General features: G+C 43.7%; 34 protein-coding genes. 15 read left to right on the plus strand and 19 right to left on the minus strand.

What is annotated here, in order from left to right:
• The 13 genes from AB4517_RS00270 to AB4517_RS00330 all read right to left on the minus strand — a co-directional run.
• On the minus strand, positions 1-1,643 hold a 1,643-nt coding region (locus AB4517_RS00270), incomplete at its 3' end, for a DUF3466 family protein (protein WP_372147667.1).
• A gap of 9 nt (positions 1,644-1,652) precedes the next feature.
• Positions 1,653-3,569: an ABC transporter ATP-binding protein gene (locus AB4517_RS00275; protein WP_017059678.1), complete on the minus strand. Its 1,917-nt coding sequence runs from the start codon at positions 3,567-3,569 to the stop codon at positions 1,653-1,655.
• The gene (locus AB4517_RS00280) at positions 3,547-3,807 is read right to left on the minus strand and encodes a glutaredoxin family protein (protein ID WP_019823251.1); all 261 of its coding nucleotides are present in this window, start codon (positions 3,805-3,807) and stop codon (positions 3,547-3,549) included. The genes AB4517_RS00275 and AB4517_RS00280 overlap by 23 nt, the downstream gene beginning before the upstream one ends.
• A gap of 25 nt (positions 3,808-3,832) precedes the next feature.
• Positions 3,833-5,953 (minus strand): bifunctional 23S rRNA (guanine(2069)-N(7))-methyltransferase RlmK/23S rRNA (guanine(2445)-N(2))-methyltransferase RlmL, encoded by a 2,121-nt coding sequence (gene rlmKL / locus AB4517_RS00285; RefSeq protein WP_017059679.1) that lies wholly within the window; start codon positions 5,951-5,953, stop codon positions 3,833-3,835.
• Positions 5,954-6,460: 507 nt separating this feature from the next.
• Positions 6,461-7,009, minus strand: coding sequence for a cell division protein ZapC (locus AB4517_RS00290; RefSeq protein WP_017063848.1), 549 nt, complete (start codon positions 7,007-7,009; stop codon positions 6,461-6,463).
• A 206-nt stretch (positions 7,010-7,215) separates the two neighbouring features.
• Positions 7,216-8,226, minus strand: a complete 1,011-nt coding sequence (gene pyrD / locus AB4517_RS00295; RefSeq protein WP_017063847.1) for a quinone-dependent dihydroorotate dehydrogenase — start codon at positions 8,224-8,226, stop codon at positions 7,216-7,218.
• A gap of 330 nt (positions 8,227-8,556) precedes the next feature.
• Complete coding sequence (locus AB4517_RS00300) at positions 8,557-13,398, minus strand: NAD-glutamate dehydrogenase (protein ID WP_372147669.1); 4,842 nt, start codon at positions 13,396-13,398, stop codon at positions 8,557-8,559.
• Positions 13,399-13,626: 228 nt separating this feature from the next.
• Complete coding sequence (locus AB4517_RS00305) at positions 13,627-13,845, minus strand: DUF2835 domain-containing protein (RefSeq protein WP_004733645.1); 219 nt, start codon at positions 13,843-13,845, stop codon at positions 13,627-13,629.
• A gap of 219 nt (positions 13,846-14,064) precedes the next feature.
• Positions 14,065-16,671, minus strand: coding sequence for an aminopeptidase N (pepN, locus tag AB4517_RS00310; RefSeq protein WP_372147671.1), 2,607 nt, complete (start codon positions 16,669-16,671; stop codon positions 14,065-14,067).
• A gap of 218 nt (positions 16,672-16,889) precedes the next feature.
• Positions 16,890-17,573, minus strand: coding sequence for a hypothetical protein (locus AB4517_RS00315; RefSeq protein WP_017068918.1), 684 nt, complete (start codon positions 17,571-17,573; stop codon positions 16,890-16,892).
• A 322-nt stretch (positions 17,574-17,895) separates the two neighbouring features.
• On the minus strand, positions 17,896-19,890 hold the full coding sequence (prc, locus tag AB4517_RS00320) for a carboxy terminal-processing peptidase (protein ID WP_017066965.1): 1,995 nt from the start codon (positions 19,888-19,890) through the stop codon (positions 17,896-17,898).
• Positions 19,891-19,907: 17 nt separating this feature from the next.
• Positions 19,908-20,531: an RNA chaperone ProQ gene (proQ, locus tag AB4517_RS00325; protein WP_017057223.1), complete on the minus strand. Its 624-nt coding sequence runs from the start codon at positions 20,529-20,531 to the stop codon at positions 19,908-19,910.
• Positions 20,532-20,628: 97 nt separating this feature from the next.
• Positions 20,629-21,120, minus strand: a complete 492-nt coding sequence (locus AB4517_RS00330) for a GAF domain-containing protein (protein ID WP_372147672.1) — start codon at positions 21,118-21,120, stop codon at positions 20,629-20,631.
• An 89-nt stretch (positions 21,121-21,209) separates the two neighbouring features.
• Between AB4517_RS00330 and AB4517_RS00335 the strand changes: the two genes are divergently transcribed.
• The 4 genes from AB4517_RS00335 to rsmF all read left to right on the plus strand — a co-directional run bounded on the left by AB4517_RS00335 (position 21,210) and on the right by rsmF (position 28,559).
• Positions 21,210-23,006: an ABC transporter ATP-binding protein gene (locus tag AB4517_RS00335; RefSeq protein ID WP_372147674.1), complete on the plus strand. Its 1,797-nt coding sequence runs from the start codon at positions 21,210-21,212 to the stop codon at positions 23,004-23,006.
• 54 nt (positions 23,007-23,060) lie between these two features.
• Positions 23,061-24,344 carry a PqiA/YebS family transporter subunit gene (locus AB4517_RS00340; protein WP_372147675.1) on the plus strand — a complete coding sequence of 428 codons (1,284 nt, stop codon included), beginning with the start codon at positions 23,061-23,063 and terminating at the stop codon, positions 24,342-24,344.
• Positions 24,331-26,988 (plus strand): MlaD family protein, encoded by a 2,658-nt coding sequence (locus tag AB4517_RS00345; protein WP_017071903.1) that lies wholly within the window; start codon positions 24,331-24,333, stop codon positions 26,986-26,988. The genes AB4517_RS00340 and AB4517_RS00345 overlap by 14 nt, the downstream gene beginning before the upstream one ends.
• A 149-nt stretch (positions 26,989-27,137) precedes the next feature.
• The gene (rsmF, locus tag AB4517_RS00350; RefSeq protein ID WP_017063836.1) at positions 27,138-28,559 is read left to right on the plus strand and encodes a 16S rRNA (cytosine(1407)-C(5))-methyltransferase RsmF; all 1,422 of its coding nucleotides are present in this window, start codon (positions 27,138-27,140) and stop codon (positions 28,557-28,559) included.
• Positions 28,560-28,858: 299 nt separating this feature from the next.
• Here the strand turns inward: rsmF and AB4517_RS00355 are convergent, their stop codons facing one another.
• Entirely contained in the window at positions 28,859-29,767 is a 909-nt protein-coding gene (locus AB4517_RS00355) for a S1 RNA-binding domain-containing protein (protein WP_017059694.1), read from the minus strand.
• Between the two features lie 28 nt (positions 29,768-29,795).
• On the opposite strand from AB4517_RS00355, the gene AB4517_RS00360 reads away from it, so the two are divergent.
• Entirely contained in the window at positions 29,796-31,151 is a 1,356-nt protein-coding gene (locus tag AB4517_RS00360; RefSeq protein ID WP_017063834.1) for a hypothetical protein, read from the plus strand.
• A gap of 108 nt (positions 31,152-31,259) precedes the next feature.
• Here AB4517_RS00360 and AB4517_RS00365 read toward each other — a convergent pair whose 3' ends face one another.
• On the minus strand, positions 31,260-31,745 hold the full coding sequence (locus AB4517_RS00365) for a PaaI family thioesterase (protein ID WP_017059696.1): 486 nt from the start codon (positions 31,743-31,745) through the stop codon (positions 31,260-31,262).
• Positions 31,746-31,904: 159 nt separating this feature from the next.
• Positions 31,905-32,792, minus strand: a complete 888-nt coding sequence (locus AB4517_RS00370; protein WP_017059697.1) for a putative PEP-binding protein — start codon at positions 32,790-32,792, stop codon at positions 31,905-31,907.
• Between the two features lie 207 nt (positions 32,793-32,999).
• Between AB4517_RS00370 and AB4517_RS00375 the strand changes: the two genes are divergently transcribed.
• Together AB4517_RS00375 and AB4517_RS00380 are read left to right on the plus strand one after the other, a co-directional pair.
• Positions 33,000-34,058 carry a 3-deoxy-7-phosphoheptulonate synthase gene (locus tag AB4517_RS00375; protein WP_372111293.1) on the plus strand — a complete coding sequence of 353 codons (1,059 nt, stop codon included), beginning with the start codon at positions 33,000-33,002 and terminating at the stop codon, positions 34,056-34,058.
• 12 nt (positions 34,059-34,070) lie between these two features.
• On the plus strand, positions 34,071-34,553 hold the full coding sequence (locus tag AB4517_RS00380) for a YajQ family cyclic di-GMP-binding protein (RefSeq protein ID WP_017063832.1): 483 nt from the start codon (positions 34,071-34,073) through the stop codon (positions 34,551-34,553).
• 187 nt (positions 34,554-34,740) lie between these two features.
• On the opposite strand, the gene AB4517_RS00385 is transcribed toward AB4517_RS00380, so the two are convergent.
• Complete coding sequence (locus AB4517_RS00385; protein WP_372147677.1) at positions 34,741-35,682, minus strand: NAD(P)-dependent oxidoreductase; 942 nt, start codon at positions 35,680-35,682, stop codon at positions 34,741-34,743.
• A 480-nt stretch (positions 35,683-36,162) separates the two neighbouring features.
• Here AB4517_RS00385 and AB4517_RS00390 point away from each other — a divergent pair, with 480 nt between their 5' ends.
• From AB4517_RS00390 to AB4517_RS00415, 6 genes are all read left to right on the plus strand, one after another.
• On the plus strand, positions 36,163-37,191 hold the full coding sequence (locus tag AB4517_RS00390) for an amino acid ABC transporter substrate-binding protein (RefSeq protein ID WP_017059701.1): 1,029 nt from the start codon (positions 36,163-36,165) through the stop codon (positions 37,189-37,191).
• A 71-nt stretch (positions 37,192-37,262) separates the two neighbouring features.
• Positions 37,263-38,468 carry an amino acid ABC transporter permease gene (locus AB4517_RS00395; RefSeq protein ID WP_017066316.1) on the plus strand — a complete coding sequence of 402 codons (1,206 nt, stop codon included), beginning with the start codon at positions 37,263-37,265 and terminating at the stop codon, positions 38,466-38,468.
• Position 38,469: 1 nt separating this feature from the next.
• The gene (locus tag AB4517_RS00400) at positions 38,470-39,567 is read left to right on the plus strand and encodes an amino acid ABC transporter permease (RefSeq protein WP_017066317.1); all 1,098 of its coding nucleotides are present in this window, start codon (positions 38,470-38,472) and stop codon (positions 39,565-39,567) included.
• Positions 39,568-39,589: 22 nt separating this feature from the next.
• On the plus strand, positions 39,590-40,354 hold the full coding sequence (locus tag AB4517_RS00405) for an amino acid ABC transporter ATP-binding protein (protein WP_017059704.1): 765 nt from the start codon (positions 39,590-39,592) through the stop codon (positions 40,352-40,354).
• A gap of 282 nt (positions 40,355-40,636) precedes the next feature.
• Complete coding sequence (locus AB4517_RS00410) at positions 40,637-41,302, plus strand: Bax inhibitor-1/YccA family protein (RefSeq protein WP_017057206.1); 666 nt, start codon at positions 40,637-40,639, stop codon at positions 41,300-41,302.
• A 160-nt stretch (positions 41,303-41,462) separates the two neighbouring features.
• Complete coding sequence (locus AB4517_RS00415) at positions 41,463-41,792, plus strand: TusE/DsrC/DsvC family sulfur relay protein (RefSeq protein WP_017057205.1); 330 nt, start codon at positions 41,463-41,465, stop codon at positions 41,790-41,792.
• Between the two features lie 59 nt (positions 41,793-41,851).
• Here the strand turns inward: AB4517_RS00415 and yccX are convergent, their stop codons facing one another.
• Complete coding sequence (gene yccX, locus AB4517_RS00420; protein WP_017059706.1) at positions 41,852-42,139, minus strand: acylphosphatase; 288 nt, start codon at positions 42,137-42,139, stop codon at positions 41,852-41,854.
• Positions 42,140-42,227: 88 nt separating this feature from the next.
• Here yccX and AB4517_RS00425 point away from each other — a divergent pair, with 88 nt between their 5' ends.
• Positions 42,228-43,631 (plus strand): methyl-accepting chemotaxis protein, encoded by a 1,404-nt coding sequence (locus AB4517_RS00425; protein ID WP_102319806.1) that lies wholly within the window; start codon positions 42,228-42,230, stop codon positions 43,629-43,631.
• Positions 43,632-43,759: 128 nt separating this feature from the next.
• Positions 43,760-44,953, plus strand: a complete 1,194-nt coding sequence (locus AB4517_RS00430) for a class I SAM-dependent methyltransferase (protein WP_017059708.1) — start codon at positions 43,760-43,762, stop codon at positions 44,951-44,953.
• Between the two features lie 87 nt (positions 44,954-45,040).
• On the opposite strand, the gene AB4517_RS00435 is transcribed toward AB4517_RS00430, so the two are convergent.
• Positions 45,041-55,609 (minus strand): tandem-95 repeat protein, encoded by a 10,569-nt coding sequence (locus AB4517_RS00435; RefSeq protein WP_372147678.1) that lies wholly within the window; start codon positions 55,607-55,609, stop codon positions 45,041-45,043.
• Positions 55,610-55,640 lie beyond the last annotated feature (31 nt).

The raw sequence follows: 55,640 nt of genomic DNA on the forward strand, positions 1-55,640 counted from the left end.
GTGCTACGAGTTACTACGCTATCAATGTCAGAGCCAGTGTCATACCTTGCTCCCTTGATTGGGATAAGCTTAACAGCTACAACCTTTTCGACTGCGTTAGATGAGGCACCACCACAGTATGAGTTGTGTGATGTTGTGTCATAAGGCTTATCATTACCGTCGACTGTACATTTGATAGCCGTTGCTGAAATCACGCCAGCATCATTGATATCCGTCGCATCAATGATTCTAAATTGGTTATTGTGACTAGACGCATCACCATCATTTGTTAAGTCATCTAACCACCATGCTTTACCACCAAAAATATCAACACGGCGTTCATCAGTTGAAGACGGGAGATCGTAAGGGTAAATAAAGCCTCTATGTCTTCTTTCGCTGCCATCGACTTCACGCGTCGTTTCCGCATCGATCTGGCCAACAAGTTCATTGTAATTATTTACCGCTTTAGCTTCACCGCTTGAGCCACTGAAGAAGATACCGCCAGACAAATACGTTGCTGTTGGGTTTTTAGCATCCGTTACAATAAAAGGCTTATTACCGGCACTACCATTTTCAGGAACATAACCGTTACGTTTTGAATATCCAACTGCAAACAAGTTGTCGTTAATATCGGTTGCTACTGAGTTACTGTATCTAGCATCATCGTTAGATGAACCAGACTTAACCTCTGCACCGCTAATTTGTGTAGTTGTCCACGTTGCCGTAGCGAGATCGAGTGAAGTACTCACAAAGACACTTGCATTCATATCTTGTAGATCGCCGTTTCCATCAGCAGTATTATAGCCTACACCATAAAAAAGAGAGTCCGATTCAACAATTGAACGCATGCTGCCTTGGGCAAAATAATCGCCCTGTTGAGCGTTACCAGATCTAATCCAGTCGATCTCTTTCGTTATTGTGCCATCCCAAATAGCCGCCTTTGAACTAAACGTTGTATCTGACGTATCCGTTTTAGCTCCTTCCGTAGATACACTACCTACATTGTAAACTTTGTCGTTACTTGCTTTGATAGCGTGCCATGCACGAGTTTCCGAAGTGCCTGTTGGCCCATTTGGTGTAGTTGTGAACATCGCGTTATTACGAATACCACCTTCAGATTTAACCCCCAAAGGCTCAACTTCATCGGCATCGTTTATATAAAGCGAGTTAATTACCGTATTGCGGCTATCAAAGGTTTCGCCACCTTCAACAAAGGCTTTCGCATTGACATGAGTAAGGTCATTTCTTTCCTTACTCCAAGTGTCATTCCAACGGTTTTCAGCCCAACTTTCACATGTAGAATATCTCAGCTCTCGATAACAATAGTTTTCGAAATCATCACGCTCTTGAATGTACTGAAATGGTGCATCCATTGCGAATGGTACTTCTTCACGATAACTTACCGCTTCAAGCGTATCGCGAGTCTCACCAGCAAGTTTAAATGCACTATCGGTACAGTTGGTTGCAGCTGAATCGAAGCAACCTAACGCAAACTCATTCGTTCCGTCTGTCGCAACACCAGGTTGAATCGCCACACCATAGATTTCAGAGGCACCTGTAATTGAAGGAGTGACTTCAACGACCTTGTAAAGCGCTGCGTTAGCATGAGTTGCCGCCAAAACTAGGGCTGCAACTGTAGTTAATTTAAATTTAGTACAAGTCATTATTACTTCTTAACTTTCCTGTTGTAGTGCCTCGAGCTCTTCCCAGCGCTCAAAAGCAACTTCAAGCTCCTGCTCTGCTGCAGATAGCTTATCTAATACTGGTTGTGTCTGCTCTACAGATTTCGAAAAGAAGCTTGGATCGTTGACTTCTTCCTGAAGAGTTTCAATTTGAGTTTCCAATTCTTCTAAACGCATTGGTAGCGCTTCTAGTTCTCGTTGTAGCTTATACGATAACTTCTTAGGTTTAGCCTTAACTGGCGCAGTTTTGGGAGTTTCCTCAACTACTTTCTCAGGCTTTGATGGCTTTTCAACCTGTCGGTACTCTAATGCTTGCTTTCTTTGCTGTTGAGCATCGTGATAGCCACCAACAAATTCTTCAATCACACCGTTACCTTCGAAGATCCAACTTGTCATAACCGTGTTATCAACAAACTGACGATCGTGGCTCACTAAAAGAAGCGTACCCTGATAGTTGGCAAGCAAATCTTCTAAAAGTTCCAAAGTTTCGATATCTAGATCGTTGGTTGGCTCATCGAGAATCAATAAGTTGTTCGACTTAAGGAAGATACGAGCTAATAACAGACGGTTTTTCTCACCACCTGATAGTGCCTTAACAGGAGTACGAGCACGTTTTGGTGAGAATAAGAAATCTTGTAAGTAGCTTAGTGCATGACGCTCACGGCCGCCTACTGTCACTTCTTGCTTACCATCCGCTAGGTTATCAATTACAGACTTCTCAGGATCTAGGATTTCGCGGTATTGGTCGAAGTAAGCCACTTCAAGTTTAGTACCACAATGCAGACGACCTGAATCAGGCTTAAGCTGGTCAAGAAGCAGCTTAAGTACCGTACTCTTACCACAACCGTTAGGACCAATCAGAGCAATACGATCACCACGCATGATGTTGAAGCTGAAATCTTTAACAATCTCTTTGCCTTCGAAGCCAAAGTTAATGTTCTCTGCTTCAAATACAATCTTACCAGAACGCTGGCCATCGTCGATTTGGATAATCGCTTTGCCCTGCACTTCACGACGGTTCAAACGTTCTTCACGTAGCTTCTTAAGCGCACGTACACGGCCTTCGTTACGAGTACGACGAGCTTTAATACCCTGACGAATCCAAACTTCCTCTTGAGCAAGCTTCTTATCGAATTCAGCGTTTTGCATTTCTTCAACACGAAGCGCCTCTTCTTTCTCAACAAGGTAATTTTCGTAATCGCCCGGGAAAGAGCTCAATTTACCGCGATCAAGATCGACAATACGTGTTGCCATCGATTTAATGAACGCACGGTCATGCGAGATAAAGATGATTGAACCGCGGAAGTCTTTCAGGAAGCCCTCTAACCATTCAATGGTTGCAACATCCAAGTGGTTAGTCGGTTCGTCGAGTAGAAGCACGTCAGGGTCACATACAAGCGCACGAGCAAGTGCCGCTTTACGTTGCCAACCACCAGACAAATCTGTCAGTTTGGTTTCAGCAGTCAGCTTAAGTGCTGCCAATACGTTACTTACACGATCTTCAAAACGCCATGCATTAGCATGATCCAGTTGTTCTTGAACGCGAGTAAGGCGGTTTAGATTCTTTTCACTTGGGTCTGTCGCGATGAGATCCAGAAGATCATGATAGATCTTCAGCTGTTCGCCGATTTCAGCAAGGCCACCAGCAACATAGTCATAAACTGTACCTTGTTCATTACGCGGTGGATCTTGTTCTAGACGAGACACAACCACATCTTGCGTGATTTGCATCTTACCGTCGTCCATGATGATGTTTCCAGATAGGATTTTCATCAATGTCGACTTACCAGCGCCATTGCGCCCTACTAAACATACACGTTCGTTTTCTTGCAGCACGAAGTCCGCACGATCTAATAATGGGTGATCACCAAACGCTAATTGCCCATTATGAATTGTAAGTAATGCCATTCTTCTTTAACCAATCATTAAGTTCTAACAAGCCAAATGGCCAGTTAAGCTCTGAGCTTTGAGAAAGGTCAGAGCTTTCAAATTTGAGCACCGGAATAGTGACCCCGTAACGGGAAAAGAGCTCATCATCAAATGCAATGTCAACAACGTTGACGTGATGGCTAATGTTTAACTGTTCCGTGAGTTGGAATGCCATCTCACATAGATGGCACCCTTCTGTACTGTAGAGAGTCAGCACTCTATATCCTTATACGATCTCTTAACTACTTATGTGTAATCAACCAGCAGTTATGAATGTGCTTATTGCGAGAGAAGTCCAATGGAAGTGTCTTCGCTGAGATATTCTGAGCCTTAAGACCTAACTCATCTAGAGCTTCCAAGTCCATTTTGAAGTGACGCTTGTTGTTAGAGAACACAATCGTGCCTTCTTCACGAAGAAGACGTTTAAGGTTTTCCATCAGCTGAATGTGATCACGTTGAACATCGAAAGATTGATCCATACGCTTTGAGTTAGAGAACGTAGGTGGATCGATAAAGATCAGATCATAAGAACCCTGCTCTTTAGCTAGCCATTGTAGACAGTCAGCTTGAACAAACTGATGTTGACGACCAACACGACCGTTAAGCTCCATGTTCTCTTTCGCCCACTCTAGGTAGGTATTAGACATATCAACAGTAGTTGTAGAACGAGCACCACCCACAGCAGCATGAACAGATGCACTTCCTGTATAAGCAAACAAGTTTAGGAAATCCTTACCTGCGGCCATCTCACCGATACGACGACGAGTGATCTTATGATCTAGGAACAACCCGGTATCTAGGTAATCATGAAGATTAACAATCAGCTTAACGCCATACTCGTTCACTTCTAAGTTCGATGAGTCTTGAGCCAATTTCTGGTATTGAGAACGGCCTTTCTGTTTCTGACGAACTTTAAGCACAACGTTGTTTGCTTCTACGCCTGTTACTTGAATAGAAGCACGGATGATATCGGTTAAGCGACGTTTTGCCTTCTCTTCCGGTACATCTTTAGGCGCTGCGTATTCTTGAATCACAAGGTGACCTGGGTATACATCAATCGCTACATTGTATTCTGGTAAGTCCGCATCGTAGATACGGTAACAATCTAATTGCTCTTTCTTAGCCCACTTGCCAATTTTACCGATGTTCTTTTTAAGACGGTTCGCGAAATCAGGTGCAATCAATTGTTCTTGCTCGCCTGATGGACGCTCTGACATCGGACGATCTGAAATTGAGTAGTTCTTTTGGTGACACGGTAACGCACCGTTGTTCAACTTGAACTGTTTATCTGCACGCATGCGTAAGCAGCTTAGTAGCTCGTCTGAGCTAGAGAAGATAGATGCGTTACAGCCACCAAATTCAGCTTTGAGCTGTGCACCGAATGCTGTGTAAAGTGCAATAAGACCCGGCTCGGTACCTAAACGCTCACCATAAGGCGGGTTAGAAACAATCACACCATCAGTAAACTCTGTAGGACGCTTAAGCTTTGCAGCATCGCCTACTTCGAATTCAATCAACTCTTCAACACCGGCACGACGAGCATTGTCACGCGCTGTTTTGATCATACGTTCATCATTGTCGTAGCCATAGAACTTACATTCCACTTTCTTAACACCACGACGACCTTGAACGTTCGCTTCAGCTTTCACTTCAGCCCATAGCTCTGGTTCGAAATCTTCTAGTGATTCAAAACACCACTTCTGACGTTTAACACCTGGAGCCATGTTTGCAGCCATCATCGCCGCTTCAATCACTAACGTACCTGAACCACACATTGGATCTAGGAAAGGCTTAGTTGCGTCCCAACCACTACGAAGAAGAATCGCGGCAGCAAGAGTTTCACGTAGTGGTGCTCGACCTGATTCAGGACGGTAACCACGTTGGTGAAGACCGCTACCTACCATATCAACACCAAGAATCGCTTTATCACGGTGTAAACGAACGTGGATACGAATGTCTGGGTTCTCTTTGCTAATAGAAGGACGAGGTAAAGACTTCTTCTCAAAGCAATCAACAACGGCATCTTTTACTTTCATCGCACCGTATTGGCTATTACGGATTTCGTTGTTCGTACCATTGAAGTCAACAACAAAACGCTTAGAGCTATGGAATTGATTTACCCAGTTAACCGCAGTGGTTGATAGGTACAAATCCATGTCGTCCATACAAGTGAATTCAGAAAGGACACGTACAAATCGAGAAGCCAAACGGCTCCACAAACAACAACGATAAATTTGCTCATTGGTCGCTTTGAATTTAACACCTGCTTGAACAGGTTTTGCGTTTGTAATCCCTAGTTGGGTTAGTTCTTCAACTAATAAATTCTCAAGGCCGTTTGAGGTAACCGCTAGATATTGATTCATAGTGTTCTTTTATTGATAAAAATGAGTTCGATTATACCTGAATTTGTAACTAGAGCATCACACTAAACACGTCTTTTCATTGAATCTTTCGACTAACTGGCTAGCAAATGCACAGTCTTGAAGCGATCGCTTACCCACATCCCCTTAGAACATAAGACCTATCAAACCAACTTCATTTCTGACCACTTATTAACCAAAGTAGCAATGTGAATTTATATTCACCTCAAAACTGGTATATACCAAAGGAGATTTATGGATGAAATTTAGCTACAAAAGACCAAAAACAGGGAATAAAGACGGTAGATTTACTCTTCTGGCGATGAAAACGGGCAGAAATTAAGGTGAAAAAATAGTCGTAAGTTCACTATTTAAATGGTTAAGCCGTGATGTATTTATCAGGATGAGGTTTTTTAGGCACAAAAAAATCGGCTAATGAGCCGATTCTGAGGAAGGTTTATACGTTTGTGTGCTGCGATGCGTGGTTGAAATGATGTGCTAGATTAGAGGTTAACCTACCATCGCTATGTGTGTCTGATGAAGGATAGCGTTCGCGTCTACCATTCTATCGTGCATCACCTTGATTGAGTCTCCAAATCGCAGTCCTTTTGAAGGCGTTAACAGGAACTCTTCTAGGTCAACAAATGCACATAGGCTCGCACACTCTCCCACTTCTAATACAATGAAATACCCTAAGCTATGCTCGTTATTCATTTGTACAATATCCCCTTCTTGAGGATATTCATGGCCAGTACCTTGTGAGTCGAAGAACCAACTCTTAGGCTGTACAGGCTTATGGAAACGCTTTGCTGCCACACAATAGAGTGCTAATTCAGCTTGACGAGGCTCAGACAGTTCTAAGCCAGAAATTTGTTCTTTGAAGGTTTGGTATGAAGATGCGTCATCAACGGTGAATTCATTATCTCGAAACGCGCAGTCCACCAGCTTATTGCGGACCAGATTCGTTTTGAAAATCATATCCTCTCCGAGGTTTAGCATTAATGAACATTGCTGCTCATCGTAATACCAACTCCATGTATCGCTAGGTTTAAGCATCATTTCGTCTCACACTGTTGAACCATTCCATTAGGTAAAACGCAAAATTACCTTCAATTACAGTAATTTTACTGAGCAATAGGCAAAAAAAAAGAGGAAATGAATTCCTCTTTCTTATCGCTTTTCTCTACAACTCAGTGAGTTACAGTGTCTCTTTTAGTAAGACGATGCCAGATTGTCGCTTTTCAAAAATAAAAGCAATTTTCAGCTTATAGATTTTTAACGATGTCGCCAACTAGGCCTGGGCCTTTGTAGATGAAACCAGAGTAAACCTGTACAAGCTTCGCGCCCGCCATCATTTTCTCTTTTGCAGCAACATACGAGTCAACACCACCTACTCCAATGATCGGCAGTTTGTCACCCAGCTCTTCGTGAAGTTTACGAACTACTTCAGTACTACGAGATTGAACAGGACGTCCACTTAGGCCACCCGCTTCATCACAATGTTTCATACCTTCAACGATTGAACGATCCAATGTTGTGTTTGTTGCGATCACACCATCGATCTTATTTTTGATCAATGATTCACAAATTTGGCGAATTTCGTCGTCGCTTAGATCCGGAGCAATCTTAAGAGCAAGAGGAACATATTTACCATGCTTCTCTTCCAGTTCAGATTGTTTCGTTTTAAGTTCAGACAATAGATCGTCTAGAGCTTCGCCGTATTGTAGAGAACGAAGTCCTGGAGTGTTTGGTGAAGAGATGTTCACAGCAATGTAACCAGCGTATTGATATACCTTCTCCATACAGATCAAGTAATCTTCAGCGCCCTTTTCAATTGGTGTATCTTTATTCTTACCAATGTTAATGCCTAAGATGCCATCGTAGTTCGACTTCTTAACATTCTCAACAAGGTTGTCGACGCCTAGGTTGTTAAAACCCATGCGGTTGATGATACCTTCAGCTTCAACAAGACGGAATAAACGAGGTTTGTCGTTACCCGCTTGCGGACGTGGAGTCACTGTTCCTACTTCTACGAAACCAAAACCCATTGCGCCAAATGCATCAATACATTCGCCGTTTTTATCTAGGCCAGCAGCAAGGCCAACTGGGTTTTTAAAAGTAAGACCCATGCACTCTACAGGTCGGTGAGGTAATTGTTGGCGATACAAAAGATCAATAGGTGTGCCTGTGAAGCGCTTGAAATTTTGAATTGCAAGATCATGTGCCTTTTCGGCATCAAGTTGGAAAAAGCCAGTTCTGGCTAGACGGTAAAGCATTGTGCCTCCGATAGAAAAAAGCCCCGTGTAAACGGGGCGCTATTATTTACTTATTTACCCAACTATTCAATCTATTACTGTCTGTAAGGGTAAGATAATCAAGTTTGCTAACGAATGAGGTTCATTATTAAGCAAACGTTATCGTTTCTTCAAGTTATTAAGCCATTTCTAATCTCAACCTTAGTACAGCCATCAGGTCACTTAACAACAAACAACGTTTGCGTCGAAGTTTGTTCTTCAAAAGTCGTTAGGCCTATTGTTTCCACTTTACCGAAACGAAAAAGGCAGACCTTGTGGCCTGCCCTTATACTTTTTCGTCTTATCTAGTAACTAGTCTTTTGACATGCAGTTTAGATTCAACAGCATCAATTCACGCAATGCTACTGAGAACTTAGCAAACTCATGAACAGAACCTACTTTGAATTCGTTTAGGATGCTTTCCCAACGATGTAGAGAAACAGAGTTACTTTCCATCCAGTCATCAAGCGCTTTAATCACATCGATATCTGAAGCACAACCACAGTTAAGTACTTGACCAGTTAACTGGCGTTGCTGCCAATCCAGATCTTCTCTGAATGCTGCACGCGCCAGTGCTTGCCAGTTGTTGTCTATAGCTTGGCCATTGATTTGCTTCAAGAACCAGTGCAGTGACAAACGGTCGCCTAGGTTGAAGTAAAGCTTAGACGCTTGCTGTACTGTTTTACCTGTTTCACGAGCCACTGTAGATATATCCAGTGCTGAGTACAGGCTAGACAAACGAGCCACTGAATTAGCCAGCTCAGCGTTTACACCTTGGTCAATCCATACTTGAGCCATTGCTTGATGCTCTTCTACTTCTGAAGCCACTAGGTTTTCATCCAGCTTCTCAGTAATTGCGACGACATCACCTTGGTAAAGCTCAATCAATGCATTCACTGACTGTTTACCGGTACGGTTTCTTAGCAACCAGCGTGCTAGACGACGAAGCGTACGACGTACATGGTAAAGCAATTCGTATTGAGCTTCAGAACTTGAGATGTTGTCCAGTTCACGGATGCTCTTCAATACCTTACCCAGGCCGTAGATTTCACGTGATGCCGCGTAAGCATTCGCAATATCAACAATGTTCGCGCCCGTCTCTTCTTGCAAGCGAGTCACGAAGTTACAGCCCATCTCGTTAACCATTTGGTTAGCAAGCGCAGTCGCAATGATCTCTGCACGAAGTGGATGGTTATCCATGTGCTGGGAGTAGTTACGGCGTAACTCTGTTGGGAAGTATTGCATCAGTTGTTGAGCATGGAACTCATCATTCGCAATGTCATCACTCACAAGATCTTCTTTTAGAACCATTTTACCGTAAGCGATCAATACTGATAGCTCTGGTCTTGTTAGTGCTTGGCCCTGCTTCTCACGTTCTAGCAGCGTTTCGTCATCTGGGATGTATTCCAAACCACGGTCTAAGTACCCGGCTTTTTCCATTGTGTGGATAAAGCGGATTTGCTCTTTCACTAAGCCTACACCTTGATGCTCAGTAACAGAGATAGACTCAGCTTGGCAGTAAGCGTCGTCTAGTACGATTTCACCTACTTCATCTTCCATAGATTCAAGAACTTGGTTACGTTGCTTAACGGTAAGATCACCATTAGACACCAAGCCATTCAAGAAGATCTTAATGTTAACTTCGTTATCCGAGCAATCTACACCACCAACGTTATCGACAAAGTCAGTATTAACTCGACCGCCCGTTAGAGCGTATTCAATACGACCCAATTGAGTCATACCCAAGTTACCGCCTTCACCAACAACCTTAGCTTTCAGGTCACGGCCATCGATACGTAGCACGTCATTTGCACGGTCACCCACATCGGTATGAGTTTCACTAGAAGACTTAACGTAAGTACCAATACCGCCGTTCCAAAGTAGATCAACTTTCATAGACAAGATCGCTTTGATCAAGTCGTTTGGTGCCATTGATGCTTTCTTGGTACCCAGCATTTTCTGAATTTCAGGTGTCAAAGAGATAGACTTCGCTCGGCGAGAGAAGATGCCACCACCTTGAGAAATCAGGTCTTTATTGTAATCTTCCCAACTTGAACGAGGCAGATTAAACAGACGGTCACGCTCTACCCAGCTTGATGCTGATTCTGGATTCGGGTCAATGAAGATGTGCATGTGGTTAAACGCAGCTTGCAAGCGAATGTGCTTAGATAGCAGCATACCGTTACCAAATACGTCACCCGCCATATCACCCACACCAATGGCAGTGAAGTCTGTGCTTTGACAGTTAATACCCATTTCGCGGAAGTGACGTTTAACCGATTCCCAGCCACCTTTCGCCGTGATACCCATGGCTTTGTGGTCGTAACCGTTAGAGCCACCCGATGCAAACGCATCACCTAGCCAGAAGTTGTACTCTTCAGCTACTGAGTTCGCTAGATCTGAGAATGTCGCGGTGCCTTTATCGGCTGCAACAACCAAGTATGGGTCATCTTCATCGTGACGAACAACGCTCTTAGGTGGGATAACCTCACCTTCAATGATGTTGTCTGAAACGTCTAGCAATGCACGGATGAAGCGCTTGTAACAACGTTGACCTTCAGCAAAGATCTCGTCTCGGCCAGACATCATGTGTTGACGCTTACAAACGAAACCACCTTTAGCACCAACCGGTACGATAACCGTGTTCTTAACTTGTTGCGCTTTAACTAGGCCTAGAATCTCAGTACGGAAGTCCTCTTGACGGTCTGACCAACGTAAACCACCGCGTGCTACTTTACCGCCACGTAAATGCACACCTTCAATGTCTGGTGCGTAAACGAAGATCTCAAACGCAGGAACCGGCGCAGGGATATCTGGAATCTCGCTTGGTCTCATTTTCAGAGCCAACCAAGGTTTAGACTGCTTATTCTCGTCTACTTGGTAGTAGTTAGTACGAAGCGTTGCAGTGATCATTTCCATGTAGCGACGAATGATACGATCATCATCCAAGCTTTCTACATGATCCAACTGTTCAGTGATCTTCTTAATAAGATCTTGTTGGCCTTTTACGCTGCCCTTCAGTTTCGGGTCAAAACGCTTGCCGAATAGGCTCACTAGCCCTTTCGCTAATTCTGGGTAATGAGACAATGTGTCTTCAATGTATTGTTGGCTGAATGGGAAACCAACTTGACGCATGTAACGAGCATAAGCACGTAAGATTGAGATTTCACGGCCAGAAAGACCAGCGCCAAGTACTAAGCGGTTGAAACCATCGCTGTCTAACTCACCCGCCCAGATTGCCGCAAAGGCTTGTTGGAAAAGATCGCGAGCTTCACGAAGATCAATGGTCTTATCGCTCTTGTGCAGCATAGAGAAATCAAGGATCCAATAGGTCACACCGTTGGTTTTACGCACTTCATATGGAGATTCACCGATAACGCGTAGGCCAAAGTTTTCAAGCATTGGCATAACATCAGAAAGGTGAATTGGCTCATCGCTGTGGTAGAACAACTTCAAACGAACGGCTTTTGAATCTGCCGCTTCTTCTTGAGGACGGTAGAAAAGCATACCCAGTTTGTTGTCTTCACTTAGCGCTTCTAAACGTTCAATGTCGGCAACAGCAGAACCTGGCATCATGTCTTCTTTGTACGAACGTGGGAATGCACGCATGTACTCTTTCGACAATGGAAGACCTTTGCTTTCACCGAAGTTTGCAATGATAGATTCAGACAGACGGTCATCCCACGTAGACGATACTTCCATTAAATTTTGCTCAATTGTTTTCACGTCCACATCCATGTTGTTGTTATCAACACGAACAATATAGTGCGTTCTTGCTAGCGGGCTTTCAGAGAAGTACGTTGTAAATTCAACCTCTTCTTTACAACCAAAGTACTGTTTCAAGATGCGCTGTGTTTGGCGACGAAGCTCAGTGTTGTAACGATCTTTTGTTACGTAAACCATGCAGCTAAAGAAACGACCAAACGGGTCTTTGCGAACAAACAAACGCAGGAGATCGCGATCTTGCATTTGTACTACGCCCGTACCGACTTCTAGTAGCTCTTCTTCTCGAGCTTGCAGCAGTTCATCACGTGGGTAGTTTTCAAGAATGTTGTGCAGCGCTTTGTAAGAGTATGAACCTTCACGGTAACCACTCGCATCCAAAATACGTTCTACTTTCTCGCGAACAAGAGGAATCGTTTCAACGGTTTGGTTATAAACGGCAGATGTGTAAAGACCAGTAAAGCGGTGCTCACCAATGACCTTACCGTTCTTATCGAACTTCTTAATACCAATGTAATCGTTGTAAGCTGGGCGGTGAATGCGTGAAGCCGTGTTGCCCTTGGTTACGATAAGCACATAAGGCTTTTTCGCTTCAAGACGTGCCGAATCAGAAAACTCAGATAGCTTAACGTTACGTACACGATCTGAGTTCGCAAACAAACCAAGACCTTGCTCCTTGGTCGGTTGCAGTTCAGTGTCGCCGTTAACTGAAACTAGGTCATATTCCTTATAACCCATGAATGTAAAGTTGTGTTCACCTAACCAACGAAGAAACGCCAACGTTTCATCAAAACGTTGGCCATCTACAGGAATGCTCTCTTTCTGCTTTTCTACTTGATTGGTTACTTCTTCAAGTCGTTCTACCATCTTCAACCAATCGTTCACAACTAAGCTAGTATCGGTAAAGATATCCAGTAGCTCCGTTTTAAGAGCTGTCATTTCAGCTTTACTGCTAAGACGGTCAACCTCAATATGGAAAAGCGATTGGAATGCACCTTCGTTATTGCTTACACCGACAACACTGCCCTTATCTGAGCGAGAGATTTGTGTTGGGTTATGAAGCATAAGGTGAGAAGAAAGGTCTAGGCGAGTAAGTGCCATTTTTACGGAATCAACAAGGAATGGGCTGTCTGGAACGACTATCTCAACGATAGTATGAGTAGACTGCCAACCTTGACGACTTACCGTCGGGTTGAAAACGCGTACAGAGATTTCGTCGGCTTTCTTTTCATTGATGTGATGCCATAAGCTAACTACAGCACCGTATAAATCGGATTCGTTTCTCTGAGTCAGATCGTCGTGAGAAACGTTACTAAACAAGTGTTGAGCAAGTTGAGTTACGAGAGGTCGATGAGCAAGGTCAAGTTTGTCTTGAATCAGCTTGTAAACTTTTTCAAGTAAAACTGGAACCACAGTTTCACGTGCGGTCATAGTCACACTCCACAATTAGAATTATATTTTATTATTAGGGGGATCACTTAATCTGGTGTTTGAAACGTGCCGTTGAGCTCTTTTCTACTAACGAGTTAAGCAAAGGTAATGCATTCATTTATTGTAAAAGCATTATTGACAAATGGTTAATTGTTTTGGAGGTGGTAAGAGGTGAAATGTTTGATTATGTGATTAAGATTCCTTTTAACTCACTAGGCACGCCAAGGTTTACAGAGCTTCTAACTTAATAAACTTATTTTTTTGGTCAGTTGTCAGCCTAAACTGCCCTCTAACCCCTATTTGTGTAAGAAATGGTCTGAACCGAGTTGCAGGTAACTGTAAGCGTAAACCTGTTGTTGTTATCACTTGAACTTTACTTGCGGCGCCAGAATAGCTGGCCAAAAACTGCTGATATGAGATGTTAAGTTGGAAAATATAGCGATTCATACGATACCTGTATAAATATACAGTGCCAGTGTTTTTTGGCACTTTTAGATGTCTGACGGTGAAACTGAACTTGAAGCTGCTCTAGCTTATCGAAAATTCGATGAACCAGAAACAAAAAATCAGTGGCAGATATTCTCTACCACTGATGACCTTTCGTTGTAGCAAACAGTTTATTAGTAAACCGCTTATTAGCAAACAGTTACCTGAATGCGCGCTGACTTAAGCCTCTAGTGCTTTCGTCACTTTCTCAAACAAGTCTTTTGCTAGGTTGTCCATGTTCTTTAACGTCTCTAGTTCTTTTTTGATAAGAGCTTGACGTTCATCATCGTACTTACGGAACTTAAGTAGCGGGTCAATCAGACGTGAAGCCACTTGTGGGTTGCTGCTGTTTAGCTCACGTAAGATCTCGCCAGCAAATGCATAGCCTTGACCAGACTTGTCGTGGAATTGAACCGGGTTCATGTTTAAGAATGAACCGACCAAGTTACGGGTACGGTTCGGGTTCTTCAAACTGAACGCCTGGTGCGACATCGACGCTTTGATCACTTCAAGTGCGTTTGAACTTGGGTTTGTACCTTGCAATGCAAACCACTTATCCATAACAAGACCATCGTGTTTCCACTTGTCACTGTAATCCACCATCAAGGTTTCACGACATGGTAGTTGTGCACTGTTTGCCGCGCCCATTGCTGCCATCGTATCTGTCATGTTATTCGCTTGTTGATACATCGCAACAACCAAGTCATTACCCTGCCCAGTATGAGCTAAGTAACTTAAGCAAACTTTACGTAGAGTACGCTTACCAATCGAATCGTGATCGACCGTGTATTCTGTTAGTGCGTGGCTGTGATAAACCGCCGCTAACTCGTCTTCAAGTTCTGCAGCTAGTGTGACTTTCATTGAGTTAAGAACCGATGCGACCGCATCAATATCAACGCGCTCGTACCAACCCGATACTTCATTGTGGCTTGGTAGAGAAAGCATTTCTGCAATAAACGCAGGCTCTAGTGAATCACTCAGCAGTACGCCACGGAATGCATCAACAACAGAATCAGAAAGCTCAAACGCTTGACCCTGCTGAACTTTCTCCACGTTACTGCGGATGTACTTCGCTAATAGCATTTGACCCGCATCCCAACGAGAGAATTCATTGCGAGCATTCACCATCAAGAAGATCAGTTCTTCATCTGAGTAGTCATATTCCAATTTCACTGGCGCAGAAAATTCACGAAGTAATGATGGGATCGGTTGCTCAGAAACGTTTTCAAACACGAACGTTTGCTCTGCTTCTTTCACATCTAATACATTATGAACTGGCTTACCGTTACATTGTAACTCAACAACTTCACCCGCAGCTGTGTACAGCTCGATATCAAGAGGAATATGCAGAGCCTGCTTTTCCGTTTGCTCATGAGTTGGCGCTGTTACTTGGCGAGTTGTTAACGTGTACTGTTTCTTCTCTGCGTCGTACTTACTTTCAACAGACAGCGTCGGCGTACCAGACTGGCTGTACCATAAGCGGAACTGAGATAAGTCAACGCCCGACGCATCTTCCATTGCCGCGACGAAGTCTTCACATGTTGCAGCCGTACCATCGTGACGTTCGAAGTACAGCTTCATGCCTTTTTGGAAACCATCTTCGCCCAACAATGTGTGGATCATACGGATCACTTCACTGCCCTTTTCGTACACGGTCAAAGTATAGAAGTTATTCATTTCTATCACTTTTTCTGGACGAATTGGATGAGACATTGGGCTAGCATCTTCTGCAAATTGTGGACCGCGAATGATACGTACATTGTTAATACGGTTTACTGCGCGAGAACCAAGATCAGATGAGAATTCTTGGTCACGGAATACCGTTAAGCCTTCTTTCAGACTTAACTGGAACCAATCGCGACACGTCACTCGGTTACCTGTCCAGTTGTGGAAATATTCATGGCCGATTACTGCTTCAATACCTAGGTAATCTGTATCCGTTGCAGTTTGGTCGTTTGCTAGAACGAACTTCGAATTGAATACGTTCAAGCCTTTGTTTTCCATCGCACCCATGTTGAAGAAATCAACGGCTACGATCATGTAGATGTCTAAGTCGTATTCAAGATTGAAACGTTCTTCGTCCCACTTCATTGAGTTAATCAAAGAAACCATCGCGTGGCTCGCACGGTCTAGATTGCCTTTATCAACAAAGATTTCTAGGTCAACTTTACGACCTGATTGTGTAGTGTATGCGTCACGAAGTACATCAAAGTCACCCGCTACTAAAGCAAACAAGTACGCTGGTTTTGGATGTGGGTCTTGCCACTTCACCCAATGACGACCGTTTTCACCTTCACCTTCATCTACACGGTTACCATTACTTAATAAGAATGGGTTCTCTGCTTTGTCTGCAATTACCGTTGTAGTGAATTTCGCCAACACATCTGGGCGATCCATGTAGTAAGTGATACGGCGGAAACCTTCAGCTTCACATTGAGTACAGAACGCGCCACCCGACTTGTACAAGCCTTCAAGTGCACTGTTCCCTTCAGGGTTAACTTCGGTAACGATGGTTAGAGTAAATTCTTTTGGAAGGTCATTCAGCGTAAGTTGAGTTTCAGACTGCTCGTACTGAGTCCATTCGTTGCCTTCAACCAAAACAGAAACCAACTTCAAGCCTTCACCATCAAGTACTAATGTCGTGCTGTCTTTCTCCTGCTTAACACTAGAAACAGCCGTAACAATGGATGCTGAGTCGTACAAATCGAAAGTAAGATCGATTTCAGAAATCGTGTGAGATGGTGATTGATAATCTTTACGATACTTGGCTTGAGGTGTATGTGCCATGACGGGTTCCTTTTGATCGTTATACGTAATTATTTTTTAACTGTATATATCTAAAGGTTGAGCGCCAATAAAACAAGGGGAATATTAAAAAAAGGAGGCATTGTAAGAAAATGCCTCCATGTTTTGCTATTTTATCAATCAAATCAGACAGGAACGCCTAAGAAATGAACTGTGCACAATATTATCAACGAGTACGCCGTTACTGCTAAAACTCACGACTATCGAATGCGATTGAGTACCGCAAACATATCTCCCTCTTCACCTTGCAGCGTTAACACATCGCTGTTCAGTGTATATCGAGTGCCGTGTTCACCGTTCTCATAAAGTAACACTAGTTGATCGCCTTCTGTGTAATACACCCCGCGACGAATGACTTCACCACCTTCTTCATCTGATACTCGGAACATGAATATAAAGTCCGGCTGAAGGACTAAATCCATTTTTTGAATGTTACTCGCACGTAGATCGCTTCCAGACAGTTGGGCACTTGACCAGATTCCCGCCAATGCATTTGGCAAGGCCTTAGTGAACATAACACCGTTAAGATTCAGCATGTTGTGATTACTGCTGTACGCGTAAACCTGAGGTTCTGAGGTATTCAAACCCAAAATAATCGTGTCTTCATTGGCGTTATACAAACCTTCCCAATGATCGACACTGTAGTCTTTCTTTTGGATATCGATAGTGAATGAGTAGTTTGAATCAAGAGTGAGCTTGATCGCTCTAAAGTTTTCAGTGCCTTGCTCAGGATCAGGATTCATCAAATACCAATCACCAAGCAGCAAAGGAAGGTCAAAATGAGATAGATTACTATCACTTTTTGATTGTTGGTTACTCGAAGCGACCTCGCTCCCAAAAGCCACAAAACTTAAACAAGATAAAAATAGTAGAATCCATTTCATAAGCGTCCCCTCGTTTTCTTTAAGCTTAGGCACGTAATGAATAGAAAGCGAAAAAATATGATCTAAGTCACTAAATTTTAAGTGCGAAGTAACTTAAATGTCATTATCACTCGAAAAATAATACTTAAGTTTAGTTATTTTTACAGTGTACTTCACAGCCGAAAATCAAATAACAGTGGTTCTGCAGCAAGTTAAAAAGCGAGGAAGCATGCCGTTAACATGACATTATTCGAGGCAAGAACACAGGTACAAAAAAAGCGAGCCTAAGCTCGCTTTTCAAATAGTACATCTTTAAACAATCACCTTATAACAGGTATTTTGTTTATTTCTTGATCATATCCAGCATGATAGCAACTGATTCATCAAGATAAGCATCCGGGGCTTCGTAGTCTTTTGGAATATCATCCAACGTTTTAAATGCCTCTAACTTAGCGGCTTTTTGACGTTGGTTAATACGCTCTAGACGAAGCGCATCCGCATCATCACTCTCTTGTTGACGAACCTTTTCATTAAGAGAAAGGTCATTGTCGTCTTTATCTGCCTTATATTTTTCAATATCTTGCGCGATAAAGCCAAATTCCATGTCTGTTGCGATACGAGCTTCGTGTTTAGCCGTCAACGCTGCGATCTGCTCATCGTTACGCTGTAACACTGAGTACTTCGCTTTGTCGATGCTGTCCCAAGGAAGAGCGTTGTCTTCAACACTTTCACCAGTATCTGCAGGATCAATTGGCGTTGGGTAAGCAATATCAGGTACTACACCCTTGTTTTGCGTACTACCACCATTGATTCGGTAGAATTTTTGGATTGTGTATTGAACGTAGCCTAACTCTTTATCGAACAAATCATAAATATGATTCAAAGAGCGATGCTGTTGCACCGTACCTTTACCGAAAGAGTTTTCACCTAGGATGATTGCACGGCCATAATCTTGCATCGCTGCTGCAAAGATTTCAGACGCTGAAGCACTGTAGCGATTCACCAATACCGTTAACGGGCCTTGGTAACTGATTTGACCATCAGTATCGCTGTTCACTTTGACACGACCGTAGCTATCACGAACCTGAACAACAGGTCCTTCTTTGATAAACAAACCAGAGAGTTCAGTTGCTTCAGTCAGTGCACCACCACCGTTGTTTCGGAGGTCAACAATAATACCTTCAACACCTTGCTCTTTAAGCTCGGTGATCAGTTTATCGGTATCTTTAGAAAGGCCAACGTAGAAACTTGGTACTTCTAATACACCAATTTTCTTGCCGTCTTTCTCGATCACTTCTGATTTAACAGCGCGGTCTTCTAAACGAATCTTATCGCGAACAATTGTGACAACGTGACTTTTTGCATCTTTACCATCTGGCAAGATCTGTAGCTTAACTTTGGTCCCTTTAGGGCCTTTAATAAGTTGTACTACATCGTCTAAACGCCACCCGATAACATCAACAATTTCTTCGCCATCTTGACCAACACCAACAATGCGGTCTCCATCACTCAATTGTTTGCTGTTTGACGCAGGGCCACCAGCAACTAAAGAGCGAATAACGGTGTAGTCGTCTGTCATCTGAAGCACAGCACCAATACCTTCTAGAGATAGGTTCATCTCAGATTGGAATTGTTCTGCATTTCTTGGAGAAAGGTAACTTGTGTGAGGATCAACTTCACGCGCAAATGCGTTCATGTAGATCTGGAAAGCATCTTCATTATGCGATTGCGTAATACGCTTCATCGCATTGTTGTAACGCTTTTCCAAAACTTCTTGAATCTCTGGCCACTCTTTACCAGTAAGTTTTAGATTCAACGCATCATATTTAACGCGTTTTCTCCAAAGCTCATTCACTTCAGCGATATCTTTTGGCCATTCCGCTTCACTACGATTGAGCTCAATACTTTCATCGGTATCAAACTTAATCTCTGTATCTAGCAAAGACAATGCATATTGAAAACGTTCAAAACGCTTCTGCATAGACAAATTATAAACATCGAATGCAATCTGGTTATTGCCTGCTTTCAGTTGATCATCAATTTGTGTAGATGACGCAGCGAAAGAGTCAATATCAGCTTGAGTGAAGATATTACGATTATAATCCAGCATCTCTAAGTAACGATTAAAGATAGCTTGAGAGAAATCATCGTTGAGATTGAAGTGTTTATAGTGAGAACGAGTAAATCGAGAAGTAACACGTTTACTAGCAGTTTCGTGTTGGACCTCAGGAGCGAGTAGAGGTAAATCGTCCTGATCTAATTTGGCTTCAAGAGCCTGAGCTGAAGCTGCTAGCCAAAAGCTAGCAGCAATCAGTGTCAATTTTGAACGGCATTTCATGCGTAGGAGTATCTCCTTTAAGCGCGCAAGTGCTCCGCTTTAACAACCATTTGTAGGCCGTTTGCTAACTGAACACGCACATCTTCCTTATTGATTTCAACAATGGTCGCAGCCATGTTTCCTTTACCCATGTTCACATTTACTTCTTTGCCAGCGATGAATTCGTCAGCGTTCAAAGCGCGTGTTTCTACAGGCTTTTCTACTTTTGGTGCTTTAGGCGCTTGACGACGAGGCTGTTGAGCTTTCTTCGCCTTAGGTTTCGCTTTGCCTTCTTCACGAGCTTTTTGTGCTTGTTCTTTACGACGAGCCTGAACTTTCGCTTTGCTTTCTGCAAGTGTAGCTTTAGCGTGTTCAACGTGCTCTTCTTCTAGTGTGCCACACGCGTTGCCGTCTAGGTCAACACGTTCTGCGCCAGCTTTTACGCCGTGCAGGTAACGCCATGATGATGTGTACTGTCTTAACGCTGCACGAAGCTGAGTCTTACTTACTTTTTCGTCTTCATTTAGACGTTCAGCAAGATCTTGAAAAATACCAATTTTAAGTGGCTTCGCTTCACCTTCTAGAGTAAAGCATTTAGGGAAACATTCAGCAATATATGCGATAACTTCTTTGCTGTTTTTTAACTTTTCAGTGTTTTCCATGTGGGTTCCTGGTTTTTGCGGTTTTCCGCGAGCATTAAGAAAATATTTTTACGTATTATAGAGAGATGCTTGGGAAAAACCACAGTAAGAGAATAATTTATGCCTTGTTCGCGTGCGAATTAAGCAGCTTTTCCACTTCTGCCATGAAAAATGTCAATCCGTCTTCATCAATTTGAGAAAAACGACCAATATTTGGACTATCGATATCAAGAACACCCACAACTTTGCCATCGATAGAGAATGGAATAACGATTTCTGAGTTACTTGCAGCGTCACAAGCGATGTGACCTTCGAACTCATGCACATCATGAATACGCTGAACTGTGTTTGTCGCAACCGCAGTTCCACACACACCACGCCCTACCGGAATTCGAACGCAAGCAGGTTGACCTTGGAATGGACCCAGTACTAGTTCGTCTTTTTCCTTAGCTAAATCCTGCTTCATTAAATAGAAACCCGCCCAATTCAAGTCATCCAATTCCATGAATAATAATGAACTGATATTAGCAAGATTAGCAGTTAGATCGGTTTCTGATTCAATTAATGCAACGGCTTGTTTGGTTAAGCGTTGGTAATGTTCTATTTTCATATTAACTTCCAATTAAATTGAGACTTCCATTATCAAGAGAACGCAGTAGAATGCGGCCATCAAACTAAATAGGACTTATTCTCATTACAATGAACCATTCAGAAGACACTATTAGCCGTTCTTGGTTAATAACTCAAGTAAAAAAACACAAGTCCAAATTACTGTTTGCTAACATTATTGCCATACTTGCAACTCTCATCAGTGTCCCCATCCCGTTGCTCATGCCATTAATGGTTGATGAAGTATTACTTGATAAGCCTGCTTCTGGCTTAGAGATGATGAACCACCTACTTCCATCTTCATTACAAACACCGACTGGCTATATAGCACTAACTTTGTTGTTAGTGATTATCATGCGCTCCGTTAGCCAAGCGCTGAACATTCTGCAAGGGCGCCAGTTTACGCTTGTGTCCAAAACAATTACCTATCAAATGCGCAGCAAGATGATAGATAAGCTTGGCCGCATCAGTATTCGACAATACGAAACCAAAGGCAGTGGCGGTATTAACGCCCACCTAATAACAGACATAGAGACAATAGATAAGTTCATTGGCTCGACTCTTTCTAAATTTATCATCAGCTTCCTGACCGTGTTCGGGACAGCGATCGTGCTGTTGTGGTTAGAGTGGCGTTTAGGATTGTTCATTTTATTGGTCAATCCTGTTGTAATTTATTTCTCCCGTAAACTAGGCAGCAGGGTCAAACACCTTAAGAAATACGAAAACCAATCTTTCGAGCGCTTTCAAAACCGTTTGGTGGAAACCTTAGACGGCATTTACCAACTGCGTGCGGCGAATAAAGAACGTATCTTTCTCGATGAACTTAAGGTTCAAGCAAACCAAGTAAGAATCGATGCAGACAAATACGCTTGGCAATCTGAAGCTGCTGGCCGTGTTTCGTTTCTGCTGTTCTTACTAGGTTTCGAGCTTTTCCGTGCCGTCGCTATGCTAATGGTGTTATTCAGTGACTTAACCATTGGTCAGATTTTCGCGGTATTTGGCTACTTGTGGTTCATGTTAGGCCCGGTCCAAGAGCTACTAGGGATTCAATTCTCTTGGTATAGCGCGAAAGCGGCACTACAACGCATCAACGATCTTCTTCAGTTAGAAGAAGAGAAGCGCCCTATCAGTAAAGTGAACCCATTTACTGAAGATCAAGAAGTGACAGTTGACATCGAAGACGTTACATTCTCTTACACATTAGAAAACACTGTTTTAAATAGGCTATCGCTGCACATCCCTGCAGGTAAAAAAGTCGCTTTGGTCGGTGCGAGTGGAGGGGGTAAATCTACGTTAATCCAGTTGCTGATTGGGGTTTACCAAGCAGACTCAGGTTGCATTCGCTATAACGGTGAAACAACCGATGACATCAGCTTTGATGTAATACGCAATCAAATTGCCGTTGTTTTACAACAACCTATACTCTTTAACGATACATTAAGGCATAATCTGACCCTTGGTGCTGAATACGACGAAATGTCGTTGTGGCGTGCGCTTGAAGTCGCTCAAATGCAAGATGTCATCAAGCAACTGAGCAATGGCTTAGATACACAAATTGGTAGGAATGGCGTTCGACTGTCTGGTGGTCAACGACAACGCTTAGCAATAGCTCGTATGGTGCTGAGCAATCCTAAGTTTGTTATTCTTGATGAAGCGACATCTGCACTCGATACAGCAACAGAGTCAGCACTGCATAAAGCGTTGAGCGAGTTTTTGAAAGATCGCACAACTTTGATAGTGGCTCATCGATTATCAGCGGTGAAACAAGCCGATCTAATCTATGTTTTAGAAGATGGACAAGTCACACAGACGGGAACACATGGTGAATTGGTTGAACAACAAGGACTCTATCAAACACTCTACGGCAGTGTGCAATCGCACGCCTGATGTTTGTGGCTCTGAGTCTTTAAGTCGGGTTGCTAACCTAACTTACGTTTCAACTTGGGAGGTCGCGTGACCTCCCCATCCGTAACCAACCCTTTATCAACAAAACACCAATGCGACAGCAGCTCAGTGCGTCTTTGCCAGGGCTGCGAACTTCCCGTAGATAAAATGGACATCCCTTTAGGGAAATCAGCTTACTGCCCAAGATGCGGAACTCAGCTTTATAGAGGCGGTACCCCTAGCCTCTCTGGAAACCTAGCAATCGCAATTACCTGCTTATTGCTGTTTATCCCATCGCACTTTTTTGAATTCATCAGTATTCGCCTGATTGGCGTCATGATACCCGCGACGTTACCATCGGGTGTTTTTACCTTAATGGGCGAAGGCTTTCCTCTACTTGGTTTGCTGATCCTGTTCTGCAGTTCGATCGCTCCGTTGCTCGTGTGCACCTCGGTACTCATCACTCATGCATCACTGCGTCTTAAGATCTTCACACCCTTTCGTTATGCATTAGCCATTATTCAGACTCTCAAACATTGGATGATGTTGGATGTGTTTCTGGTAAGTTTGGCGGTCTCATGTTTCAAACTGCAAGATTACTCTGACATTTTCGTCGGCCCTGGTTTGATTGGCCTGATTCTTCTGCAGCTTTTCAGCGTATTACTAGTAAGCCGTATCAGTGTACGTCGCTACTGGGAAGCTTGGGCAAAAGAATCCGAATACTCTTTTGCTGAGAGTAAGAACGTACACTGTCACAACTGTCACCTATCTCAGCCTGACGGTCATACTTGTGTGCGTTGTCACCATAACTTATACCACCGCAAGCCCTACTCTATACAGAAAACTTGGGCTCTGCTATTTGCCGCATCCGTGGCTATCGTGCCAGCCAATGTCATTCCTATTTCTATTCTTATTACCAACGGTCAAAGGCTAGAAGACACCATCATTTCCGGTGTCGCTTCGCTGATTAATAGCGATATGTATGGCATCGCTGCGATCATTTTCATTGCCAGTATCGTCGTGCCAGTCGCGAAAATACTGGGCCTCGCGTACATCTTAATCTGTATCAAGATGAAGCGCGCCGTTTACCACAGGCAACGTATGACCATCTATTTCATCGTGAAATGGGTGGGGAAATGGTCGGTAATGGATCTGTTCGTTATTTCGATCATGATGACCTTGGTCGACCGCGGGCAAATTTTAAACTTTACACCAGGTTATGGTGCAGTCGCTTTTGGCGTCGTAGTTGTTCTCACGATGCTAGCAGCGGAAAGCTTAGATCCTAGGCTAATTTGGGATAACTACACCTCTAAAGATGAGTCAGTGAATGAACAACGATAACCAATCACAAACGTCATATTCACCAGAAGTAAGGAAAAACAAAGGCATCTCCCCTTTGTGGATTCTGCCGATATTAACCGTCGCCTTAGCCGGTTGGTTGGTCATGAAATCGATACACGATGCTGGGCAACGTGTGCAAATATACTTCTCAGATGCCGCAGGTTTAGTCGCAGGTCGAACAACGATTCGTTACCAAGGCTTAGAAGTGGGTATGGTGCGCGACATCACTTTATCCAAAGATCTATCGAGCATCTATGTCGATGCAGACATCTACCCTGAAGCGAAGAAGCTACTCTCAAAAGGCACTCGTTTCTGGCTTGTAAAACCGACAGCAAGTTTGTCGGGTATCTCAGGATTAGACGCACTTGTTTCAGGTAACTATATTGCTATCCACCCGAGCGAAACCAAACAAGACCCAGAAACCATTTTCCAAGCGTTAGAATCCTCCCCTTCTGATTTACTGGCTTCTGAAGGTTTGAATATTTCACTGACGACCAAAGATCTGGGTGGCGTATCTGTTGGTTCTCAAATCGTTTACCGTAAAATCCCAATTGGTGAGGTTTACAACTACCAGTTAAACGACAACGCGAAATCCGTTACGATTCAAGCGTCGATTAAAGATGAATACAGCCATATCATTACCGACCAAAGCCGTTTTTGGAATGTCAGTGGCTTAGGTGCCAGTATTGGCTTTTCTGGTGTTGATGTTCGCTTAGAGAGCCTAAGTGCATTGCTTGGCGGTTCAATTGCGGTCGACTCTCCAGGAGAAGGCCAACCGGTTGAGATGAATACTAAGTTCAAACTCTACCCAGATCTGAAAACAGCGGGCCGAGGTATCTCTATCAAGATTGCCGTTCCCGATGATAATAAAATCAGTGCAACGGGTGCTCCGATCATGTATCGCGGCATTGAAATCGGTCAAATCACTGATTTATCGCTAAGTGAAGGGCGTGAAAACGTCGTTGCATCTGCCGCTATCCAACCGGCATTCAGTGACTTTTTAAACAGCGGCAGTAAATTCGTTCTAGAAGAGGCTGAACTGTCGCTTACTGGCATGAAAAACATTGCCAATTTAGTGACAGGTAACTTTTTAACCTTGGTACCGGGTGAAGGTGAAAAGGCGCGTCGATTTACTGCAATCCGCAAAAATGAATTCAGTCAGGAACAAGAGAAATCCGTTGCGATTCGCTTAACGTCGAACAATTCGTTCGGGTTAGATGTCGGTACACAACTTCTCTACAAAGGCATTGCCGTTGGCTCTATCATCCATGTGGGATTAGTTGATGGTGTTGGTACGGGCTCTGATAAACACGAAGTCTTCATGGATGCACTTATCGATAATGAGTACGCGCACCTTATCAAAAGCCACAACCGTTTCTTTGTGACAGGTAGTGCGACTGCAGAGCTAACCGAATCAGGCTTGAGTGTTACGGTCCCACCAGCAAAACAGCTTCTTACCGGCTCGATTAGCTTTGTGAGTGAAGGTAAATCTGAAGCTCGAACGGACTACCAACTTTTCCAAAGTAAGTCGTTAGCAGAAATTGCTAAGTTTAATCAGTCTGGTTCAAAGACACTTTCTTTGTTTGCCAGTGAGTTACCTTCAATTTCTAAAGGCAGTCCACTCCTCTACCGCAACCTACAAGTGGGTAGTATTTCTGATTTTCAGCTTGCCGACGGTGGCGTAAGAATCAAAGTCACAATCGAAAATCGTTACACGCACTTACTCAACAAGCACACTGTTTTCTGGAACCGATCAGGCGTTGAGGTTGATGCGTCGCTATCGGGTATCAGCATTAAAGCGGCACCAGTTAAAACCCTTATCCAAGGCGGTATTGCTTTTGACTCTCTGCCGGGAATCGACAACAAACTTGGTGACGTGTGGAAGCTTTACAAAGATTCAAAATCTGCTCGAAAATTTGGCCGCGCGATTACTATCACCTCTTCTGGCGATCAAGAAGTCAACAAGGGCATGGCGATCAAATATCAAGGTGTCACTGTTGGTGAGGTTACTTTGGTGATTCCGAACTTCAACAAGGGCGGCATTGAAATTACTGCGCGTATTTTACCTGAGTACGTCGACAAGATTGCCGTGACGAACAGTCACTTCTGGTTGGCAGAACCTGAGATTGGCCTTAATGGCATCAAAAACGTCTCTGCGCTGCTCTCTAAACACATCAACGTAGACCCGGGCAAAGGTGAAAGAAACACGAAATTTGAGCTTAGCAAAGGACCTGTGCAGCCTGAAGGCAAGATATTCCAACTGCAAAGCGAAACGCGCGGCTCAGTATCTGAAGGTACACCTATCCTATTCCGTGAACTAGAAATTGGCAGTGTTATAGATGTTCAGCTGGGCGAGTTTGCTGATCGCATCATATCTACGATTCAAATAGAACCTGACTACGCGTATCTAATCCGCGCAAACACCGTGTTCTGGAACGTGTCGGGCGTCGATGTCTCTATCGGCCTGTCAGGCGCAAACATCAAAGCCGGAACGGTAGACAGCTTGTTAAGAGGTGGTATTACATTCTCAACGCCACCGACAAATGAACTTCAACCAGTAGCAAGCGAAGATCAGTCTTTCTACCTCTATCCTCAAGCCGAAGATGAGTGGAAATCATGGAGAACCGCAATTCCTCGTCCATAGAGTGAACTCTCTGACGTTTCTGGAAGATTAATTCTTCATCAAAATGCAGCCATTAGGCTGCATTTTTGTTGTTTGCTGCAAATATGGTTTAGGACGGCCTCATTTTGCTTTAAACTCCCCGCATTAATGCAATAAATCGAGATACTCTTTTGCACGCTAACGTATATATTCCTGAAGAATTCCTAACGCACATCGAAGCAATCATGCCTAGTCATCTAGATATGGCTTCTTTTGTTGCGTCATGCCAAAAACCACTTCGTAAAAGTATTCGAATCAACACATTGAAAATCAGTGTTGAAGACTTCCTAGTACGAGCAAAAGAGAAAGGCTGGGAACTGGAACCTGTACCTTGGTGTGAAACGGGCTTTTGGATTACAGCGGACGAAAGTGAAGCGCCACTAGGTAATACGGCAGAACACATGTCTGGTCTTTTCTACATCCAAGAAGCCAGCTCGATGATGCCACCCTCGGCACTTTTCCAAGGCGAAGCTGATTACCAAGCGGTGCTAGACACTGCGGCTGCACCCGGCTCTAAAACAACGCAAATCGCTGCGCTAATGAATAATCGCGGTGTATTGGTTGCCAATGAGTATGCAGCAAGCCGTGTGAAAGTCCTTCACGCTAACATCGAACGTTGTGGCGTTCGTAATGCCGCTCTAAGTAACTTTGACGGTCGAGTTTTTGGTGGTTGGTTACCAGAACAGTTTGATGCTGTGTTGCTAGACGCACCCTGCTCTGGCGAAGGCACCATTCGTAAAGATGCCGATGCGATGAAGAACTGGACGTATCAATCAGTGGTCGACATTGCCGACACGCAAAAAGATCTGATTGAAAGTGCATTCCATGCTCTTAAACCTAATGGTGTTTTGGTTTACTCAACGTGTACGCTTAGCACCGAAGAGAACCAACAAGTGTGTCATCACCTAAAAGAAACCTTTGGTGATGCGGTTGAATTCGAATCTCTGGAATCACTATTCGACAACGCAAAAGCAACCACGACAGAAGAAGGCTTTCTTCACATCTTCCCACAGGTCTATGACTCTGAAGGTTTCTTTGTTGCACGTATCCGTAAACTAGCGTCTGTTACTCCACCAGAAGTTAAAAAACGTATGGGTAAATTCCCATTTGAAAAAGCATCAAAGAAAACTCAGCAAGAAGTCGCTGAACAACTAATGAGTACTCTCGATATCGAATTGCCAAGCGATACTCAGGTTTGGATTCGCGACAAAGACGTTTGGCTATTCCCAGAAGCGCTAGAGCCGATGATCGGTGAGTTCCGTTTTTCTCGCATGGGAATCAAGATCGCTGAAACCCATAAAAAAGGTTACCGCTGGCAGCACCAAGTAGCGACAACGCTCGCAACAGGTAATGAAGCTAATGTTGTAGAGCTTAGTATTGAAGATGCTCGTGAATGGTTCATGGGCCGCGATGTTCGCCCTGAAAACTTGTCAGGAAAAGGTGAAGTACTAGTGAAGTACAATGGTGCAATCATCGGCCTTGGTAAGTGGGTTGGCAACCGAGTGAAGAACGGTTTACCACGCGAACTCGTGCGCGATAAGAACCTTTTCTAAAAGCGTTCGCACTGAATACACCTTAATAAACAAAAAGCCCAAACAACGTTAATTGTTTGGGCTTTTTCTATTCTATCGGCCATATAAGTCAGTGTGCGAGCGCTTGTAAATCAACAGCTAATTATATAAATATCAATTCAAGTCACTATTTCCAAAAAGAAAAATCGCACTTTAGAGAATCTAAACTAGACTTCAATCTAACAGTCAAAAGATTAAAACGATTAGCGTAGGCTCTTCGGAGCCCTTTCCCCTAAGCCCAAACAGGAAGGTTTGGGCTTTTTTTTGACCGAAAGGACCGCTTACTTAACTAAGCTGATACCTTCTTTGTCGATAGTGATCTTGCCAGATTTGTATAGACCACCAATTGTCTTCTTGAACGTACCTTTGCTGGTTCTGAATGCAGAGAAAATAACTTCAGGAGAAGACTTATCATTCAAAGGCAGGTAACCGCCTTTCTTCTCAAGCAGGTCAAGAACCTTAGTGCTTAAGTCATCCATCTTAGCCACACCAACCTTCTGAAGAGACAAATCAATCTTACCGTCTTCTTCACGAACGTTTTTAATGTAGCCTTTTAGTGTTTTACCAATGAACAGCTTACCGATGATGTCAGATGGGAAAATCATACCCCAGTGTTCACCGTTCACGATCGCTTTGTAACCTAACTGGCTGCGCTCAGCGATAATGAGATCGACTTGCTCATTTTGCTTATAAGTCGCAGGCGTGTTGTCTAACCATTTGTTGAACTTCGTTGTACCAACGATACGGCTCGATGCTTTATCGATATACACATATACTAAGATTGACTGACCTTCGTTTAAACGGCCACGCTGCTCGCTGAAAGGAACAAGAAGGTCTTTACCTTTCACGCCCCAGCTCATGAATGCACCAGTGCTGTTAACACCTTCAACCGTCATCAAACCAAACTGGCCTACTTGAGCTATTGGTTTTTCAGTCGTTGCAGCGATCTGGTTGTCAGAATCTATGTATAAGAAAACATCTAGCTTTTGACCAATTTCAACACCTTCAGGAGTAAATCGTTTCGGCAGCAACACGGTTCCATAGTCGCTCGCGTCAAGGAATACACCGAAGTCTGCTTGTTTTACTACTTCTAAGTTGTTTATTTGACCAATATTAATCATCAAGGTTGTCTCTACTTTAAATTTGGCGGAGATTATACGTGATCTCTGATATGCTTTCGCTAGTTTCATTCATATTTTTACATTCTAGGAGACATCGTTGATCACCGTTGATAAACAAGATGCGATAACACTTAAAATTAACCATGCCATGGCTAAGACCAAAAAGCTCGACATGGACGTTTATCTATTCATTCCCGGTGAACTTGGACTGACTCCTGAAGTGCTTTCTGAAAGTGCCTTTTTCTACAGCTCAATCACTCAAAAACGTGCCTACTATAGTGACAAAACACTTTTACCTTTGGTACACAGTCGCTTGGCAAAACGTGGACGCTTATCTACAACACAGTATCGTGTCAGTTTGAGTCTATTTGCCTACCAATATGTTATCGCGTTAGATAAAGCAGTCAGCAGCTTAAATAAAACTGATAGTGACGACGTAACGGCTGATGAAGTAGATGAAGTCATTGAATTGGCTTTAGATATCTTGAAGAAGCTACGCCGAAGCATCCCTTACGAAGAAAATCTCAAGCGCTACTACGCTAATATCGATAACTACCTATCTTGGTATACCGAGCAAAAGTTCCTATCGCTAGTTTCACACATGCCACGAGGTAGTGAGTATTCAACGATTAAAGAACGACTCTTAACGCTTTGTGATAAAGAGACCGCGCACCGTAAACTGAACCGCTACAACTCAGCAAGAGTTCGAGAGGACGTTACCCGCTTGAGTAACAAGATGCGTTTGCTGCGTCGTTTGATTGAACACCCTATCGTGCTTAAAGAAAAGACAACGTCGATGGGTAAGAACGTTAAGCGTGCCGTGAAAGGCATCGCGACCGGTTTGGTGATGGTTGTCGTGACCACTACTGTAATCTTGGCTCGTGACTTTCTTGGTGAGATTACCGCCTCTTTCATCGTGGCAATGTCTTTCATTTACGCACTGCGTGAGATCTTTAAAGATGACTTGAGAGACATCCTTTGGCGCTGGCTGCGTAAAGGCAAGCCAAAATGGAAGCGTCGTTACTATGATCCAACGACCAACAAGTCAGTAGGCCATAAACTGGAATGGTTGGACTACGCAAATTTTTCTAAGCTTGCAGATCGCATTCAGTCGATCCGTAAAAAGCGTGTGGTACAACGTGAAGAGCAAATCTTGCATTACCGCTCTCATACTGAGATGTCGACATCGACCTTTATGAGTGGTTATGAGGAGACTCGTGAAACGTTATCGATCAGCCTAAGAGCGCTGACACGGTTGATGGATAAAGGCTCAAACAAGATCTACCGCTTGAATGAAGGACAAGTGAGCCGCGAATCAGTAGAAAAGCGTCATCTTCTCAACCTGATCATTAAAGAGAACAACCATGATAACGAACCAACCTACTACCGTTGGAAGATCGTTATGAACCGTTCAAAAATAGTTGATATTGAGCAGATCACTCAAGAGTCATAGAGCCGTTATAAAGTTCTCTACAACGGTATGTGGAAACCATTCACATACCGTTGTTTTATCTCTTCAACGTTACCCATGACTTCTAAACCAAAATCTATTATTTAATCGCTATTTTCTTGAAGGGACTTTCTTAATTGAAAGCGTAAGCGTGAACTCCGCCATCGGCTCGTCACCATGTAAAGATGGGCAAGTCGCGATAATGGTTACGGGTTGATTGACCCGTTCTCCGGTCGACATGGTTTCTGCCAGCATAGTGTTGATCAGCTCACCGTCGTTACAAGTGAAATGCACATCACCTTCAGGGCGCTTCAAAAAGTTACCCGTCACCTCTTTAAAAGCCAACGAGATCTTTTCACCTTGCTGCTGAGATTTGCTCATCGCAAGAAACCCACCCGCGACATCCGCACCTACAGCCAAAACGCCAAAGTACATACTGTTAAGGTGATTCTTAGTACGCCTTCTAAGCGGGATTTTCACTTCAACATGTTGGTTGTCCAACGCGAGTAGTTTTGGTCGGCACAACCAGATAAGTGGGACTTTGAAAAAGCCAAACATGCTTAAGTAGAAATTTGCTTTTTGTAGAGGGGTCAACATTCGAATTACCTAGCCAAGTTAGTCATCAGACCAGTTAATCGACTAGCGATAAGAATGTCAAAAAAATGTTACAAAAAAGAGATATCATCGCACAATGATATCTCTTTCATTCTCAAAGCATTAGCGCCTTAAGTCGGCTTATCAGGCAAGCTAATCGATTTATGCAGTCACGACCGTTTCTACGCCTTCAAGATCAGCTATGTAACCTTGTAGACGTGGGTAATCCACTAAACCTTGAGTTACTAGCAGCACTGGCTTCTTCGCGTTCAGGGTTGCTTTAACAATCATATCCAACAAAGTAATGACCGCCTCATTTTGTGGATCAAAAGCGTGTTGCTGAGCTTCATTGTGTTTGTCTACGCCTAAAGTGAAAGACGCTAAGCTATCAACGTTTACCACTACACCATCGAAGTAATGCAGTAAACGTTCGCTCAGTAGCACTGCAGAAGGCACATCGCACGAGAACAGTACTTTCAAACCGTTAAGGCCGCGTGGTAGCCCTTGCTCGGCAAGCAGGTCAATAATCTTAGCGGCATCGCTTAACGCACGAACGTAAGGCACAACTACTTCAACGTTGATGCCCTGCTCACGTAATGCCTTAATAACCTGACATTCTAAAGCGAAAGCCTTGCTGTATTCTGGTGTCGCGTAACGAGCAACGCCACGAACACCTAGTGCAGGGTTAATCTCTTCTGCTTCACAGTTCCCGCCAAGCAGCGAACGGAATCCATAGCTGTCTGCACTGCTTAATGCGATACGAACAGAAGTGTGATTTGGCTGAACGGCAGCTTGAATGGCAATCACTAAGGTCGAAACAAAATGCTCATCGACTGTTTTATCGCCAAGGATCGCTTCTAAAGACGTTTTTTCAATATCAGTCAAAGTATCTAAGTGACTCTCGATACTTGGGTGATAAAAGACACGATCCATCACCAATTCTGATAGTGAAACGTATAAGTGGTTGGAATTATTATTATCGTTATAAGAAGGCAGCACATCACCTAAGACAAGTTCTGGGTGCAAAGTGCTTTGATTTTCTTGAGTCATTGCTGCTCCAGCATTTTTATGTTGTGTTCAAACGAAAATACCGATAGCTGCCTGTTAATACAAGTGAAAATCCCTTATTTGACGCTGGCCTGCTGATAAAAATAAGAATATTAGCAATAACTGAGATAACTTTGACTCAATAGAGTTTATTCCTCTGTTCAATTCCGTTATCTTAACCACTTCGCAATAGAATAAAAAAGCTATCACATGCCATTAAAAACTGATGAGTTGAGAACCCAAGCTCTGGGTCCTATGCCAACTCCTGCCGAACTAGGCAATTCACACCCTATTACTGACGACGTTGCTGAGCGCATTAAAAATTCTCGCCGCCAAATCGAAGATATCCTAACTGGTCGTGATAACCGCCTATTAGTTATCGTAGGCCCTTGCTCTGTTCACGATACAGATGCGGCACTTGATTACGCTGAGCGCCTAAGCAAAATTCAAGACCAGTACAAAGATGAACTGTTCGTTGTAATGAGAACCTACTTCGAGAAGCCTCGTACTGTTGTAGGTTGGAAGGGTTTGATTACAGATCCTAACCTTGATGGTTCATACGCACTTGAAACAGGCTTGAACAAAGCTCGTAAGCTTCTGCTAGATATCAACAAGCTTGGCCTAGCTACCGCGACTGAATTCCTTGATATGATCACAGGTCAGTACATTGCAGACCTTATCACTTGGGGGGCGATTGGCGCTCGTACAACTGAATCTCAGATTCACCGTGAAATGGCTTCTGCACTGTCTTGCCCTGTTGGCTTCAAGAACGCGACCAACGGCAACATCAAGATTGCTATCGATGCAATTCGTGCAGCACATGCTTCACACTACTTCTACTCTCCAGATAAAAACGGCCGCATGACGGTTTACCGTACTTCTGGCAACCCATACGGTCACGTTATTCTACGTGGTGGTGATAAAGGCCCTAACTTCGACGCTGAATCTGTAGATACTGCATGTAAGCAACTGGCTGAATTCGATCTACCTCAACGTTTGGTTGTAGACTTTAGCCACGCTAACTGTCAGAAGCAACACCGTAAGCAGTTAGAAGTTGCACAAGACATTTGTGAGCAAATTAAATCTAACAAGAACCAAATTGCAGGCATTATGGCAGAGAGCTTCATTATTGAAGGCAACCAGCCAATGACAGACATTAACAACCTAGAATATGGCAAGTCGATTACTGACCCATGCCTAAGCTGGGAAGATACTGCAACAATGCTAGACATGCTTGCAACAGCAATTAAAGATAGAAACTTAGCTTAAGGAAACAACACAATGCCATCATTTGACATTATCTCTGAAGTAGAAGCAGTAGAACTGCGTAACGCAGTAGACAACGCAAACCGTGAACTATCGACTCGTTTCGATTTCCGCGGCGTTGACGCAAGCTTTGATTACAAAGATGAATCAGTAAAATTGACTGCTCAAGACGATTTTCAACTGAAGCAAATGCGCGATATCCTTCGCAGCAACCTAACGAAGCGTAATGTTGATCCTAACGCGATGGAAGCGAAAGCGGCAGACCAAACAGGTCGCACTTGGCACCAAACGGTTATCTTTAAGCAAGGCATTGAAACTGATGTCGCTAAGAAGATCGTTAAGCTAATCAAAGACAACAAAGTTAAAGTTCAAGCTTCTATCCAAGGCGACAAAGTTCGTGTTACTGGTAAGAAGCGTGATGACCTACAAGCTGTTATGGCTCTAGTTCGCGGCGGTGAACTTGGTCAACCTTTCCAGTTTGACAACTTCCGCGACTAATTATTGAGTTTGAGCGACCGCCTATTTGGGTTACTCATTCATCAGCACAATGCCGTGTTTGAAATAGCAAAAAGCCACTTCTTTTGAAGTGGCTTTTTATTTATCTGGTCCAGCTTTAGTTTTATTCCGAGCCTCTAGCCGATTTCAAACAACCAGAAAGCTCTCATTTCAACTAGAAGCAATTACCTCAACTGAGTACTTGGGCTGCTGACAATTTTAGGTCTTTGCCGACCAACAGATTAAACTCTACGCTTGCTGGTGGAATAAACACACACACTCGTAATTTCTCTGCTCTTGCTTGCTCAAGCTTTGTTGATAGCTCTCCGCTGTTGGCGTAGCTCTCTCTTTCTGCATCTCGGCGGCACAGGTCGATAAATTCAAATGGACAATCGCTCGGTGAAAGTACGAGCTCTGCCTCCTGCATCAAACGTAAAGCCTTCATAGACAGCAGCTCGACATCTTGCTCGAATTCAATCCAAGTGACCTGCCCTTCGCTATCAATGCCTTCGGTTAGCGCTTGCTGGTAGTAAGACTCTAACTGCTCTCTGTCATTCACCTGCTCGATAAAGCTGGATGACAAGAAACGCTCCCAAAATTTACGACGCTCGTCGACGGTTGGGAATGACTCTTTGATTGAATTGCGTTTTGATGCACCGAAGTCTGCTATCAAACCTATGTTTTGTGGCAATACCGTTTCGAGTTTTTCTCTGATATTTCTTACTAAAACAGGTGATGCCCCGCCACTAGAGATGGCAATTTGGATTCTGCCGCGATTTATCATCGAAGGTGTGATGAAGTCGCAGTAAGGAAGATCGTCAACCACATTGACTAAAATGCCCAGTTTTTTCGCATCATTATACACTTGGTGATTCAAGCTTGGGTTGTCTGTTGTGGCCCAAACCTGCAAGTAATTTTTCGATATGACCTGTGACGAGTAAAAGTTTTGAACCCAGTGAAGCTTGTTCTCGTCCACAAGCTGCTTTAAGTAAGGCGCTACCTTGGGAGACACCAAAGTCACATCCGCTCCCGCTCGTAGTAAGCTATCGACTTTACGGCAAGCAACCTCACCCCCACCAACCACTAAGATTGGCTTATTTTCTACATCCAAAAACATTGGGAAATAACGCATGTTCTTCCTTGAGACTACTTCAATAACTATTCAGCCATGCTACCAAATTTGGAGCATATTCATAACTATCGAAGTGTAATAAAAATATTTATTGACCAAATTTCAACATTTCTTAAGTTTAATATTTCATCATTGTGATGTTTATTCAGAATATTTATCTAGTCGATTATCAATATAAAAATCTAAATCTCGTTGCACCAACAGTGTGAACCGTTGCACTATTTACATTCACTTAACATTTGGTCATTCTAATTGTGTTCGGATTTGTGATTTCATTCAAAATTCTTTTTAAATTATACATTTGTGAAACTACGGATCCTTTCCTAACCTTATAAACAGTTGTTTAAATCGCACACAGTTTCATTTGCAAAATGCAACTCGTTTAATTTGAACAACAAGGTCATAGAAAACGCAACACATAAGAGAAACTCAAACGAGCACGAGTATCAGGTGTCACCTGGTTAACAAGGAAGGATACAAATGACAAATAAACTAACACTTCTTGCTTCAGTAGTAGCTGCATCAACTGCGATGATGGCAACATCGGCATCAGCGGCAGAAAGCACTCTGGACAAAGTCACATCTCAAGGTTTTCTAACTTGTGGTGTAAGTACCGGTCTTCCAGGGTTCTCTAACCCTAACTCAAAAGGTGAATGGGAAGGAATTGATGTTGAGTATTGTCAAGCTCTTGCAGCGGCTGTACTCGGTGACAAGACTAAAGTTAAGTATGTACCTCTAACAGCAAAAGAGCGTTTTACTGCGCTTCAATCTGGCGAAATCGACGTACTATCTCGTAACACAACATGGACATTACATCGTGACACTGCTCTAGGTCTGAACTTCGTAGGCGTTAACTACTACGATGGTCAAGGCTTCATGGTTAAGAAAGAACTTGGCCTAACAAGTGCTCAAGAGCTTGATGGCGCTTCTGTATGTGTTCAATCAGGTACAACAACTGAACTTAACCTAGCCGATTACTTCCGTAACAGTGGCATGTCTTACAAGCCAGTGGTATTCGATACGGCAGCACAAACATCGAAAGGTTTCGACGCAGGTCGTTGTGACGTACTAACAACTGACCAATCTGGTCTATACGCACTTCGCCTAAACCTAGCTGATCCTAAATCTGCAGAAGTACTTCCTGAAATCATCTCTAAAGAGCCTCTAGGCCCTGTTGTTCGTCAAGATGATGATCAATGGTTTAACGTTGCTAAGTGGACACTTTCAGCAATGATTAACGCGGAAGAATACGGCATCTCTTCTAAAAATGCAGACGAAATGCTTAAGTCAAAAGATCCAAACATCAAACGTATTCTTGGTGTAGACGGTCCTAAAGGTAAAGGCCTTGGCATTCGCGACGACTGGGGTTACCAAGTAATTAAGCAAGTTGGTAACTACGGTGAGAGTTTTGAGCGTACTGTTGGTACAGGTTCTCCACTTCAAATCTCTCGTGGTGTAAATGCATTATGGAATGCGGGCGGCTTTATGTACGCTCCACCAATCCGTTAATAAATTTTCAAGCATCAATTAGGGCGGAGTTTTCCGCCCTATTTATTAAATGGATTTGAGGTTATAGTAGTATGAAACCTAATGAAACTATTTCTCCAGCTCAGGCAAAGCCACAGCCCAAAAGTGCCAACTTATTTTACAACCCCACTTTTCGCTCCATCATTTTCCAAATTATCGCCGTCGGGGCGCTTTGTGCTTTCTTTTACACGATTGTAAATAATGCACTCACAAACTTAGATTCCCGTGGTATCACCACTGGTTTTGATTTTCTCTCCCAAGAAGCTGGTTTTGGTATCGGCTTAACACTGATTGAATACGACGAGACCTTCTCATACGGTCGTACATTCTTTATCGGTCTTCTCAATACCGCTTTGGTTTCAGTACTCGGCATCATGCTAGCGACAGTGCTGGGCTTTAGTATGGGTATCGCTAGACTCTCTTCAAACTGGCTAGTTAGCCGATTTGCAGCTGTCTACATTGAGATATTCCGAAATATCCCTCTGCTATTACAAATCTTTTTCTGGTATTTCGCCGTTCTACAAGCCTTGCCTTCTGCTCGTCAAAGTATGAGTCTAGGTGAAGCAATTTTCTTGAACGTACGCGGGTTGTACTTCCCTGCTCCAGTCTTTGAGCAAGGCAGTAGCATTGTCATCGCATCATTGATTGTCGGTATTATCGCTACGTTTATTATCAACATCTGGGCTAAGAACAGACAGAAACTGACCGGCCAACAAACACCGATGTTGCGAATTGCAGCTGCGTTGATTTTAGGCTTACCGTTGATAACTTACTTTGTTATGGGCATGCCTATCTCTGCAGATTACCCTGTGTTGAAAGGGTTTAACTTCAAGGGTGGTGTTACGATAATCCCTGAGCTTGCTGCATTGATGCTCGCTTTAAGTATCTATACAGCAGCGTTCATTGCTGAGATTGTTCGTTCAGGTATTAACGCGGTAAACCATGGGCAAACTGAGGCTGCGATGTCTCTAGGCATCCCACGTTCTAGAACTCTAAAGCTTGTCATTATTCCACAAGCATTAAGAATCATTATCCCACCACTAACCAGTCAGTATCTAAACCTGACCAAAAACTCATCACTTGCGATGGCCATTGGTTATCCTGATCTTGTCTCTGTATTTGCAGGAACAACACTTAACCAAACTGGACAAGCTATCGAAGTAATCGCGATGACAATGGGCGTCTACCTAACCTTGAGCCTATTAACGTCCGCTCTAATGAACATATACAACCGCAAAGTAGCATTGGTGGAGAGATAAGATGAGTACACATCAATTTCAACCTGATCTTCCGCCTCCAGCGAATACCGTTGGGCCAGTCGGTTGGTTAAGAAAAAATCTATTTAATGGACCTGTTAACAGCGTCGTCACTGTGATTCTTGCTTACTTTGCTTTCACCCTATTATGGGCAATAGCGGATTGGGCATTCATCAGTGCCGACTGGATAGGAACCACACGTGATGCCTGTACTAGCGAAGGCGCTTGTTGGGTTTTTATCAGCGTTCGTTGGGACCAATTCATGTATGGCTTCTACCCAGAAGCTGAACTGTGGCGACCTCGCCTCTTCTATGCAACGTTGGCCATTTTTGTAGCCTTACTGGCTTATGAAAAAACACCTAAACGTACGTGGATTTGGTTGTTCTTCGTCAACATCTACCCATTTATCATTGCTGGCTTGCTATACGGTGGCGTCTTTGGGTTAGAAGTTGTTGATACCCATAAATGGGGCGGCCTACTGGTTACACTGGTCATCGCACTTGTTGGTATTGTAGTGTCACTCCCTATTGGTGTTGCACTTGCTCTTGGGCGTCGCTCAGAGATGCCGATCATTCGCAGTATGTGTACCGTATACATCGAAATTTGGCGTGGCGTACCGCTCATTACAGTTCTATTCATGGCTTCAGTAATGCTGCCACTCTTTTTATCAGAAGGGACAGAAACCGATAAGCTCATTCGAGCACTTGTAGGGGTAGTTCTATTCAGTGCAGCCTACATGGCCGAAGTAATTCGAGGTGGTCTACAAGCAATACCAAAAGGCCAATACGAAGCAGCTGATGCTCTGGGATTAAGCTACTGGAAAAAGACCGGGCTTATCATTCTACCTCAAGCTCTTAAAATCACGATTCCTTCAATTGTGAACACCTTCATTGGTTTGTTTAAAGATACCAGTCTTGTTTTGATTATTGGTATGTTTGATGTACTAGGAATTGGCCAAGCCGCGAATACCGACCCTGAATGGCTTGGGTATTCAACAGAAAGTTATGTATTTGTCGCGTTAGTGTTCTGGGTGTTTTGTTTTGGCATGTCGAGATATTCGATATGGCTAGAAAACAGACTTCACACCGGTCACAAACGATAATTAACAAGATCAAGGACGTATTATGACGCAGCAGACAGAAAACAACTCTCAAGGTCTTATGATCGAGTTGAAAGACATGAACAAGTGGTACGGTGAATTCCACGTACTTAAGAACATCAATTTAGAAGTTAAAAAAGGCGAGAAAATCGTTATCTGTGGCCCTTCAGGCTCTGGTAAATCAACGATGATCCGCTGCATCAACCGATTAGAAGAGCACCAAAAAGGTCATATCTTCGTTTCAGGTAATGAATTAACGGAAGACCTAAAGAACATCGAAGCCGTGCGTAGAGATGTCGGCATGTGTTTCCAACACTTCAATCTGTTTCCACATCTGACGGTATTAGAGAACTGTACTCTGGCTCCAATCTGGGTCAAAAAGATGCCAAAAGAAGAAGCCGAAGCGATTGCAATGAAGTACCTAGAGCGCGTAAAAATCCCTGAGCAAGCGGACAAGTTCCCAGGTCAGCTTTCAGGTGGTCAACAGCAGCGTGTAGCTATCGCTCGCTCTTTGTGTATGAACCCTCAAGTGATGCTGTTTGATGAGCCAACGTCGGCGCTCGATCCAGAAATGGTTCGTGAGGTGTTAGACGTAATGGTTGAGCTTGCAGAAGAAGGCATGACGATGCTTTGTGTAACGCACGAGATGGGCTTTGCTAAAGAGGTCGCGGATCGCGTTATCTTCATGGATGCCGGTGAAATCATAGAAGAGAACAACCCTGTCGATTTCTTTGAAAACCCACAATCAGACAGAACGCAGAACTTCTTAAGCCAAATCTTACACCACTAATGTGTTATGATGCATAAACTACAGAGGCGGCTTAGGTCGCCTCTTTGTTTTCAGTGTTATAATTAGTTTTTCAAGATTATAAACAGCGATTCAGTGCGATTAAAATTGAACAACGAACCTTAACTGCACTTTAAGAAATACTTTGTTACACCTTCAGAAACACTTAACCGACTATTTTGATTATTATTTTACGTATACAAGAGGAATGAGAGACTTGATTTTTCGAACTTTCACCCCAATAAATGTACTAATAACTATTGAAGTCACCTTACGAGGAAGATTATGAACAGCCCTATGTTTTCACGCACAGCATCTCAAGAAAGTGCTCTGCAAACCAATAAAGTGTTGCGTAACACCTACGCATTACTGTCTATGACACTACTTTGGTCTGCTGTTGTAGCAGGCGTATCCATGGCGATGAACCTTCCTCGCCCGGGTCTTATTATCATGCTAGTTGGCTTCTACGGCCTACTTTTCCTAACAGAAAAGAACCGTGACAACAGCATGGGTCTAGTCTTCACATTCCTATTTACAGGTTTCTTAGGCTACACCATCGGTCCAATCTTAAACATGTACGTTGGCGCAGGCATGGGTGATGTCATCCTAACTGCACTTGGCGGTACAGCACTGGCGTTTATGGGCGCATCAGCTTACGCACTAACAACTAAGCGTGACCTGTCGTTCCTTAATGGCATGCTATTAGCGGGTTTCGTAGTACTACTTGTAGGTATGGTTGCAAACATCTTCCTACAAATGCCTCTACTATCATTGGCAATGAGCGGTATGTTCATCCTGTTCTCGACTGGTGTTATCTTGCTTACAACGCAAAACATCATTCGTGGCGGTGAAACAAACTACATCTCTGCAACGATCAGCTTGTACGTATCGATCTACAACATCTTCATCAGCCTACTAAGCATCCTAGGCATCATGGGCAGCGACGACTAATCGTTCCCATCATTGAAGAATATCTAGCCCAAGAGCCTACCTCTTGGGCTTTTTTGTATCTATAAGTACGATATTTCATTGGATAGCTACAATTTCTGTTGAGAAAGACAAACTTGGTCATGTACCCTATCCGCATAGTTAATTGGATTCTGGATTAAACATGTTTGAATATAACGGCAAGCAAATCGAAACCGACGCTCAAGGCTACCTATTGGATTACACGCAATGGGAAGAAGGCATGATTGAAATTCTTGCTCAAGACGAGGCGATTGAACTTACAGATGCACACTTAGAAGTCGTACATTTTGTAAGGAGCTTTTACGAAGAGTTCAACACCTCACCAGCGGTTCGCATGCTCGTTAAAGCAATGGAAAAAGCTCACGGCCCAGAAAAAGGCAATAGTAAGTACCTTTTCAAGTTATTCAAAAAAGGCCCTGCAAAACAAGCGACCAAGCTCGCCGGTTTACCTAAACCAGCAAAGTGCTTGTAAAACCTAACCCGCTTTAGGTCATTAAGTTACGTTCAATATAAAATACTGTAGTGCTACAACTACAGTATTTTAAACGCCCCTATGCGTACGTCTTGGCGCTCACTATCTTTAACTTGATGCATCACAACGTTGTCTACTGTTGCGCTCGAAGGGCCAATATAGAGCCAAGCATGTAATTTCTCAATTTGCTGACTCTCTCCGACAACTAACACTTCAACTCGACCATCATTTAAGTTCTTTGCATAACCTGAGAGACCCATAGCTTGCGCCTGCCTACTGGTGTGGTAACGGAACCCAACACATTGAACTACGCCTGACACGACAAAAATATATTGTGAACTTTCCATAACGTTGCCTCATAAATTATATGAATGATATAGTCGAGTTTCTATTCATTCACCGCTTATTGGTGGACTTACTTCGAGTATAACGATTATGAAAGAAATCCCATTTCGTTGGATTGACAAATATCTCATTCACCTAAAAATCCAAGAAAAGTTCTATCTACTCTTCTTATTGCCTCTTCTCGCCCTGGTTATATTAACTCTCGTTTTAGATAGTGCCGCTGACTCTTTACTTGCTCACCTTTATCAAGAAGAAATGCTCTTGATGAAAGGGCTTATCGAAGCGGGTCAACTCACTAAAGATCAAGTAGCTCAGCTTGTCAGCAGCTCTGAAACCATCTCTTTAGGCTACGGTGCTGGTTCTGTTTCAGTGATGAATGGAGCGTTCAGCCTAGTTGCTAACCATGACCAAAACCTTTGGTCTGCTCTATCGACGACTCAGGTTTCTATCATCGCTGTAACCCTAACGCTTATCGCACTAGGTGTTTACTACATCATGACCTTTATTGGCGGCGCGATGTTCTCTATGAACAAAGCTCTGAACACGCTTGCGAATGGCGACTTAACTTGCCGCATGAACTACTTCTTAGTTCGTGACGAGTTCAGTGAAATCGCGATTACAATCGATAAAGTTGCGGAGCGTGAACAAAACATGGTTCTATCAATCCAAGAGTCTGTCGCTCTCATGCAGCAGATCAGCTCGGACTTGAACCAGTCAACACAACAAAGTTCAGACATCTCAGGTAACCAACAAGAACACCTGAATAGCTTAGCAAGTGCAACGGAACAAATGGCGGCTACCATTCGCGAAGTCGCTACCCTTGCTCATGCGTCTAGCTCACAAACGATGGACGCTCGCGGCGTTGCTCAGAGCGGTCAAGTCAAGGTTTCAAATACACTGGAGTCTATCTCTAGCCTATCTCAAGAGATCCAGTCCGCTTCACAAGCAGTAGAAGAACTGGATGCCAACGCGGCGCAGATCGATGAAGTAGTCACAACCATCAACGGTATTTCTGAACAGACTAACCTGTTAGCGTTGAACGCAGCTATCGAAGCCGCACGTGCTGGCGAGCAAGGTCGTGGATTTGCTGTTGTTGCCGATGAAGTTCGTGCCCTTGCCGGTCGTACTCAGCAAGCAACGGTTGAAATCCAAAGCATGATTGAATCATTACAACGTAACAGTCAATCACTGACCAAGCTGATGGAAGTCACGGTGAACAATGCTAACGAAGGCCAAACACTGATGTCAGAAGTGAACGTCGAGATCGGTTCATTAGCGGAAAAAAACCAGTCTATTTCAGATAGCAGCACTCAAATTGCTACCGCGGCTGAAGAACAAGGCGTAGTCGCTGACAACATTGCACAGAGTGTTGAAGAGATTCGTCATCAGTCAGACAGTATCTGCGAGATGATCAGTAAGAGTAATTCCAATGTTGACCAACTTCGTAAACAAAGCGATACGATGGAAGGTTTGCTGACAGGTCTTAAAGCTTAATACTGATATCCACCACAATGTGTTGATTAATCATTACTAGGGCTGCTTCTGCAGCCCTTTCTTATTTGCTTTTCACCTGCACTTCCCCGACAATACCCCTCCTTCAAATTCAACAAACAGAGTAAATTATGACTCCTTCAATTCATCTAGCTAAAGGCCGAGATAAATCACTACGCCGCAAACACCCTTGGGTATTTTCACGCGGTATCGATAAGGTCGAAGGCGAACCAAAACAAGGTGAAACTGTAGACGTATATGCTCAAAATGGTCAGTGGCTTGCAAAAGCGGCTTACTCACCAGAATCTCAAATTCGAGCTCGTGTTTGGACATTTGAAAAAGAAGAGATCAACAAGGCGTTCTTCGTAAAACGAATTCAAGACGCACAGTCTTTACGAGAAGACATTATCGAACGTGATGGTCTAACGGGCTACCGCCTAACGGCCGCAGAGTCTGATGGCTTACCAGGTATCACAATCGACAAATACCAAGACTTTCTTGTTTGCCAACTGCTAAGTGCTGGCGCTGAGTTTAACAAAAGCGTATTGGTTGAAGCGTTAATCGAGTGCTTCCCTGACTGCAACATCTACGAGCGTTCAGACGTGGCAGTTCGTAAGAAAGAAGGCCTAGAACAAGTTGTCGGCGTTCTTCATGGTGAAGAGCCACCAAAATCTATCGTGATTGAAGAAAATGGCGTTAAAATCAGCGTGAACATTATGGAAGGCCACAAAACAGGCTTCTACATGGACCAACGTGATAGCCGCAAAGAATCGATGAAGTACGTTAAAGGCAAAGATGTCCTTAACTGTTTCTCATATACAGGTGGCTTTGGCCTTTACGCACTTAAAGGCGACGCGAAGCGTGTTATCAACGCTGACGTATCTCAACTTGCTCTTGATACCGCTAAATTCAACGCTGAACTTAATGAGTTTGATATCTCGAAAAAGCGCGCTGTATTCCTAAACGCTGACGTTTTCAAACTGCTTCGTGAGTACCGTGATCAAGGCACTAAGTTTGACGTAGTGATTATGGATCCGCCAAAATTTGTTTCAAGCAAGAATAACCTAACTTCAGGCGCCAACGGCTATAAAGACGTTAACATGCTTGCAATGCAAATCCTGAAACCAGGCGGCACTCTACTCACCTACTCTTGCTCTGGCTTAATGGGTACTGATTTGTTCCAAAAAATCATCGCTGATGCAGCATTAGATGCAGGCCGAACGGTTAAGTTCGTCGAGCGCTTCGAGCAAGCAGCCGATCATCTAACAGACACAGCCTACCCAGAAGGTTTCTACCTGAAAGGTTTTGCTTGTAAGGTTCTTTAAATACAAATTACCAGTCTAAGAAACAGCGTTACAGTTCATAAAAAACCGAGATTCTTCAATCTCGGTTTTTTATTAGTATCAGCAAACTCAATCGTCTTTAATAACTAGGATGTCAGACAAACTATTCGTCAAGTCTGCAGCGGAGAGGCCATCAAATTCAATTTTAACTTGCTGCCCATCTTTTTCTACAACCATGGCGGAGTTAACTTCGCCTCCTTCAACCTCGATGTTGTCTAACAACTCAGTGACTTGTTGTTGAGTTGGCGCATCAGCAAATAAGTCAGACAAATCAACCTTATCTCCTTCCGCGATGCTAAAATCGGAGATTCGATCGGTACTTCCATCTAAATCACCATCAACCCACTTGAATATATCAGCGTCATCACCACCAATAAGGATATCGTTTCCGAGACCACCAATCAGCGTATCTTGACCAACTCCACCTTTAAGTGCGTCATCACCACTCCCACCATCTAAGTAGTCATTACCAGTACCACCATCGATAGCGTCGATACCTGCTTGTCCGTAAACTGTATCGTTACCGTCACCAGTGAAAGCAATATCGATGCTGTCATTCTTATTCATACTTGGTCTATAACTATCGCCTTCCGATACAAAATCATCACGCTCAGCCGCACCGTCTTTAGGGTTCTTGGCTAATGACTCACTCCCCCCAAGGTAAACCGTGTCGTTTCCACCTCCTAGTTGAACGTAATCACCACCTTTGCCAACATCAACAAGGTAATCGGTGTTTGTATTATCAAACGTTGATGTTCTCTCATTTTCTGTATTCCCAGCAGAGAATTGATGCTTCTGCCATTGAAGGTCAGCTCCATCTACGGTAATCGTGTCGGTGACATCTCCAGAAGAACTAATCGTGGTTGGTGTTACGGGCTCAGGAACCTCAATTTCTGCAGTTGCCGTAGAGCTTGCAAATTTGTCCGCTCCCGTAACATATTGCTCTTCACTAACTGCTTCAACTGTAATACCAAAATCACGATTTCCAGTATAATCCGCCGGGAATACTAATTGAGCACTTACCGTCCCCACAACTCCAGCTGCATCAACAGCAAGTGCAAGTATGTAATTACTTGTACCATTGACTGGCGTTTGCAGTACCCCATCTACATACAGTTTCAACCCTGAAGGAATCCCGGTTAGTTCGACTTTGTCGTTTAAGGTTTCGCTTCCATCGACATCAACAAGCGCAACTGACACATCAATCGGTAGAACTTGCTCTTCTAGAATTTGATAAGTACCAGATTCATTATCCAAACTCACGATCGTATCTTTGAATACAATCTGCTCTATCTCATAAAGGTGATCACCAGCTTCTTTATCACTAGCACCTACTTGGTCGGCCGTATCAATGAAACGTTTGTCTTCAACAATCCAATATGGAACTTCGCTATGATCATCTGCAGGGAACCAACGTAAAACGTAATCTGATAAATCCCCTGTATAAATAACACTGTCGACTTGGTTAGGATCATCGATTGAGCCTATGCCTCCGTCAAAGTGGTCATTATAAGCACTTCCTATAAATGTATCACTTCCCTGTGTACCCGCCGATACATCACCGACAAAGTGGGCGGGAGACAATGCTACATCATCTGGATTGCGCTGATCTTTCGCGATAAACAAATCATCTTTGTCAGTACGATCATCAGTAGTATCAGCGTTATTAATCAAGTCTCCACTAGAGGTGAGCCCCTCAACAATGTTACCCGTGTTACCCATTTCTAGTAGAGTGCCATTATTAAATAGATCTTTAATGGCCTGTTCATCAGATGTATCGAAGCTAGGTTCCACTCGAATTGTTTTTAAATCACCAATAGTAATAGTAACAACAGGAGCGTCAGCCACAGGCGTAATATCTACCGTAAGCGTATGCTCTTCTGACGTACCATTCTCGTTTACAGCCTTGAACTTAATTTCAGCGTAGTCATTAGATTTATTGCCTACACCTTCAACATTGAAGCCGTCATAACCAGATTCGTTAGCATCTGGATTAAAGCCTATCACGCCTGAAGTTAATTGAGCCGATGTAATCTGAGTCGAGTTTAGTGGCTGCCAATTTGGATCTTGAACAGTGCCAAGATTAATCACCAACGCTCCATCGAGTGGTTGTTGAGTTATCACTAGGTCGTTGCCAGACTCAATCCCAAAATCATCAATCGATAGCACTAAAACAGTATCTTCTTGTCCAAAGGCTTCCTTACTTTCAGCATCTGGTCCAACAGGTACTGGATGGACAATTAGGTTGAAGGCCCCGTTCGAAATCTCACTGGTATCGCCGACAATCTCGTCTGAAATCGCTTCAATCTTAACGCTATAAGTGCCTGGTTCATCAACCTGAATCATCAGATCAGCGAGCACTGTTTCCGCAGTACCATTTGAGGTTAGCCAAGCAGATATGTCTACTTCACCATCAGCATTAACAACAAGCTCCTGGCTTCCAAGTTTAACAATTGAACCTTCAGGCAAACCAGACACGACGAGTCTCAACGCCTCTGAGCCATCGGTATCAACAAGCTGCGTAGTGATCTTAGAGACATTGATAAAGGTATCTTCCAGCCCTTCATTAATATCGAACGCTGGGTAATAACCACCCTCTAAGGATTCATGTTCAACCTGTGTCCCGATATTAACTTTATCCTCAAGCGAACTTACATCAGGAACAATATCAAAGTTGTCCGTGTTAAAGTCTACGGGTTCATTGCCACCAACTGCGACACTGATAGTGGCATTACCTGGACCAGCCTCGTTGTCGTGGAATGCAGTAATTGTGTACCAACCTGATGCCGATGGTACAAAGGCTGAAGACTCATAGGTACCACCTCCACCCCAAGTTTGAGAGGCCATGGTTTCACCACCGACTTCAAGTCTAAATGAATCATCTGCATGACCACTAAACACGTATGACTCACCAGCAACTAGGAATACTAAACCAGTAAGTTTGCTCGAAATGTTTTCGATAGCTGGAGAGTTCTGAGTGCCAAAGTCTGGCGCCTGTGTAACTTCTGAAGAGTTGGCAACACCTGCAGACTCGATTGCTTGTTCAACAAGGTCTGGAGCCACTCCGCTACCATTGTTGTAATCAAAGTCTAGGTTTTCCCATTGCTCTAACTTAAAACCTTCATCTAAATCTACATTTGGTGTTTCTACAACTAACTTGGCAAGTGTCGTATCAGGGCGAATATCAATCGACATCGTCGTACTAGAGCTGATGTTGATGCCGTCAGAACTGTGGTAGTTAAACTCCGCATAATCTTGCTGATTATTGCCAGTTGCTACATTCTCTTCATCAGACATTAATGTACTTGATTCATAGCTTACTGGGTTGAATATCAAGAAACCTTGTTCAATCTGCTCTTGGCTTACTGATACTCCTGTACCAATCGTTTCAGTATTTAACAGAACCCATTCATCAGTAGATTCGTTGTACAGATACATATCACCCGCACCTGGAGCACTAGTGATAACAATCGACAATTCACTAGAATCTGCGTCAGAAACATTGAAATCGGCCCACTTAAACGTAATCGATGAACCTTGGGCTTGTGCCTCATCGCCAATGACATGTGAGTCCTGTGCTTGCGGTGCTTCATCGTTATCAATGATCGTCGCAATACCTTGCTTACCACCCACTTCGAGCGTGAAGTTCTCATTTAACTCATCAATGCCGTCTTCGTTAGTTGGTACCTTGATGTCAAACGACGTTACTCCCGCAGGCACAACAAGCTGACCATTAACAAGCGTCACTCCCTCAGTGAACTCTACGTTGTCGGTGAAATCTTTGTTATCACCGAGCTCGGCAGAACCGGAGTTTAACGACCAGTCGAATTGAGTCTCTTGACTGCTTGTGTTAACTAGGTTCACGGTGAAGACAGCTACATCGCCTTCAATTACTTGTTCATTATTTGGATTAACCGCGTTGCTCACTGTATCGATAGTTGGAGCTTCATCGTTATCAGTAATGCTGCCCACTGCAGATTCACCATCAACAGTCACGGTGTAGGTTTCAGCGATCTCATGGAGACTGTCATCAATTGTCGGAATCAAGATTGCAAAGTCCTTCACTCCAATTGGGACAATCAGTTTTCCACTTTGCTGATCATAGGTGACGCCATTAGTAAAACGAACCTGACTCAAGTCGAGATCTTTTTCTTCACCCGAATCATTCGCAGCATCCGTGTTCTTACCAAAAGTAACGTCCAATACAGACTCAACAAGTGCACTTGAATCCAGAATTACTTTAAAGCCAAGATCATCACCTTCAACTACTGAGTCTGCTAGCAGGTCTACAGACGCAACACTAGAAGGAGTCGGTAAAGGGTTGACGATAACATTAACTTCAGCACTCGCGATTTGGCCATTATCATCAGTAACCTGATATTTAAACGTTGTTTCACCGACAAAATCATCGCCAGTTAAATCAAAGTATACGATGCCGTCTTTGATATACGCATTACCTTCCGTTTCACCGTATACATAGGTAATACGTAGATTGTCGCCATCTGAATCGATATCGTTATTTAGAAGCTCAGAACCGATAATGCCAGCAAGCTTCGATGTTGGAATCTCAAGAATGCCGCCTTGATTCACTGCATACGCGCCTTCACTAGAGGCTTTAAAACCAGTTAGGAAGTAATCTGACGCATCATTATCATTCGTTGCTTGGTTGGAATACTCAGTTGCTTCAAATACCACAGTATCAAACGCGATTGGAGTACCATCAGGACCAAGCGGTGTTATTTCGTAAGTACCTTTATTGTTACCGTCTTCAGCAATAAACGTATCACCTGCAACCGCTACGCCATTGAGGTACGCTACCCAACTGCCTTGTTCATGGTTATCAGTGAAATCACCGTCATTACCTTCGTTTTTAAACAAGTTAGATACTGAAAATGTAAACTGAGTAGCAGGGCTATCTAAGTTGATTTCAAACTTCTCAGATTGCTGCTCTGCACGATCATATTCAATCTGAGCACCCAATCCACCTACTTTGCCGGCAACACCAATCTTAATGCCGCTGTGTGCGAAGTCTTTATCTTGGCCATTGAAGCTAGCATTTAGCTCAGCGCCTTCGGCTGACCATGGAGAGTCGTTGTCTTCACTGAACTCACCCAGTTTAACTTCGAAGCCTTGCGGATCGTTATTCGCATTCAGGTCACCAGACTTATCGATAGTAACTGTCTTAACTTCACTTTCGTTACCATCACTGTCTACCGCTTTATATTCGAATGAATCTGACGCCTTAGCTTCAAGAGAAGTCAGCTCCCAGTTACCTGGTCCTTGTGTGCTTGCTTCCACCGAAACAATCTCAGCACCTTCAGGAGCGACAATCGTGACATTTTGATTATTGTGGGTGTCATCATAAAGGAAGGTTTTGTCTTCTGTGACACCATTACCATAATCAAAGGTGACTGTAATCTCAGCTCTTGATTGAACACTATCATCAGCATTTGGGGCAAACCAACCACCCAAACCACTTAGACCAACCGTTACTGAGTCCGCTGGACGAGAAGAGAAATCAATGTTGATCGCCTCGTCTTGGTGAATACCGCGATTAGTCGATGCAATACCGAAACCCATATGGCCTTGCTGACTGTTGTTTTGCACTAAAGGCTTAGCGTCAACGTTATTTCGACCTTCCGAGGTAATGGTGACGACATCACCATTATCAAACTTCAGTTCGCGAGTATACGCATCTACTTCATCACCCCAGTTATGGAACTCTGCAGTGCTATGAGGGCCTTTATCTAATGTGGATGTATCATCAACACCTAAGAAGAAGCCCGTTGATTCTTGGTCATCTTCATAAACGATGTTGTTAGGATCTGCATACGTCTGCCCAACTACCACTTCAACCTTGTTATTACCATCGACATAGTAAAGAGTTCCTGAATCAGGCAGCTCTGTGATGATCACGCCGAGATTTGTATCTGCGTCATTATCGTTATCATCTTCATTATCAGAAATATGGTCTGTACCATCACCTTCGATAGTCCCCATCCCGGTATCGAAAATAACTTGCGAAGAGCCATCTGCATTGAGAGAAATAGAGAAGTCTTCAGCTTTTGGCGGGTTATCATGGCTATCGTCAATAGCTACATTTTTATCAGCACTAGAAGTATCTAGCTTCTCAAATACATCGGTACCATCTTGGGTTACGGATACAACACTAACGTTAAACTCTTGTCCAACTTCGTATTCGTTGTCTTGTTCAGTTTGAATCTCAAAGGTCGCTGTATTTGTATTTGCGTCTACGTTTACAGTTATAACTTCAACAATATCTTCATTGCTCGCATTTGTGTAAGAGTACTGAAGAGTAACCACACTATCTTCAGGCACTTGCTCACTTAGCGTAATCGTAAATGGACTTGTCTTATCACCCTCAATAACTGAATCGGGACCAGTCAGCCCAACTGTAACGGTATCTTTGTCGTTTGTGTCTGTCTCATCGACAATCTTAGCTGTACCTGAGTCCTGTTTGTCATTTTCAACAAACTCACTAGTTGAGCTAGCATTTAGAGTTACAGTCTCTTCACCCTCAAGCAATTTATCATCAAGAACCTTGATGAAGACTTCTAAGCTATCAGAGCCGCTAGCAATAATAAGATCGGCAAGCTCCTGATCTGAAAGCGCTTTATAATCTTGTCCATCTTTAACGTAGATCTTGTCTTCGTAATCGACACCTTTAGTTGCAGTATCCCCTGCCGACCCTAGTGTAAGAGCAAGACCAACGTTCTCAGAGACAAGCTCATCTAGGTTGATTTCAAATGATAAGAAAGCATCTTCTGCTTCTGTCACTGGTTGGCCAGCAGTAACTGTTAGCTCAGCAACAGGTAATACATCAACATTCACTACAACCGTATCTGTACCACCGTTACCGTCCGACACGGCAACAACAAATGAATCATCTCCATCAAACTCGTTGTTCGGAGTGTACTTCCACTCGCCCGTTTCAGGGTCGATCTCAACACTACCGTTTGTAGGTTGGCTCACCGTGTAAGTCAGGTCAGTGTCGTCAATATCGGTTGCAGTAACCTTACCAGATACAGAGTTATCCTCTTTAGTCGATACACTTATTTGATCAGTATCGCCAATCGGCACTCCATCTTTGACAAATATTGGAGCATCATTTTCTGGAGTGACATTAATCGTAACCACGGCGGAATCAGTACCACCTTTACCGTCAGAAACTGTGTAAGTAAACGTAGCGATACCATTGAAGTCATCCGCTGGAGTGTAACGAACGGTCTGAGAACCATCTTGTAGCTCAACTAACTCAACCTGACCGTATGTTGGATCAATCACTAAACTATCTAAAATGATTAACGTATCACCATCAACATCAGAGTCATTCGAAAGTAACTCGCTACTAGGTATATCGAGAGTTACATCTTCTTGTGTCTGAAGATTTTTAATCACTTCTTGAAATTTGATATTGTCTAGATAAGTCCCACTCTTGTCGCCTTCAGTGCCAACTTCTCTAAATGAAAGGGTATTTGAACCATCTCCACTACCACCTAATAATTCCAATAACTGAGTTTGCATTATGTTGCTTTCAGGGGTGATCGTAGCAATGACTTCGCCGTTCCAAATGACCTCAAGCTCAGCACTCGGCAATCTTTCGTACATTGCCGTATCAAAAGACAGTTGGTATAGGGTACCGCTTTCCACACCTTGAATTTGTTGGGTAAGGGTTACATTGTCACCGTTACCTTCCATATCAATCATACGATCGCCGTCTGTTTCATCAACAGCATAGCCTTCTTGAACTGAATCTAAAGCACCAGTTCTTGCATCGTAGGACCAACCATCTAGTTGGTCGATTCGAGAACCCCAACCGGCATTTGATACCGATTCATAGTCTTCAAAGCTACCATTGACGATCAGGTTATCACCTAATTCTCTTGAATCATCGTTCGCGATAGGGTCATCATTTACTGGTGTTACATTAACGGTCACTGTCGTAGTGCTTTTTTCACCATGAGTATCAACAATGGTGTATTCGAAAGTCGCTTCACCATTGAAGTCTTGGTTAGGTTCAAACACGACATTGCCATCTATCAGCTGAACAGAACCGTTTGTAGCATCGGTTGCGTTGACAGAAAAAATGGTTATGTCATCCCCATCAACATCGAAATCATTGGCTAGCAGCTCACTACCACTAATAGTAAGAGCCTGATCTTCTTCCGTTATGAGTTTGGGTGCATCTATTCCGGTAACTGTAATGTTATCGATGAACGCACCAAGCGAATCAGATTTACCCGCACCAGCAAAAGCGATTAAAGTAGCATCACTACTAACATCAAACTCAGCATTTGCTTGATACCAACCTTTGTTATCCGGACCATCTAGTGTTACAGAAATGCCTTCTGGAGCAGTCACTGTTCCATCCGCATGCAGCGTAATAGTTGTATTCCCAACAGTAAAAGTCATATCAGACGACGAGTTGCCGTCTTGGCGAGGGTTATAATCGAACTCTACCCTCAAAGAGTCTTGATCCGACGTATCAATTGATGTCGTCATCACCGTGTTTTTATGTGGGTCTAGCTCTGCGTAAAAATCACCGTCGGTAGCATCAACAATTAAGCCGTCTCGCTCAATCTCTATACCATTAGTAAAGTCCCATACCTCTGATGGGTCTTTAGAAACAACCGTCCAACCCGCTGGGTTTGCCATATTTTCGAATGACTCAGTGAGCAATATGGTTTCTTGAACGTTTTTGTAAGAATCACTGATGGCTACAGGCGCATCGTTGACTGGCGTCACCGTCAAGTTGAACGTGCTGTCTACCGGTGTGCTGCCATCTTCGTTGCCGTCTTCAACGTTAATATCGAAAGACGCCGACGTGGTTTCGCTGCCGTCATGTTTAAACGTCACTTTACCCGTCGCCAACTGCGCCACCGTAAAGCTGCTCGACGCGACGCCGTTCACTAAGATTGTGCCGTTACTCACGTTGCTGACCGTGAAGCTCACGCCTGTGTCCGTATCGTCAACGTCCGTGTAGCCAAGATCTGCCGCCGTGATGGTGTAGCTGCCTGCTTCATCCATTTCACCCAACAGATCGCCTGTCAGCTCCGGCGCATCATTCACTGGCGTCACCGTCAAGTTGAACGTGCTGTCTACCGGTGTGCTGCCATCTTCGTTGCCGTCTTCAACGTTAATATCGAAAGACGCCGACGTAGTTTCGCTGCCGTCATGTTTAAACGTCACTTTACCCGCCGCCAACTGCGCCACCGTGAAGCTGCTTGACGCGACGCCGTTCACTAAGATTGTGCCGTTGCTCGCGTTGCCGACCGTGAAGGTCACGCCTGTGTCTGTATCGTCAACGTCTGTATAACCCAAGTCAGCTGCCGAGATCGTGTAGCTGCCTGCCTCATCCACTTCCGCCGCCAAATCGCCTGTTAGTTCCGGCGCATCATTCACTGGCGTCACCGTCAAGTTGAAAGTGCTGGCTACCGGTGTGCTACCATCTTCGTTGCCGTCTTCAACGTTCACATCGAACGACGCTGACGTGGTTTCACTGCCGTCATGTTTGAACGTCACTTCACCCGCCGCCAACTGCGCCACAGTGAAATGGTTCGACGGAACACCACCGACTAAGATTATGCCGTCACTCGCGTTGCCGACCGTGAAGGTCACACCTGTGTCAGTATCATCAACGTCCGTGTAGCCTAGGTCCTCAGCCGTAATGGTGTAGCTGCCTTCTTCATCCACTTCACCCAACAAATCACCTATCAGCACTGGTGCATCGTTCACAGGAGTGATATTAAGCGTAACTTCTGCTTCGTCTTCCCCACCGTTCCCATCGGTCACTTTATATTTAAAAGTTGCCTCCCCGTTATAGTCGGTATCCGGTGTGAATGTAATTGTATTGTTTGTGTAGTCGACAAACAGCTCACCATTAGTCGCGGAGGTAATTGAACCCACAACAATTGAGAGCTCATCACCATCAATGTCAGTATCATTCGCCAACAATTCATCAAAAGAAATCGTGATAGACGTGTCTTCAGCAGTAACAAGTTTAGATTGATTAATACCTGTCACTGTAATGTTATCTAACAACGCACCGTAGCTATCTGAAGCACCAGCGCCTGCAAATGTAAGGTCCGTAACGTCCCCTTGGACTTCGAACTCAGCCGTGATCTTATACCAACCATTTGCGTCAGGTTGCCCTATTTGGACATTAAGTCCGTCGGCACCCGATAGAGTTCCATCGGCGTGAACAGTAACTAACGTGTCACCGACTTTAAACGTCATGTCAGAAGATGAATTACCGTCTCGTCGAGGGTTGTAATCAAATTCAACACGAACGCTATCTTGGTCTGACGTATTAATACTTGTTGTGATCGCGGTGTTTTGATGAGCATCAAGCTCAGCGAGGTAGTCACCGTCTGTCGCTTCAGCTATGAGACCGTCACGCTGAATCTCTAGACCATTTGTTGCTTCCCAATCACCCAGTTCGTCGCCAGTTACTACTGTCCAACGACCTGTGTTTGTCATGTTTTCAAAGGACTCAGAGAAGAGCAGCGTCTCACTATGAGTTTCATATGTGTCATCAATCGCTACTGGGCCCTCGTTCACGTTGCTCTCTTTCAGGGTCACCGTCGCTTCCGCTGTCGAGCCGTAACCGTCGGTCATCACCATCTGGTAATCGCCACTGTTCGTGCCT

Source organism: Vibrio sp. 10N.222.52.C3 (assembly GCF_041474195.1).
Lineage (GTDB): Bacteria > Pseudomonadota > Gammaproteobacteria > Enterobacterales > Vibrionaceae > Vibrio > Vibrio crassostreae_C.

What these genes read in the sequence shown, in the direction of transcription:
- AB4517_RS00395 (WP_017066316.1), top strand. Translation starts at nt 37,263, where the DNA reads ATGAAACCTAATGAAACTATTTCTCCAGCTCAGGCAAAGCCACAGCCC.
- AB4517_RS00315 (WP_017068918.1), bottom strand. Translation starts at nt 17,573, where the DNA reads ATGAAATGGATTCTACTATTTTTATCTTGTTTAAGTTTTGTGGCTTTT.
- AB4517_RS00410 (WP_017057206.1), top strand. Translation starts at nt 40,637, where the DNA reads ATGAACAGCCCTATGTTTTCACGCACAGCATCTCAAGAAAGTGCTCTG.
- AB4517_RS00435 (WP_372147678.1), bottom strand. Translation starts at nt 55,609, where the DNA reads ATGACCGACGGTTACGGCTCGACAGCGGAAGCGACGGTGACCCTGAAA.
- proQ (WP_017057223.1), bottom strand. Translation starts at nt 20,531, where the DNA reads ATGGAAAACACTGAAAAGTTAAAAAACAGCAAAGAAGTTATCGCATAT.
- AB4517_RS00415 (WP_017057205.1), top strand. Translation starts at nt 41,463, where the DNA reads ATGTTTGAATATAACGGCAAGCAAATCGAAACCGACGCTCAAGGCTAC.
- AB4517_RS00375 (WP_372111293.1), top strand. Translation starts at nt 33,000, where the DNA reads ATGCCATTAAAAACTGATGAGTTGAGAACCCAAGCTCTGGGTCCTATG.
- AB4517_RS00400 (WP_017066317.1), top strand. Translation starts at nt 38,470, where the DNA reads ATGAGTACACATCAATTTCAACCTGATCTTCCGCCTCCAGCGAATACC.
- AB4517_RS00330 (WP_372147672.1), bottom strand. Translation starts at nt 21,120, where the DNA reads ATGAAAATAGAACATTACCAACGCTTAACCAAACAAGCCGTTGCATTA.
- AB4517_RS00355 (WP_017059694.1), bottom strand. Translation starts at nt 29,767, where the DNA reads ATGAAACTAGCGAAAGCATATCAGAGATCACGTATAATCTCCGCCAAA.
- AB4517_RS00365 (WP_017059696.1), bottom strand. Translation starts at nt 31,745, where the DNA reads ATGTTGACCCCTCTACAAAAAGCAAATTTCTACTTAAGCATGTTTGGC.
- pepN (WP_372147671.1), bottom strand. Translation starts at nt 16,671, where the DNA reads ATGGCACATACACCTCAAGCCAAGTATCGTAAAGATTATCAATCACCA.
- AB4517_RS00405 (WP_017059704.1), top strand. Translation starts at nt 39,590, where the DNA reads ATGACGCAGCAGACAGAAAACAACTCTCAAGGTCTTATGATCGAGTTG.
- AB4517_RS00385 (WP_372147677.1), bottom strand. Translation starts at nt 35,682, where the DNA reads ATGCGTTATTTCCCAATGTTTTTGGATGTAGAAAATAAGCCAATCTTA.
- yccX (WP_017059706.1), bottom strand. Translation starts at nt 42,139, where the DNA reads ATGGAAAGTTCACAATATATTTTTGTCGTGTCAGGCGTAGTTCAATGT.
- pyrD (WP_017063847.1), bottom strand. Translation starts at nt 8,226, where the DNA reads ATGCTTTACCGTCTAGCCAGAACTGGCTTTTTCCAACTTGATGCCGAA.
- AB4517_RS00335 (WP_372147674.1), top strand. Translation starts at nt 21,210, where the DNA reads ATGAACCATTCAGAAGACACTATTAGCCGTTCTTGGTTAATAACTCAA.
- AB4517_RS00305 (WP_004733645.1), bottom strand. Translation starts at nt 13,845, where the DNA reads ATGAATCGCTATATTTTCCAACTTAACATCTCATATCAGCAGTTTTTG.
- AB4517_RS00290 (WP_017063848.1), bottom strand. Translation starts at nt 7,009, where the DNA reads ATGATGCTTAAACCTAGCGATACATGGAGTTGGTATTACGATGAGCAG.
- AB4517_RS00425 (WP_102319806.1), top strand. Translation starts at nt 42,228, where the DNA reads ATGAAAGAAATCCCATTTCGTTGGATTGACAAATATCTCATTCACCTA.
- AB4517_RS00390 (WP_017059701.1), top strand. Translation starts at nt 36,163, where the DNA reads ATGACAAATAAACTAACACTTCTTGCTTCAGTAGTAGCTGCATCAACT.
- rlmKL (WP_017059679.1), bottom strand. Translation starts at nt 5,953, where the DNA reads ATGAATCAATATCTAGCGGTTACCTCAAACGGCCTTGAGAATTTATTA.
- prc (WP_017066965.1), bottom strand. Translation starts at nt 19,890, where the DNA reads ATGAAATGCCGTTCAAAATTGACACTGATTGCTGCTAGCTTTTGGCTA.
- AB4517_RS00380 (WP_017063832.1), top strand. Translation starts at nt 34,071, where the DNA reads ATGCCATCATTTGACATTATCTCTGAAGTAGAAGCAGTAGAACTGCGT.
- AB4517_RS00430 (WP_017059708.1), top strand. Translation starts at nt 43,760, where the DNA reads ATGACTCCTTCAATTCATCTAGCTAAAGGCCGAGATAAATCACTACGC.
- AB4517_RS00300 (WP_372147669.1), bottom strand. Translation starts at nt 13,398, where the DNA reads ATGACCGCACGTGAAACTGTGGTTCCAGTTTTACTTGAAAAAGTTTAC.
- AB4517_RS00275 (WP_017059678.1), bottom strand. Translation starts at nt 3,569, where the DNA reads ATGGCATTACTTACAATTCATAATGGGCAATTAGCGTTTGGTGATCAC.
- AB4517_RS00345 (WP_017071903.1), top strand. Translation starts at nt 24,331, where the DNA reads ATGAACAACGATAACCAATCACAAACGTCATATTCACCAGAAGTAAGG.
- AB4517_RS00370 (WP_017059697.1), bottom strand. Translation starts at nt 32,792, where the DNA reads ATGACTCAAGAAAATCAAAGCACTTTGCACCCAGAACTTGTCTTAGGT.